Source organism: Streptomyces sp. NPDC001270, assembly GCF_042896695.1.
Lineage (GTDB): Bacteria > Actinomycetota > Actinomycetes > Streptomycetales > Streptomycetaceae > Streptomyces.
Genome location: NZ_JBIAXM010000003.1, coordinates 168,495 through 225,284 on the forward strand (window position 1 = coordinate 168,495; position 56,790 = coordinate 225,284).

Here is a 56,790-nt window from a genome sequence, read left to right on the forward strand (position 1 = left end):
CGCCGAGTTGACCGCGGCCCCGGCCGCCTTCTTCGCCCCGCCGCCGACCTTCTTCAGGCCGTCCATGATCTTCTGGGCCATGGCCTTGAGTCGTTTGCCGACGCCCTTCGTCGCCCTGGCCAGGCGCTGGAGGAGGAAGTTGGTGATGAAGTCGAGCAGGGCCACGACGCCTGCCGCGACCGCTTCCGCGAACAGGCAGGCCGCCGGGCCCGCCTTCACCGCCTTCAGGTACGCCCAGAACTTCGAGAACGCCGACAGGATCGAGCTGACCGTCGACCAGGCCGCCATCAGTCCCTGGACGATCGTCAGGATGGCGCCGGCCGCGGGGACGATCATCGAGACGACCTTCTCGATGACAAGTGTGGCGATCATCATCGGGAGGGAGGCGATGATCGCGTCCCAGGCCATCTTGCCGATCTGTTTGATCGAGACACAGCCCTTGACCAGGACGTCGATGACCGCTTTGCCGAGGCCGAGGACGCCCTCGACCTTCGTGTCGAACCACTGCTTGACCGCCACCTTGATGGCGCCCCAGAGGTGGTCAGTGATGCCCGTCTTGGCCGCGCTGCCCGCCTTGGAGATCCAGCCGCCCGGGTCCGGCGCGATGTCGGCGACGAGTGCCGCGAACTTCCCCAGCGCCTCGATGGCCGCCTGGGCGAACTTGATCGCGCCCTCGATGACGGCCTGGTACGCCTTGATGACCGCCTTGACGCCCGCCTCCAGGACGTCGAGCAGTTTGTTCAGGCCGGCCGCCAGGGCGTCCAGGAGTGAGTTGACGGCCTTCTTCAGGCCGTCCGCCAGTTGGTTGACCGTCGCGACGGCCGCGTCCCGCAGGCCCTCGATGGCCTTGCGGAAGCGGTCCCGCAGCGCGGGGAAGGCGGCGAGGAGCGTGTCGCCGAGGGCGATCAGGACATCCGCCAGCGCGTTGATCGCCTTGATCGCCAGGTCACGTACGAAGTCGATGGCCTGGTTGGCCCACTCCTTGAACTGGTCGATGATCCCGTTGACCGCCTTGCGGGCGGCGTCGAAGACCGCGGTGACCGCCGCGAGCAGGCCCTTGAAGAAGTCGGCGACCTTGTCGGCGATCCAGCCGAACAGCCCCCCGGAGGGCTTCTTCTCCTCCTTCTTCTTCTTGGCCTCCTTCTCGGCGTTCTCCCGCTCGGTGTCGATCTTCCCGTTGTCCGTGTCCTTGCGCGCGACGATCTCCTTGTCCTTGTCGTCGCGCGCTTTGACGATCTCCTTGTTCTGCTTGCCGTGTTCGTCCTCGGACTGCTTGTCCGCGTCCTCGATCTTCTTGTCCTGCTCGGTCCGCCAGTCCTCGCGCTGCTTCTGCGTCTCCTGGGCGACCTTGCCGCGTTCCGCGGTCTGCTGTGCGGTGTTCCGCTCGACCTCGCGGTCGATCTCGGTCTGCTTGTCCCGTTTGGCCTGCTGCTCGCTCTGCTGCTGTTCCTTCTCCTTGGCGCCGAGGTCGCCCTGTGCCTTGCCCGCGGCACCGGTGATCTCGGTGCCCTTCTCCTGCTTGGCGACGGCGCCGACGCCGGCCTTCGGCGCGGGCGTGGCCGCGAGCGCGCCGCCCTTGCCGCCCCCGGAACCGCCGGACGCCTTCCCGGTGAGCTGTTCCCGGGGCGCGTCCGGGAAGATCTGGTCCTCGCCCATGGGCTTGGCCGCGTCCTCGCGGCCGGTCGTCCGCAGGTCGGACTGCTTGTCCTTGAGCGCCTTGGCCTGGTCGTCGGTGCGGGTCGGGTCGCTGGCGCCCTCCAGCCTGATCTTGGGCGCCGGGCCGACCGTCTTGTTCTCCAGTGCGGGGTCCGTGGTCGGGACGGCGTCGGCCGCGGCCTCGACGTTCTTCGCCTCGGCCTCGCTGAGCCCCTTGTCGGGCACGGCGGGCGGCGGCGGAGAAGGAACGTCCGCGGCGGGCTGGTCGCCCTCGGCCTTGGCGCCGCCCTTGGCCTTCTGCTTCTCCCCCTGGTCCTCGGGGCCGATCCGCTCCACCTTGCCGGTGACCTGCGCGGCCACGGGCGCGGCCGCGGGCGGCGCGGAACGCGTCTGTGGTGCCCCCGAAGGGCGTTCCCGGGTCGGCGGGGCCGCGTCGAGCCGCTTCTGCTCCGCGGCGATCTTCTTGTCCGCGGCCCGGTCGACGCCGGGCATGGCGGCGGCCGCCTGGTCGGGCGCCAGTTTGCTCACGGTCTGTACGGCGGCCTTGGGGTCCTGCCCGGAGACGTCCGGCGGATCCTGCTGCTTCTCCTCGGACGCGGCCTCGCCACCGCCCCCGCCGCAACTGCCCTGCGCGCCCTCGTCCTTCTCGGGCGCGGGCGCGGGCGGCGCGCAGCCACCGCCGTCCTTCTCCAAGGACGCCTCGGGCCGGGGCGCGTCCGTCGCCGCGGTCTGGCCGGGCCCGTCGGTCTGCTCGGCGGCCGGGCTCACCGCCGCCTGTGCGACGGACGGCGCGGCACCCGGGCCCGCGGCGACGGCCGGCCCGGTCTTCTCGGCGGCGCCCACAGGACCGCGCGGTGTGGCCCCGGGCCCGGTCTCCTTGGGCACCCGGCTCTTGGCCCGGGGCGCCTCGCGTTCGGACCGGGGCGGTTCGGCACCGCGGCGAGTGGCGGGCGAGGGGTCGCGGTCCTCGACCGGTGTCCTGGGGGTCTGCGCGCCCGCAGGCCGGGACACGGCGGCCGCGACCGAGGGCGCGGAGCCGGGGGCCGACGGGGACGCGGCGCCCGTACGGGACTCGGCGGCCGTACGCTCCCGCTGTTCGGCCTGCTCCTCCTGCTCGTCGTTCGCGTCCGGCCGCTCGTCGTCCCCGGCCGCCCCGTCGGCACCGGAGTCGTCCGCGTCCTTGGTCTGTTCCTTCTCCTGCTGCTGCTCCGCGTCGGGCTTCTCGGTCTCCGGCTCGGGCCGCTCCTTGTCCTGGGTCGCGAGGTCCGGGCCGACCTCCTGGTCGAGCGGCTTGTCCGTCTCCTGGAGTTCCTTGGTGCCGCGGTCCTGGGCCTGCGCGACGGGTCCGTCCTCGGGCTGCGGGGCCTCGCCCTCGACGGGTCCCTCGTCCTGGCCGGGGGCCTTCGCCTCGGGCCCGGCGCCGTCCTCGTCCTGTTCCCCTTCGCCCTTCTCCCGTTCCTGCTCGGCCTTCTCGGCCTTCGTCGGCGGCGGAGTGGGGAAGGCGGGCGGCGACGGATCGGCATCGCCCGGTCCGAGCTTGTCCGCGGTGGGCACGGCGGACAGGTCGAGGTCGGCCTCGGGCAGATAGTCCTCGGGTTTGAGCACGGGCTCGTTGCGCCCGCCCGGTGTCCGGGTGTCCGCGTCCTCGCCGCCGGCGACCTCCTGGTCGGCGCCCGCTTCGAGGCCGAGCGGCCGTTCCTCCTCGCGCGGCTCGGCGTCCGCGCCGCCGTCCTCGTCCTTCTCGTCGAGCCCGTGTTCGGACAGTGCCGAGTCGGGTTGCTCGGCCCGTTCGTCGACCTTCTCGGGGCGTACCGGGCCGGGCTGGGCCTGTTGCCCGGGATCCGGTCCGGCCGGCCGCGACCCGGCGGCGGGCTGCGTCTGGTCGTCCCGCTGTTTGCGCTTGTCGGCGCCGGGCGCGGTGGCCTGCCGCGGGTCGGCCTCCTCCCGCTCGCGCTGTTCCTTGCGCTGCTCCGTGGCCTGTTCGGTGCCCTCCTGCTGCCCCCGGGTGCGTTCGTCGGCGGCCTGGTCGGTGCGTTCGCGGTCGGTGGCGGCCTGCTCGTCCTCCTGCTGCTGTTCCTCCTTCGCCTGCTGCCGGGAGGCGTTGCGCTCGTCCTCCTGCTCGGTCCGCCGGGCGGCGTCCTGTTCCTCCGTGGCGGCGTCCGCGTGGGCCCGGCTGCGATCGCTGCCGGTCTTCTCGTCGCGTGCCTTGGCGTCGTGCTGCTCTTCGCGCGCGTCGGCGGCCCGCTGGTCGGCGGTCCCGCGGTCGGCGTCCTGCTTCGTCTGCCACTGGGTACGTTCGACACCGAGCTGTTCGAAGAGGTCGATCTCGGGCAACGGAGTGTCGGCGGGCTGGAGTTCGACGGGGCCGGGGCGGGCCTGTTCGGCGATCTCCAGCAGCCGGTCGTACTCGGGGGTGAGCAGCCGGTTCTCCAGGCGCTCGATGACCGCGTCCTCCAACTGCTCCGACATGCGGGCCAGTTGGAGCCGCACCCGCCCGGAGGTGTCGGCCGGGTCGCCGCGCAGTCCGCGCAGCACATGGCCGGCGAGCCGGTCCACAAGGGTCGCCGGGTCCACGGCCTCGGCGCGCATCCGGTCGGCGTCGACGGTGGCGTAGCGCAGCCAGCCGGGTGTGGCCTGGCCCTCCTCGACCTGTGGGGCGGATTCCGCGGCGGCCGGCTGTACGACCGCCTGCGCGGCCGCTTCCGCCTCCCGCTCGATGGCCTGCTGCGGCAGGCTCACGGCACCGAGTTCGCGGCCGGCCCGCAGCGTGCCGAGGCCGTGCGGGTTCTGCACCGTGTGCTGGAGTTCGTGGGCGAGCAGGCGTCGGCCCTCGTCGGTGCCGGGCTGGAAGGCGCCCTCGCGGAAGAGGATGTCCTGGCCGACGGCAACCGCGTCCGCGCCGAGCAGTTCGGTCAGCTGTCCGGCGTCCCGGCCGGTGTGCAGCCGTACCCGGCCGAGGTCGTGGCCCAGCTGCTCCTCCAGCTCCCGCCGCACGCCCGGGTCGAGGGGCTGGCCCGCGCCGCTGACGATGTTCTTCGGCTCGGGCGTGCGGGACGTGGCGGCCCGCTCCTTGCGCTTGCGACGGCGCTGTTCGGCGGCCTGCTCCGCACGGCCGTCGGTCCGGGTGCTCACCGGGTCACCTCCCCGTGACCGCTCAGCCCTTCGTGCACGGCGCGCGCCAGTTCCTGGCCGAGCCGGCGGGCGGACAGCCCGGCCGGCAGCGGCGGAAGGCCGGACAGCGCGTCGACGGCGACCGGGCCGTCCACGGCCAGCGGTACGCCGTGCAGCCGTACGAGCCGGGTCAGTTCGGTCTCGAAGGCTGCCGACACGCGTTCCGGATCCGCCCGGAAGCCGTCCAGCACCAGTTCGCCGATCTCGACCCGGACCGTCGAGGGTTCCCGGTCCCGCGAGCGGTTCACACCCATCCGCGGACCTCCGTGGGCGTCAGCGAGCGCTCCAGCTTCAGGTACTCGGTGCGGGCGGCGGCGAGCATGTGCCGCATCTGGAGCCGGTCGCCCTCCTCGGCGGCGAGGAAGGCTCCGGAGAGGGCGATGTTGCGGATCGAGCCGCCGGCGACGGTGAGCTGGGCGAGCAGTCCGGGGTCGATGTCCTTGACCGGGGCCTGCGGCGGCAGGACCCGGCGCCAGATCTCGGCGCGTTCGGGCTCGGCCGGGAAGGGGAAGTCGACGACGAAGCGGATGCGGCGCAGGAAGGCGGTGTCGAGAGCCTGCTTCATGTTGGTGGTGAGGACGGCGAGGCCCCGGTACGCCTCCATCCGCATGAGCAGGTAGCTCACTTCGAGGTTGGCGTACCGGTCGTGGCTGTCCTTGACCTCGCTGCGTTTGCCGAAGAGGGCGTCGGCCTCGTCGAACAGCAGCAGTGCGCCACCGCGTTCGGCGGCGTCGAAGACCCGGCGGAGGTTCTTCTCGGTCTCGCCGATGTACTTGCTGACCACCTGGGAGAGGTCGACGACGAACAGGTCGAGTCCGAGCTCCTTCGCCATGACCTCGGCGGCCAGTGTCTTTCCGGTGCCGGAGCCGCCCGCGAACATCGCGGTCACGCCGAGGCCGCGGCGCAGGGTGGCCGCGAATCCCCACTCCTGGTGGACGGTCGCCCGCTGCCGCACGTGCGCCACGATCTCCCGCAGCACGCCGGTCTGCCGCTCGTGCAGGACGAGGTCGTCCCAGCCGGCCCGCGGCTCGATCCGCCGGCCCAGCTCGTCCATGCCGATCCGTGCCTCGTCGAGCCCGGCCCGCCAGGCGAGGCCGGCGGTGTCCAGCTCGTCCTCGTGCGGCAGCAGACGGCGTACGGCGGCGGCCGCGGACCGCACGACGTGCGGCGGCAGCTGGAACTGGGCCACCAGCGACCGCAGTTCGCCGTCGTCGAGGTCGCCGACGTCCCGGAACGCGTCGCCCCAGAGCGCGAACTGCTCGTCGTCGTCGAGCCGGGGCACGGTGATCCTGGCCCGGTACGGCCGCTCCGACCGCGGTGGGTCCTCGCTCGACACCACCACCGGTACCGTGGCCCCGGCCAGGAACGCCTCGGTCGCCGCCCGCTGGTCGCGGTCCAGTTCGCCCACCTCGACGAGCAGCGCCGAGGGCAGCAGGATCGCCTCGCGCTGCCACAGCCGGGCGAGCCGGTCGCGCTCGACGGGGTCGGAGGGGACGTCCTCGGCGCTCATCGAGTACAGACCGAGGCCCGAGCGTGCGGCCGCCGCCGCGGCGATCTCGGCCCGGCTGCGCGGGTCCCCGCCGGTCACCAGGACGAGTGGCGCGTCCGGTCCGGTGCCCGCCGTCCAGCCCTCGGCGAGGCCGCTCGCCGCCAGGTCGTAGGACGGCGTCAGCGCCCGCGGCACCGGTACGCGGCGCAGTTGGCCGTGCAGGCGGGCGTCCAGGTAGGGCGAGCCGAGCAGGAAGTGCAGGATGCGTTCGTCCAGCCGGAGCCTGGACGTGGTGAGCCGTGCGGGGTCGTCGAGTTCGACGATCCGCCAGCGCCTGAGCGGGGCGACGGGGGTGAGGGCGCTCCAGTGCGGGTCGTCCAGCGCGGCCAGGGCGAGCGAGAAGGTGGGGTGGGCGCGCTGCGGGTCGCCGGCCGCCGCCGCGCACCGGGCGGCGGTCGTGGGGTCGAGTTCGTCGGCGGCGGTGAGCAGGACGACGTCACGTTCGAACGAGGTGAGCCCGAAGCAGTCGACGAGGGCGGCGAGGGCGGCGGATCCCGGGCCGGCGGGTACGACGTCGGCGCCGGCGCCTGTGGCACCCGCGCCGTGGGCGGCACCGGGGTCCTCGGCTCCGCGCTCCGTACGGCCGCCGTCCGGGTGCGCGGTGTCCCGGGCGGCGCGGGCCGCGTGGGTGTCGACGCGGGTGAGGACGCGGTGGATCTCCGTGGTCAGCGGCGTGCCGTCGCCGGGCGCGGCGGCCGTCGCCGGTTGGTGCGTCGTGTGTGCGCCCATGTGGTCACCTGCCCTCCTCGATCCCACGCCGCCTCAGCTCTCCGCGTCCTCGTCGGCCCCGGACCGCGTCGTGGGGCCGGTGTCCGGGTGCTCGGCGGGCCGGGTGGTCCGCGTCGTCCGCTTGGTGGTCTTGCCCGCCCGGGCGGGCTGCGCCGCCCCGCGGGTGCGGGCGGGCGCCTTCGGTGTGGCCTTGGTGACGGCCTTCCCGGGCCGTTTCGCGGCCCGGCCGGCGCCGGCGGGCTCGGTTGCCCCGGCGGTGCCGGTCTTCCCCGCGCCGGCCCCGGTCTCCGCCGCGCCGGGCTCGTCCCCGCCGGTCGACGGCTCGTCGGCACGTGACGGTCCCGGCGGTACGGGCGCGCCCGGCGCCCCGAAGGGCAGCACCCGTACCTCGGGCCGCTCGACGGGCTTCGCCGGCACGGGCGTCTCGCGGCCGTCAATGAGGACGAGGGACGCCTGGTAGACCACGGACAGCGCGTACGGGGTCTGGTAGAGCATCCCCCACAGCTTCGACGTCTCGTCGACGTCCATCGCCGTCGGGGTGAACCGCACCCGCTGGGCCGCCTCGGCGAGGTCGCTGCCCGCCAAGTACGGCTTCTCCCCGGCGAGTTCGATGACGTCCTTCGGCAGCACCGGGATCTCGTGCAGGGTGCGCACCACCGAGCCGATGAGCCGCTGCCCGACCAGCTCGGTCTCGTCGCCGTACGCGCTGATCACGTAGTGCAGGTCGAGTGCGGCCACGGCGCGGCGCACCAGGGTGCCGTCCGGGGCGCGGGTCGGCAGGTCGTCGTTGCGCCGTGAGACGTTGGGCGTGACCTGGTAGAGGAAGACGGAGATGGTGGGGTCCGTCGGCGGGTCGGCGGGCGGCTTGCGCGGCTCCACCTTGACGGCCATGTCGATCTCCGGCCGCAGGTGGGACTCGATCAGCAGGGCGAGGGCCTGGCTGACATGGGCGATGACGAGTGCGTTGCTCATGGCGTCAGTTCCTCGGTTCCTCTCGTCGTGCCGGTGCTGCCGCGGTCACTGCCGGCGTGGTTCACTCGCGCCCCCGGGCCAGGTAGTCGGCCAGGCTGAGGGCGGCGCCCGGCCGCTCGGCCGACCGGGCGGCGGACGGGGCCCGGCCACCGGACGGCGCCTGGCCGGCCGTGACCTCCAGTCGCCCGATCTGCACCTGGACCACCTGCTCGGGCGCCCGTGCGGGGCGGCGGGCGGCGGCCATGCGTACGGCGTCCCGGGCCGCCGTCGTGTCCGCGGGGCTGGGGTGCGCTGTCGCGGACACGACGGCGGTGGGATCGGCGTCCCGGCCCGGGAGGGTGGGCGGGGACGCCGCGGCCCGGTCCGCGCGGGGTTCCGGGCGCCCCGGCCCGGGGGTGCGCGGTCCGGGCCGGGGCATCGGGAGCGGGCCCGGCGCGGGAGGTGCGACGGGACGCAGCAGGGGGGCCTCGACCGGGGCGGCCGGAGCCGGCCGGGCCGCCGGTGCGGCGGGTGCCTGCCGGGTGTGCACGACGGTGCGCTCCCGTTCCGTGTACCGCGGGCCCACGGTGCCGGCCGGGCCGGGCGCGTCCTGGTCCGCCGCGGCAGCCGGCACCGTGAAGGGCCAGGTGGCCGGGTCAGCGGTGCCGGGGTCCGGGGTGCGGGCCCGTACCGCCTCGACGCGCTCGAACGGGCCGGGCAGCCGGGGCCGTACCCGGGACGCGGCCGGTCGCGGGGCGGTGTGCCGGGCGATCAGCCGGTCGAGGAAGTCGGGCTCCGCCGGGGGCGCCTCGGGGGTGGAGTCAGACATCCGCACACAGCTCCAGGTAGTAGCGGCGGCGCAAGGGGCTGAGCGCCAGGATCTCCGGCTCGCTCCAGCCGTAGGCGGTGGCGAGCAGGTGGACGTCGAGGAGCAGGTCCCGTGCCCAGGAGTCCAGTTCGGTCCACAGGTAGGAGGCGATGTCCAGTTCGGCGCGGGTGGCGGCGCCGCACTCGGGGCAGCGGACGTCGAGCGTCAGGTCGGCGGCCGGATCGGCGGTTTCGACGGTCTCGGCGAGGCGTCGTTGCACGTGGGTCGGCAGGGCGCCGGCGGGCGCCGGTGCCCCGTCCCGCACCGCCGAGACCAGGCACCGGGCGAGCAGTGCCGCGCGGGGGTCGGCGGACCGGGCCGCCGCGGTCAGGTCGGCCGGGCCGGGCAGCCGGAACTCGATCTCCCAGCCGTCCTCGGCGAGCCGGACGACCGGCTCCCGCGGCCCGGTCGCCGACCGGGCGAACCGGCCCGCGTCCAGTTCGAACTCCATGTCCTGGCCGCAGGTCCGGCAGTCCATCCGGACCTGCATCCGCTCCCCGAACAGGGCCCGGCGCAGCGCGAACAGGTCGGCCTCGCGTTCGCCGACCGGCAGCGCCACGAGCGTCCCCGGGTCGCTGTCCGGGCGTGCCGTGCGGTGCAGCAGCAGGGCACGCCCGGCGGGCGCCTCGGCGAGCCCCGCCTCCCAGGTGTCCAGCAGTCCGGCCGTCCCGGTGATAGCCATGTCTCCCCCGCGTTCCTCGACCGGTCCGGGTTCAGGCCGGGTTGAGGAAGGACGGTTCCTCGGGCTCGGGCACCTCGTAATCCCGCTCCCAGCCCTCGCACTCCAGCTTCAGGCTCTGGATCGCCACCGCGTTGGCGTTGGCGTCCAGTTCGCCGAGCACCTGGTACTCGCTGGGCCAGGCCCGGTAGAGCTTGTGCGACACGGCGACCTGGCCGGCCTCGTTGAGGACCTGGATGACGATGTCCTTGCGGAAGTCGGCGAGGGACACCTCGGAGCCGAGCCCGGCGCCGACCTGCCAGACCTTGTTGGCCCAGCGGTCGAACTCGGGGTCGTGGGTGACCCCGCGTTCCAGCGTGATGCCCTCGAACTCGGAGCGGCCGGGCGACTTGCGCGGGGAGGAGGGGTCGCCGCCGTGCCGGTGCTTGACGACCTCCGTGGTCCGCTTGAGCGGACTGATCTTGCTGATGCCGGCGACCGTACGACCGTCCCACAGGACCAGGAACTTGAAGTTCTTGTAGGGGTCGAAACGATGGGCGTTGACGGTGAACTCTGCCATCGGATTCCTTCAGCTCTCCACGTCTTTGGGGTTCCCGTGGGCCTACAGCTCGAACTGCCCGGACGTCTGCTGGATTTTGACGATCACGAACTCCGCCGGACGTACGGGCGCGATGCCGACCAGGACGTTGACGATGCCGTTCGCGACGTCCTCGTCGGTGGTGGTGTCGCTGTCGCACTTGACGAAGTAGGCCTCGCGCGGGGTGCCGCCCTTGAAGGCGCCCTGCCGGAACAGCGTGTGCAGGAACGAGGAGGCGCTGAGCCGGATCTGCTGCCACAGGTTCTCGTCATTGGGCTCGAACACCACCCATTGCAGGCCGCGTTGCAGGCTCTCCTCGACGTGCAGGGCGAGCCGGCGGACGGGGACGTACTTCCACTCGCTGTCGAGTGCGTCGGAGCCCTCCAGGGTACGGGCGCCCCACACCGTCGGACCGGTCAGCGGGAAGGTGCGCAGGCAGTTGACGCCGAGCGGGTTGAGGAGTCCGCTCTCGCGGTCGGTGAGGCTGACGGCGAGGGAGTGCACGCCGGCCAGCCGGGCCTCGGTGCCGGCCGGGGCCTTCCACACGCCGCGTTCGGAGTCGGTGCGCGCGATGACGCCAGCGACCGCGCCGGACGGCGGGAAGGCGCGCAGCCGCCCGGTGAGCGGGTCGGTGAGCTGGAGGTGCGGGAAGTAGAGGGCGGCGTGGTTGCCGCGTACGGCGTCGAAGGCGGCGACTCCGGCGCGTGCCGCCTCCACGCTGACCCAGGCGCCGGGCGCGTCGACGAGCAGGAACATCCGCCGTTCCTGGCACAGCCGCTGGGCGGCGGAGACGACGGTGACGGCGTCCTCGGTGTTCTCGTACGCCGCGAGTTCGGGCAGGACGAGCAGGTTGACGTCGGCGACGTCGCGCAGCGCCTGGATGCCGGTCTTGTCGGCCTCGGAGCCGATGAGGTCGCGCGGTCCGGGGGCCTCGCCGTCCTCACCGCCGGCCAGCGGGAACACCGGCGGGTTGACGGAGGCTTCCAGGCCGAGGTCGTTGGCGCACTCGCCGAGGAAGCGGACGACGTCCTCGGGATCGGTAGAGCCCGCGACCACCTGGACGCGGCGGCCGAAGGGGGTGACCTCGGCGCCCGCGAAGGTGTGCTTGCCGGGGGCGTCGGGCAGGGCGCGCAGCTTGCGCTCCAGGAGCAGGGCGAGACCGGTCACGGAGGACGGGGCCTCACCGTCGGAGTCGGGGTCGTGGAGGGTGAACTCGCGCTCCACGTCGCCGATCTTGACGGTGAGGCCGACGGCCAGGTCGGGCAGGTCGTGCCCGAAGGGCTTGGAGACGGTCCCGGACGGGTCGGGGCGGCCCTCGCCGACGGCCTCGACGCGGATCAGCCGGGAGCCGGCGCCCACGACGGTCTGCACGAAGCTGCCGCCCGCCGGGTCCATGGACAGGCCGGTGAAGCTCTCCCTGGCCTCGCCCCTGGCGTCGTAGACGCGCAGGTTGAAGGTGTCGTCGGGGCAGGGCGTGTCGTGGTCGACGGCGACCCGCAGGCCGTTGCCCCAGCTGCCGGGCTCCTTGGCGTGCACGTCGAGGACCTTGGTCTCGCTGCGGCCCTCGGTGGACTTGAGGGTGACGCAGGCGGCCTTGCCGCTGCGCGCCTTGGTGACCCGCACGACGACGGCGACCGTGCCGCCGTTGCCGAAGAACTGGTGGACCGCGTAGCCGACGGCGCTGCGTGCGCTCAGTCCGCCGAAGCGGCGCTCGAACTCCGCGAAGCTGGTGACGCGTACCGGCTCGTTCAGCGGACCGCGCCGGGTGTGGCCCACGAAAGCGGTCACCGACGTGGTCAGGGTCGAGATGGTGCGGGTGCTGCTGGGAAGTTCTTCGACGTAGACGCCGGGATACGTCGGCTTGGCGGCGTTCACCGCGCTCATCGGCTCCCCCTCCTATCCCTGTCTCGGGCACCGGGCATAGGCACCAAGAGGCAGAGAGCGGAGGGACATGTTCGGATGGTGCGCCTGTCGAGCCGCGCGCCGAGCGCGACGGCAGCCGAGCGCACCGCATCAAGTTCCCCCGTCAGCGCCCGGACGGTTCGGTTGTCCGGGCCAAGCAGCACAGCTTGTGACTCCTGATGCTCAGGTGCTCGAACCACCTTGGTTCGTGTGCAGTTGACTGAACAAGGCGTCTTCTGGCCACCTGGCGAAAAGGTTTCGTGAAGGTCAAGTTCCCGGTACCACCACATCACTTCCGCGCGCCACCGACAGACAGTCCACAGCTTCTGCACAGCCGGGGTCCTTGCTTCACTCGATCGAGTCATAGCGACGCCACTGGCCTCGGGACGGTAAGCGATTGCTCCGTGGCCGGATCCACCAGGTGCCCGGTCGAAACCGGGTCCCGCGGACGCCGGGGGCGTTGTCAGTGGCCCGCCCCAGAGTTCCCGTCACTTGATCAATGCGGTGCGGGAGGCACATATGGGGTGGGTGACGGCCGGCGACTACGAGGTCGCCCTCGACGGCGGGAAGGTGGTGTGCCGCAACGCGGCCGGACGGCGGCTGAAGTCGGTTCCGGCCAAGCTCGCGGACGATCCCGCGGTCGCCGGGCTGCGGCAGCTCGCCGAATGGCTGGAGCGGCACGAACAGCGCTGCCTGGCCGACGTGGAGCGGTGGATGGTGCGCTCGCCGCCGGTGCCGCTCGCCGTCGTCACCGGGGTGTGGGCGGACCCGGCCTGGCGGTCCACGCTGCGTGACATGGTCGTCACCGGGGCCGACGGCGAGGTCGCGGGCTTCCTCAGGGACGCAGACGCCGAACACGGGCTCGGCCTCGTCGACCTCGACGGGACACCGTGCGCATCGCCCCGGAACTGGTCCGCGTCCCGCACCCCGTGTTCCTCGACGACCTGGAGGAGCTGCGGGAGTTCGCCGTCGAACTCGGTGTCGAGCAGCGCGTCGGACAGCGCTTCCGTGAGGTGTGGCACCGCCCGGCGGCACCGGGCACCGAGGGCACCGAGGGCACCGAGGGCACCGAGGGCACCGAGGGCACCGAGGGCACCGAGGGCACCGAGGGCACCGAGGGCACCGAGGGCACCGAGATCGTGGAGTACGCGGGCGGCTCGTTCAAGGAACTGCGCTTCCTGCACGGCCGGGCCGCCCAGCTCCGCTACCGGGTGCGCGGCGGGCACGCCGTCTGCTCCGTGCTGGAAGGGGGCCGCGGCACCGAGGCCCGCGTCTGGGCCGGCGACTACGACGGCTACGAGGAGGCCGAGACCGGCCCCCTGCTGTGGACCGATCCCGCCGGACGGGTGCTGAAGCTCGGTCCGGTGGGTCCGGTCGCCTGGTCGGAGGGCATGCGGATGGCCGCCGCGCTGTACGCGGGGCGCGACCTGGAGGACGAGGAGCGGGCCGCATGACGCACACGGAGTACGACGACACGACCACGGCCGCGCTGCTGGAAGCCGGCGCCGTGCTGCCGCCGGGCAGCACGGCGCGCGAGGACGCCGACGTCCTCACCGTGCGCTCCTACGGGCATCCCGCCCTCGGCGAGCGGCGGGTGGTCCGGCTGGTGCCCGGCACCCTCGGCGAGGCCGAGGACCGCGCCCTGGAGTTCCTGGGCCTGTGCGCGACCCGCGGACGCCCGAAGTGGGCCAGGTGCGGCGGGAGACGCTGGGCTTCCCCGCCTGGGCGCTGGTCAACGACCCGGCTAACGGGCACCACGCGCCGGCCCTGGTCAAGGACGTGGAGCGGCTCGCCCGCCAGGCGGGTTCCCGGCCGGGCGCCGCCAAAGAGGACTTCGAGGCGCTGGGCGAACGGCTCGGCCGGACCGTGCCGCACTTCCTGCCCACCTTCGCTGCGGATCGTCGCCCGGCTCGCCCCGCCCGCCCATCCCCCTGCCCTGCTGCTCGCGACCGGTCATCCGGCGGAGCCCGGCGCGCATCTGGACCTGGGCTTCGACCGGTTGCTGCGCGCGGATCTGCCCATCGGCCGGCCACCGGCGGCCGGGGCGGTTCCCGAGCCGGTGCCCGAGGAGGCTCCGCCGTACCTGTTGCGCCGCCGGATCCACCAGTCGGCGGCCGGCGGCCGACGTGTTCTCGCCTTCTCCGCCGGTGACACGGCGGACCGCCGGCGGCTGCGCGGGCACGGCCTCGCCACGGCCGCCGATCCCCTCGACGCCCTGCACTCGGCCGCGGCGGACCGCTCCCGCGATCCCTTCGGCCGTCTCCGGCCGGTCGACCGGGAAAGGTTCGCCCGTTGCTGGCTGGCTGCCGCCCGGTACCTGGTGGAGGCCGACCGTGCGCTGTGCGCCGCGGCCAGGGGCGCGGGGCACCGCTCCCCCGCACCGGCGGCCCGGGGCGGTGCCGGTGCGGGGCCGGGGTGAACCGGTCGGCGCTCGCTGCGGGGCCGTCAGGAGTGGTCGGCGCAGCAGGGTGTGGGGTTGGGCACCTCGAAGGGGGCGAGTGTCCCGCCCGCGGCCGGGACCAGGGCGAGGGTCAGCCGGCCGTCCCGCCACTCGGGCCGTACGTGGTCCTGGGTCACCACCGGTGTCCGGGGATCCGGCTCGGCGGCGAAGGGCGCGCCGACCACGACGACCCGTTCGATGGCCGAGATGGCCAGCAGGTCGGCCAGGGTGACGGTGCCGGTGAGGCGGTCCGCGCCGGGATAGAGCACGGCCCGCCCGCCGCTGCGGCGGACGTGTTCGGCCACGGCCGGTTCCGCCGTGCGGGCGGCCGGTGCCGGACCGTGCGTGCGGTCGCCGAGCACGGCGCCCAGGCCCGGCTCCGGGTCGGCGGGGCCGGTCAGTCGCTGCCACACCGCACGGGCCGCCGCCTCGTCGGGCAGGGCGAACGAGACGGTGGTGCCCCGCCGGTCGGCGGTGCGGACCAGATGGGTGCAGGCGATGGTGCCGTCCGGCAGCCCGAGTCCGTCCGCCAGCCGGTGGACGAGGTGATCCGCCTCGCGCAGGCTGACCGTGCCGGCGTCCACCCCGATGACGGAGCGGACGCCGGGCACGTGGTGCGGTGCCGTCATGCGGGCAGGACCCACATCGGGTTGGAGTAGAACCAGAGGTCCTTCCACGGGTCGGCGTCACCGAGGACGTCCATGGCCGGACCCGCCGGGTCCACGGCGGCGCCGTTCAGGCCGACGGCGGAGCGGTTGCCGTCGGTGCCGCGCAGCCGCACGTACACCGGCTTGTCCACCCGGCCGAGGGAGTAGGTCAGCCGGACGGAACCGGTCGACTTGTTCACCTCGAAGGACTTCACGACCTTGGTGTTCGGGGTGGCGAAGGCGTCCTTGTCCGCGACCCGTCCGGTGACGTCGCCCTGGATGACGTCCACCCGGGCCAGCGTGGGCACGAACTGGGACCAGTTGGGGCCGCCCGCCAGGCTGATCTCGATGACCAGGTCGACCTGGTTGCCCCGGCGCACGTACAGGGAGTCGCCGAGCGTGACCGACTTGGACCCGGAGCGCAGCTGCGCGTTCAGGCCGCTGATCAGGCCGCCGTGGTCGACCCAGACGCGGCCGGCCCGGATGCCGTCCATGACCGCCTGGTAGGAGAAGGAGGAGGCACCGACGTGGGTGCGGGAGTACTGGCCCGGCCAGTAGTCGCCGTCCGTCAGGTTCAGACCGCCGCCGTAGACCGGGTCCTCGTAGCGGCCGTTGGCCTCGAAGTTGCTGTTCGGGCCGCGCACGGCGCTGTCGGCGTACACATTGTGGGAGTCGGAGTTGGCGGTGATCCACCAGGGCTTGCCCTCGGCGAGCAGGCTGTCCCACAGGCCGCCGACGGTGGCGGTCATCCAGTCGAAGCCGCCCCAGGTGCGGTAGCTCTCCAGCGGGTAGCCGGCGAACGAGTCGGCGCCAGGGCTGCCGTCGTAGTAGCCACGGCCGCCGCCCGGACCCTGCGGCTTCGGCAGACCGGCGGCCTGGTGGCCGGGGGCGCCCTCCATGCCGACGGCGATGGCGGGCGCGGCGTCGCGCCAGCCGCGGATCTCGTGCGGGGAGTCGATGCCCTTGCGGGCCGGGTGGTTGGCCAGGAAGAGGGCGTCCTTGACCTTGCGGCGGCGCACCTGGTCGGCGAGGAAGTTGATGCCCGCGATGGCCAGCGCCTCGTTGGCCGGGGTGTTCGCGGTGGCCTTCTTGACCGAGCCGTCGAAGGAGTTCTCGAACTCCTTCAGCACGGCGACCTCGTTCTTGCCCGGGTGGACGAAGACCGTGCCGTGCTCGGCGGCGGGGATGTTCCACTCCAGGCCCTGGAAGACCAGGGTGTCTTCGATCTTGTCGCGGGCCGCGACGATGTCGGGGTTGACCTTCTCCACACCGATCTTGGCGTGCGTCTCGCTGCCGTGGTCGGTGATCACCATCCAGTCCAGGCCGTGCGCGTTGCCCTGGCGGACGTGGTCGATGACGCGGTACTTGGCGTCGTTGCTGTGCTGGGTGTGGATGTGGTGGTCGCCGGCGAGCCACAGGTAGCCGCCCGAACGGGAGTCGTGCGACGCGTTGGCCGTCGTGGCCGGGGACGCGGCCGCCTGGCCCGCGCCGCCGAGGACACTGCCGGCCGCCAGGCCGGCGCCGAGCAGTCCGGTGCGGCGGAGCATGGAGCGCCGGGACAGCTGGCTGGGCGTCAACTCCGCGTCGGGCACCGACAGGTCGAGCGCGGGCGGCAGGGACGTGGACTCGTCGCCCCCGTGGTGATGGTGGTGGTGACCGTGGTCGTGTCTGTGGCCGTGGCCCATTTCAACTCCCGCTGACAACAGGGACATGCACGCTTGGGACGTGTGGAGTCTGCAAAGCTCTGGTAAACGGCGGGAATCAAGGCAATGGTGTGGCAAAGAAGGCCGGATGTGCAGCGGGCGTCGACGCCCGCCCGGAGCTGCGCCGACGCCTCCCGCACCGGCGGGTCCGCCCGATCCCGCACTACAGGCCCGCACCGCCGGCCGGCCGACCGGCCGCCCTCACATCGTTTTCGGCCATCGGCATCACCGGCCGGGCCGTGCACGGACCGTCCGGTACGGCGCGGGAGCGGAGTCAGCCCGAGACGATCCCGACGACCAGGTTGATCACGGTGGCCAGGATGCTGGTGCCGAAGACGTACGACAGCAGGCAGTGCCGCAGCGCCACCGCACGGATCGTCGAACTCGACACGCTGGTGTCGGAGACCTGGTAGGTCATGCCGAGGTTGTAGCTGAAGTACAGGAAGTCCCGGTACGCCGGCGGCTCGTCCGAGTTGAAGTCGATGCCGCCGGACGCCGTGCAGTAGAGGTAGGCGTAGCGCGTCGCGTACATCAGGTGCAGGGCCGCCCAGGCCATGAAGACCCCGCCGAGCGCGGCGACCGCGGCGGCATGGCCGTCGGCCGACTTGCCGAACGACAGCAGCAGCACGATGCCGAGCAGCCCGCACAGGGCGGCCACGACCACGACGAGTTCCTCCAGGACCGGACGGAAGTCCTCGCGACGGATGTTGCGGTGGGTCTCCTCGGCGTCCAGGGGCCACAGCACGATCCAGCCCACCACCACGAAGAACGTCTCCGCCGCCGCGATGCCGGCGAGAAGCCCGAGGGGCAGGTCGGTCGGCAGCCCGACGGCCACGCCGACGACCGCGCCGCCGGCCGTCGATCCGAACAGCCGGGAGACCGCCGAGAGCGGCAACCGTGCACCCATGGGCCGCAACAGTAGCGGCCGGGGCTCCGCCACGAGGGCAGCCACGGCCGTGCGGTGGGAGGCACACCGGGGTACGGACGGACGCCGTCCGGTGCTCGTCGGGCGGCGGCACGGGCCGGTCCGCCATCCGAATGCCGGACGCGACCGGACGCGACCGTGGCCCGCCCCGTAGGCTGGCCGGTGCAGCTGGTTCGCCCCCGTCAGCCGGACGGGACGCGTCGTAAGAGGGAACCCGGTGGAAATCCGGGACTGCCCCGCAGCGGTGAGCGGGAACGACCGCCGTCATACGCACTGGGCCCGATGTACCGGGCCTGGGAAGCGACGGCCAGTAGGAGTCTCGTACGGCTCTGTGCTTCGTACGGACGAGACGTGCCCGCGAGTCCGAAGACCTGCCCGCTGCCCGCGCGCGAACCACTCGTGCGCGGACATCCCGGTGACCCCGAGGGCGGGTCGGGGACACCTCCGGACACCGTCCGGGGAGTGAGGCCAGGCGGACGAACACACGCTGCCACGCGTGATCGTGCCGTCCGGTCCGGCACCCCTTCGCGCCCCCGTCCCGTCGCCGGGACCTCAGGGAATCGTCTCGCGAAGGAGATCTCCGTGACCACCGAGCCCACAGCCGGGGCCGCACGCGCCACCGTGTACGGCTACCCGCGTCAGGGACAGCACCGGGAACTGAAGAAGGCCGTCGAGGGCTACTGGGCGGGCCGCGTCGGCGCCGACGCGCTCCGCGCCACCGCCGCCGGACTGCGCCGGGCCACCTGGCGGCAGCTCGCCGAGGCCGGCATCGACGAAGTGCCCACCGGTGACTTCTCGTACTACGACCACGTCCTCGACACCACGGTCATGGTCGGCGCGGTCCCGGACCGCCACCGGGCCGCCGTCGCGGCGGACGCGTTGGACGGCTACTTCGCCATGGCCAGGGGCACCCAGGGCCTGGCGCCGCTGGAGATGACCAAGTGGTTCGACACCAACTACCACTATCTCGTGCCGGAGTTGGGCCCGGACACGGTGTTCGCGGCGGACTCGGCCAAGCAGGTCGCGGAGCTGACGGAGGCCCTCGCCCTGGGCCTCGCGGCCCGGCCGGTGCTGGTCGGCCCCGTCACCTACCTGCTGCTCGCCAAGCCCGCGCCGGGGGTCGCGGCGGACTTCGATCCGCTGACCCTCCTCGACCGGCTGCTGCCGGTGTACGCGGAGGTCCTGGCCGACCTGCGCGCGGCCGGCGCCGAGTGGGTGCAGCTCGACGAGCCCGCGCTCGTCCAGGACCGCACGCCGGCCGAACTCGGCGCCGTCGCACGCGCCTACCGTGCCCTCGGCGGTCGCGCCGACCGGCCGAAGCTGCTGGTCGCCTCTTACTTCGACCGGCTCGGCGAGGCCCTGCCCGTGCTGGCCGACGCGCCGGTCGACGGGCTCGCGCTGGATTTCACCGGGCGCGGGGCCGCCCAGCTCGACGCGCTGGCCGCGGTCGGCGGACTGCCCGGCAGGCGCCTGGTCGCCGGCGTCGTCGACGGCCGCAACATCTGGGTCAACGACCTGGCGGCGTCCCTCGCCACGCTCGGCACGCTGCTCGGTCTGGCCGACCGGGTCGATGTGGCGGCCTCCTGCTCCCTGCTGCACGTCCCGCTCGACGCGTCGGTCGAGCGGGACATCGAACCGCAGCTCCTGCGCTGGCTGGCCTTCGCCCGTCAGAAGACCACGGAGGTGGTGACGCTGGCCCGCGGCCTGGCCCACGGCACGGCGGCCATCAGCGCCGAACTGGCCGCCAACCGCGCCGACCTGGCCTCCCGGGCGGCCTCGCCGCTCACCCGTGACCCGGCCGTGCGCGCCCGCGCGGCGGCGGTCACCGGGGCCGACGCCCGCCGTGACCAGCCGTATCCGGTGCGGGCGGCGGCCCAGCGCGCCCGCCTCGGCCTGCCGTTGCTGCCGACCACCACCATCGGCTCCTTCCCGCAGACCGCCGACCTGCGCACCGCCCGCGCCGACCTGCGGACCGGCCGGATCGACAGCGCCGGCTACGAGGAGCGGATCAAGGCCGAGATCCGGGAGGTGATCGCCTTCCAGGAGAAGACCGGCCTGGACGTCCTCGTCCACGGCGAGGCCGAACGCGACGACATGGTCCAGTACTTCGCCGAACGGCTCACCGGGTATCTCGCCACCCGGCACGGGTGGGTCCAGTCCTACGGCACCCGCTACGTCCGCCCGCCGATCCTGGCCGGCGACATCTCCCGCCCGGACCCCATGACCGTGCGCTGGACCGCCTACGCGCAGTCCCTGACCGACCGCCCCGTCAAGGGCATGCTCACCGGCCCGGTCACCATGCTCGCCTGGTCCTTCGTCCGTGACGACCAGCCGCTCGCCGACACCGGCCGGCAGGTCGCCCTCGCCCTACGCGACGAGGTCGGCGACCTGGAGACGGCCGGTACCCCGGTGATCCAGGTCGACGAGCCCGCCCTGCGCGAGACCCTGCCGCTGCGGGCCGCCGACCGGGCCGCCTATCTGGACTGGGCGACCGAGGCGTTCCGGCTCACCACCGGCGGGGTGGGCCCGGACACCCAGGTCCACACCCACATGTGCTACGCCGAGTTCGGTGACATCGTGCAGGCCATCGACGACCTCGACGCCGACGTGATCAGCCTGGAGGCGGCCCGCTCGCGCATGCAGGTCGCGCGTGAGCTGGCCGCCCACGGCTACCCGCGCGAGGCCGGACCCGGTGTGTACGACATCCACTCCCCACGCGTCCCGAGCGCCGAGGAGACCGCCGAGCTCCTGCGCACCGGCCTGCGGGCGATCCCCGCCGAGCGGCTGTGGGTCAATCCCGACTGCGGCCTGAAGACCCGCGGCTGGCCGGAGGCCCGCGCCTCGTTGGAGAACCTGGTCGCCGCCGCCCGCGCCGTCCGGGGTGAGCCGGCCACGTCCTGACCGGTGGCGCCCGGTCCGGGCCGGGGCGGGGCGTCGTGCCTCATCCCGGCCCGTCGGACCCTTCGCCGGGCGGGTTCCCGGCCGAGATCCACTCGTGGACGACGCTCGGGGACAGACCGCCGTCGGCGGCTATGACGCGCTCGGGCACGCCACACAGCCAGGCGAGAAGCACGGCCCTGCGCAGTTCGGCCGCGCGGGTGGCAAGACCGGCCCGGTAGGCGCCCGCGGAGCCGACGGCGAGCTTCGGGGCGTCCTCCGCGAGGCGCCGGGCGGCCTTGCGGACGGTGCGTCGTGCGCTCAGTGTGTCGAGGTCGTTCATGCCGCTCTCGCCTCCCGTCGTTCCTGTTCCGTGTCGAGAGAACTCCGTTCCGTGTCGAGGGGATCGTGGTCCGTGTCGAGGGGGCCACGGCGGGTGTCCAGGGGGCCGTGGTCCGTGTCGAGGGGGCTGTGGTCCAGGTGCCAGTGCAGGTCCCGTACGCCGGGTTCCAGGGAGAGCCGGGCGATGTGCCGCTCCAGGCTGCGGGCGGGGTCGCCGGTGACGCAGACACCGGCGCGCAGGGCGGTGGTGTCCTCGCCGTCGCGCAGCACCCGCAGCCCGGTGGGGGCCAGCCCGTCTCCGGTGAGGGCCTGGGTGAGCAGCGCGCGGACGTGGGTCTCGTCCGCGCGGTCGCAGACCAGGTGGACGCTCGCGCGCACGCCCTCGGTGTCGGGGTCGCGCTGCGGCAGCCGGTCGATCAGCCGGCCGGCCGGACGCAGCAGCAGGTGGACGCCGAGGACGACGGCCGTACCGATCGCGCACAGCGCCAGCCGGCCGGAAGCGGCCAGCACGCCGACGGCCGCCGAACACCACAGTGTGGCGGCCGTGTTGAGGCCGCGGACGCCGCCGCCCTGGCGCAGGATGACTCCGGCGCCGAGGAAGCCGATGCCGGACACGACGTAGGACGCGACCCGGGTGGGGCTGCCGGTGTCACCGACGGCCACGCTGTAGAGGACGAACAGCGTGGCCCCGGCGGCTACGAGCGCGCTGGTGCGCAGTCCTGCCATGCGGGCGCGCCACTGGCGCTCGACGCCGATCAGGGCGCCGCAGCTGACGCCCACCGCGAGCCGCAGCAGGAATTCGACAGTGGTCAGGTTCGCCATGGGAACCTCCCCTCCCCCGTCGTGACGGGGCAGGTCGAGGGCATGGCAGCCGCCGGTGCGGGGCGGGGGGCTACCGGATGCCCGAGGAGCGGGGGGACATGGGAATGCGGGGCCCGGTATGGCCGGGACTGCTACTACCGCTGCTGCGATCCATGTCGCTCACCTCCTCCTCGGTCGGCGGCGCCCGGTCCTCCCGGGCGTCCGGCACCCTCCATACTTGCACAGCGATGCAAATTCTGCCCGTCCTTGTCGCAGATCGCGCCGGGTGGCCCTGCCCGGGTCGTCGCGCCGCGGGCCGGGGCGCGGTGGTGCGGGGAGGCGACGGCGCGAACCGCGGCACACGGTCCGGTCCGGGCGCCCAGATGGCGCGGGGGCGGAGTACGGCGCGATCCTCTCGCACCACCGGTCGCCGCTTCAGTCAGGGCGTGTGGCGTGGGGTGAGAGTCCGTGACGACCGGGCGGGCCGGCCGCGGTCATTCCTCGCGGGGCCTGCTGATCCGCCCGCCGAGTCCGACGTTCGCCCGCAGCCAGGCGGCGAGCGCCTCGGTGAGTCCGTCCGAGCGCTCGGTCTCGTCGCCCTTGCGCATCGCCATGACCCGCTCGACGGCCTGCCGGTGGTAGTCGCGCACCACGGCGGCGGCCTGTGCCGGATCCCGGGTGGCGACGGCCTCCACGATCTCCAGCCGGGCGGGCTGCAAGCGCCCCGCGACCCGGCCCCAGTCGCCGCCCTCGCCGCCGGACATCTTGACCGCGAGCCCGATCTGCACCTCGGAGATGAACCGGCACAGCGCGGCGAGCAGCGGGTTGTGGGAGATGTCGGCGAGGGTGGCGAAGAACCGCTGCAACGCCGTGGCGGAATCCTCCACGTTCTGCGCCTCGGCGATCCGCCCGGCGGCCTCGCGCAGCCCGGCGATCTCCTCGTCCGAGGCCCGCTCGGCGGCGAGTTCGGCGGCGAACGCGTTGAGCACGCCGAGCAGGCCCAGCACCTCCCGTGCGCTGACCTTCTCCACCTGGACGACCGAGGCGATGGACAGGGCGAGCAGGGTGTCGCCCTGCGCGGTGACCGTGGCCCGACTGCCGTTACGACTGCTGACCAGACCCATCGCGGTCAGCACCCGGATCGACTCGCGGATCGTGGGACCGCTGACGTCGTACTGGGCGGCCAGTTCACGTTCGGCCGGCAGCCGCGAACCGTCCGGCAGGGCACCACTGAGGATCTGCTCTCGCAGGTCCTCGACGATCTGGTCGGCCACCCTGCCGCGGAACACCTTCGCAGGCGTACGAGGCGTGGACATGTCACTCCCCCTGGATCTCCCGAGCCGGGCGGTGAAACGACTCGGGACCATGACGACCCCCTCACCCTAACCTACTTAGTAGGTACCCGCAAGGCATCGGCCTCCATATTTCCACACGCAGCCGACCGATCCCGAAAAGCTCGTCACCTACCTTGACACAAACCTACCAAGAAGCTTTCTTGATGGAGCCGAGAAGGTTTCTTGGTCGAGCGATGGCACGGGCCGCGCGACAGACGGAGGCCAGCGATGAGGATCGCGCCGTACGACGAGAACGCGTTCACGACGGACCGTCCGCGGGGGTCGGTGTCCTTCGGGGAGACCCCCGAGAACCCCCAAAACCCCAAGAACGCCGAGAACCCCAAGAACCCGGGCAACGGCTGACCCCGAACCGGCCGACGCCCCGGAAAACCGCCGCCACGACGACCGCCCGCTCCCACCTCGAACCGACCGACCGCCCGCCGGACAGACAAAAAGGTCGGGCCGTCGACCTCACCCCGCCCTCCTCCGCACGACGCTCGCGCATGTCCGCACTTCCCGGAGAACGCCGCCGGAGCGGATCGAACGGGCCCGGGAGTGGATCAAGATCGTCGGGCTTGACGGGTTCGAGAACCACTATCCCCGGCAGTTGTCCGGCGGCATGCAGAAACGCTGCTCCATCGCGCGCACCATGGTCTACGAGCCCGAAGTACTGCTCATGGACGAGCCCTTCGGCGCGCTCGACGCGATCACCAAGACGACGATGCAGAAGACCGTGCTGGACCTGTGGCAGCGGCGGCAGACGTCGGTGGTCTTCATCACCCATGACCTGACCGAGGCGATCGCCCTGTCCGACCGGGTCGCGGTCATGACCGGTCGTCCCGGCCGGATCCGGCGCACGGTGGACATTCCGCTCGCGCGTCCCCGTGACGTCTACAACATCACCGATCTGAAGAGTTTTCAGGAGCTGCGCCACGAGCTGTGGAGCCTGCTCGAAACCGATCTGGATTCCTGAGGACAAGGAGGGCGCGATGACGATCGTCGACGGTCAGGAGCCAGTCGCCATGCGACGGGGGCGGGTGGTCCGGCAGAAGTCCGGCGGCCACGCGCGGGGTCGGCACGGCCGGCTCGTCCTGCTCGGACAGCTCGGTGTGGTCCTGCTGATCCTGGCGCTCTGGCAGCTCGTCAGCGGGCGGCTGATCGACTACTTCCTGATCAGCAACCCGGTCGACGTGGTGGCCAAGCTGGTCGACGTCCTCGGGGACGGCGACATGCACCGGCACATCCTGGTGACCGCCCAGGAGCTGGTCCTGGGCTGGGCACTCGGCGCGTCGACCGGTGCCGTGCTGGGCTGGGCGCTCGGTGCGGTGAAGATCGTGGGGGAGATCCTGGAGCCGATACTGAACGCGATCAACGGCATTCCGAAGGTCGCGCTGGCGCCGATGTTCCTGCTCTGGTTCGGCCTGGGCATCGGCTCGAAGATCGCGATCGCCAGCATGATCGTGTTCTTCCTGGTCTTCTTCAACGTCTACTCCGGCATGCGCAACGTGCCCCAGCCGCTCGTCGAGGTGGCGCGGGCCATGGGCGCGTCCCGGCTGTACGTGGTGCGCAAGGTGGTCGTCCCGTCGGTGGCCGTACCGCTGTTCGCCGGTCTGAAGGCCGGGGTGTCGTTCGCGATGATCGGCGTCATCGCCGGCGAGTTCATCTCGGCCGACGAGGGACTCGGCTACTACTCGATGACGTCGACCCAGCAGTTCGACCCGTCGGGGCTGTTCGCCGCGCTGGTGATCATCGTGGCGATGGTGGTGCTCGCCAGCTCGGTCATCGGTGTCTTCGAGCGGCGCGCGCTGAAGTGGCAGCGGGACTGAGAGACGCGCCTCGGCCCGGGTCCCGGACCGGCCCGGTGCGGCTGCCGACACCGCCGCACCGGGCCGGTCCCGGCGCTCCACACGGACAGGGAGATCGGACCGCTGGTCACCCGGGTCACCCAGGATGCACACACGCGGCCGGCCGACAGCCCCGGCCTCGGGTCCATGGCGGCCGAGACAGCCACCATGCGGCACCTGTGGAAGTCCGAAGGAGGACCGGACGAGGCCGAGGCCGGACCTGGTCCTGTCGTCGCTCGGGGCGTCAGCTGCGGCGCCGACGTCCTCGGCCGGCTCACCGGTCGGCACCTTCGGTGCCGGACCCGCCGGTGTTTTCAGAGTCGGCCGGCACCCTGCGAACGGCGCGGCGGTCGGCACCGCTCAGGGCTCCCCCGTTCACCCCCGCACAACGTACGATCCGGCTGCCACGCCGAGGCCGGCCGTGCTCAGGCCAAGAAGCTCAGCCGCACCTGGCGGTTCGGGTTGTCCCGGTTGGTGTCCACCAGGCACACGGACTGCCACGTGCCCAGTTCCAGGCGTCCGCCCAGCACCGGCAGGGTCGCGTGGGGAGGGACGATCGCCGGGAGGACGTGGTCGCGGCCGTGGCCGGGGCTGCCGTGGCGGTGCCGCCAGCGGTCGTCGGCGGGAAGCAGCGTGCGCAGGGCGGCCAGCAGGTCGTCGTCGCTGCCGGCGCCGGTCTCGATGACGGCGATCCCCGCGGTGGCGTGCGGTACGAAGAGGTTGAGCAGGCCGTCGCGGCCGGCCGCGGCCTCGCGCAGGAAGGTCTCGCAGTCGCCGGTGAGGTCGACGACCCGCTCCCGGGAGCCGGTGGCGACGTTCAGCACCCGGGTGGTGAAGGCATCTGGCATGCCCCCATCCTGACCCATGGGCCGGCTCCGGGTCGCCCGCCGCCCGCAGGGACCCGTCGCGGCGAGCCCGGCGGCGGGGCCTCCCGCCGACCGGCCGCCGGGAAGATCCGCGCCCGCACCGCTGTTGGTACGGCCGTGGACAGCGAGCGCGAGGTCGAGACGGTCGTCATAGGCGCTGGACAGGCGGGCCTGTCCAGCGCCTATCACCTGCGGCGCACCGGCTTCGAGCCGGACCGCGACTTCGTGGTGCTGGACCACTCCCCCGCACCCGGCGGCGCCTGGCAGTTCCGCTGGCCGTCGCTGACGTACGGCAGGGTGCACGGGATGCACTCGCTGCCGGGGATGGAGCTGACCGGCGCCGATCCGGCCCGGCCGTCGGCGGAGGTCATCGGCGGTTACTTCGACAGCTACGAGCGCACGTTCGGTCTGCGGGTACGGCGGCCCGTGGACGTCCGTGCGGTACGCGAGGGGGCGGACGGCCGGCTGCTCGTCGAGACCTCGGACGGCACCTGGTCGACGCGGACGCTGATCAGTGCCACCGGCACCTGGGACCGGCCGTTCTGGCCGGTCTATCCGGGACAGGAGACCTTCCGCGGACGGCAGTTGCACACCGCGCATTACGCGGGGCCCGAGGAGTTCGCCGGGCAGCGGGTGGTCGTGGTGGGCGGCGGCGCGTCCGGCACCCAGCACCTCCTGGAGATCGCGCCGTACGCGACCGCCACCACATGGGTCACCCGGCGGCCACCGGTCTTCCGGGAGGGCCCGTTCGACGAGGGTGCGGGCCGCTCCGCGGTCGCGCTGGTCGAGGAACGGGTCCGGCAGGGGCTGCCGCCCCGCAGCGTGGTCTCGGTCACGGGCCTGCCGCTCAACGACGCCATCCGGCAGGGGCTGCGGGACGGCGTCCTGGACCGGCAGCCGATGTTCGACCGGATCACCCCGGACGGCGTCGAGTGGCTGGACTCACCGGAACACGGTGGCGGGCGGCACGTCGACGCCGACGTCATCCTGTGGGCGACGGGATTCCGGGCCGCCCTCGACCATCTGGCGCCGCTCCGGCTGCGCGAACCGGGCGGCGGGATCCGTGTCGAGGGGACCCGGGTGGCCGCCGATTCGCGGATCCACCTGGTCGGCTACGGTCCGTCGGCGAGCACCATCGGCGCCAACCGGGCGGGACGCGCGGCCGTACGGGACATCAGGCGGCTGCTGGCCACCGAGGCTGCCGCCGCGTGACGTCCCGGCTGCTCAGGTCGGTGACTGCGCGGCAGGAGACTGCGCCGCGGTCCTGCTCGGGCTCTGCTGCGGCTGACCGCTCTTGTGCTGCTGTGCGTTGAACTCCGCGACGTTGCGCTGGTGCTCCGTGTAGTCGGAGGTGAAGCGGGTGTCGCCGGGCTTGACCGTGACAAAGTACAGCCAGTCGCCGGGAGTCGGGGTGAGCGTGGCGCGCATCGCCGTCTCGCCCGGGTTGTCGATCGGCGTGGGCGGCAGGCCCATGCGCTGGTAGGAGTTGTAGGGGCTGTCGATGCGGGTGTCGTCCGAGCTGGTGCGGATCGTGTGGCGGCGCAGCGCGTAGTTGATGGTGGAGTCCATCTGGAGCGGCATGCCGCGCGCCAGCCGGTTGAGCACGACCCGGGCGACCTTCCCCATGTCGTTCCTGGTGGATGCCTCGGCCTGGACGATGCTCGCGATGGTGACCGCCTGGTAGACGTTCATCGCGTTGCGCTGCGGACCGGCCGCGGCGGGGGCGCCGTTGAACTTGTCGTTCGCGGCGTCGACCATCGTCTGGAGCAGTGACTCGGGGGTGGCGCCCTTCACGACGGAATACGTGGCCGGGAAGAGATAGCCCTCCGGGTTGCCCTCGGCGTCGTGCGGCAGTTTGAGACCGGCCTTGCCGATGGTCTTGGCGGTGGAGCCGACGGGCAGGGCGAGCACCTTGTCGACGGCTTCGTAGACCTGGCTCGCTCGCCAGCCCTCCGGGATCACCAGGCTCACGGGCTTGGACGGCTCGTCGCCCAGGGTCAGCAGCGGCACCGCCACGGCGGTGCCGGCCACGACGGCGCCGGTCACGACAAGGACGAGCTTGCCCCGGCGCGTCAGTCGAATCGTGCTCCGTGACGGAGTGTTCATCTGCATGCGGGCACGTTAACCCGCATACACCCGCAAACCTGGCATATCTTCAGCTTGTCGGTTCCAGTTGCGCATCCCGGCGGACCAGGGCCGCGTAGCGCCCGCCGAGCGCCAGCAGTTCCTCGTGCGTACCGCGTTCGGCCACGCGCCCGGAATCCAGGACCACGATCTGGTCGGCTCCCCGGACGGTGGAGAGGCGGTGCGCGATGGTGAGGGTCGTCCGGTTGGCGGACAGGGCGTCGATGGCCTCCTGGACGGCGTGTTCGGTGCGGGTGTCCAGCGCGCTGGTCGCCTCGTCGAGGATGAGGACCGGCGGGTCGCGCAGGATGGTGCGGGCGATGGCCAGCCGCTGCTTCTCCCCGCCGGAGAAACGGTGGCCGCGTTCGCCGACGACCGTGTCGTATCCGTCGGGCAGCGCCGCGATGTGGTCGTGGATCTGGGCCGCCTTGGCCGCCGTGTACAACTCCTCGTCGGTGGCGTCCGGCTTGGCGAAGCGGAGGTTGCCGGCGACCGAGGCGTGGAAGAGGTACGTCTCCTGCGAGACGACGCCGACCGCCCGGGCGAGCGTGTCGAAGTCGAGGTCGCGCACGTCGACGCCGTCCAGGGTGACCCGGCCCCCGGTGACGTCGTAGAGCCGCGGCACCAGATAGCCGAGCGTGGACTTGCCGGCGCCGGTCGGGCCGACGATCGCCAGGCTGCCGCCGGCGGGGACGGTGACGTCGATGCCGTCCAGCACGGGGCCGTCCTTGGCCTCGTAGCGGAACTCGACCTCCTCGAACCGCACCTCGCCCTTGACCTGGTCGAGGTGGACGGGCCGGTCCCGCTCGGTGATGTCGATCGGCAGGTCGAGGTATTCGAAGATGCGCTGGAAGAGGGCGAGCGAGGTCTGGATCTGGACACCGGTCGCCAGCAGGCTCACGGCCGGCCGGAAGAGGCCCTGCTGGAGCGAGACGAAGGCGACGATGGTGCCGATGGAGACCTGGGGTCCGCCCAGTTGGAGCGTCATCCCCGCGGCCCAGTAGATGACGGCCGGCATCGCGGCCATGACGATGGTGATCACGGCCATGCGCCAGCGTCCGGCCATGCTGGACCGCACCTCCAGGTCGACGAGTTGCTCGGACTCACCGGCGAAGGACCGGGTGAGGGAGTCGGCGCGGCCCATCGTGCGGCCCAGCAGGATGCCGCTGACGGACAGCGACTCGGTGACGGTGGCGGCCATGGCGGCCATCTGCTTCTGGCGCTGGGTGGTGATCCGCTTGCGTTCGTTGCCGACGCGGCGGCCGATCCACACGAACACCGGGAGCAGGACCAGCGAGACGGTGGTCAGCCGCCAGTCGAGGGCGGCCATCGCGACGATCGTGGCGACCACCCCGGTCAGATTGGACACCAGGGAGGTCGCGGTGGAGGTGACGGTGGCCTGCATGCCGCCGATGTCGTTGGCGATGCGGGACTGCACCTCGCCGGTGCGGGTGCGGGTGAAGAAGGCGAGCGACATGCGCTGGAGACCGCCGTAGACGGCGGTGCGCAGATCGTGCATGACGCGCTGACCGACGGTCGTCGAGATCAGTGTCTGCAGCACACCGAAGACGCTGTTGAGGACGGCGCTGAGGATCATACCGAGCGCGAGCAGGCTCAGCAGACCGGTACGGCCCTGCGGAATCGCGACGTCAAGGGTCTCCTTCAGCAGGAACGGCGTGGCGACGGACACCAGCGACGAGGCGCCGACCAGCAGGCCGACGATCGCGAGCCGCCCGCGGTAGGGGCGGAAGAGCGCCAGGATGCGGCGCACCTGCCGAGGCCGGTCCTTCGCGTCGGCAGGCGGTGTCCAGGAGGGGGTGCGGTCGGGTTGCATGGGCTCCTACGGAGGTGAGGGTGCCGGCCCGAGGAGCGGCCGGCGACGACTGGAGGATCTTAGCTCATTGTTACCTATACTCACAATGAACGGACTCCTGATATTGTTCCCGCATGACCACCCCCGACCCCGAGGGCCGGCTCGCCGAGCAGCTGCTGCGCCTCACCCGCCGGGTCCACCGCATCCAGAAGCACCATCTGGAGCGCCGTGACCTGGGCGTCACCCCGGCCCAGTCCCGGCTGCTGCGCACCCTTGCGCACTACGCCTCACCGCCGCGCATGGCGGACCTCGCCGAGCGCCTGGAGGTGGTGCCGCGCGCGGTGACGACACTGGTCGACGGGTTGGAGGCGAACGGCATGGTGCGCCGGGCACCGGATCCGACGAACCGCCGGGTGACCCGGATCGAGCTGACCGACGACGGGCGCGCGACGCTCGGGGAACTGCGCGCCGCACGCCGGTCGGCGGCGGAGGAGATCCTGGCCCCGCTCTCCGCCGAGCAGCGCGACCTGCTCGGCGGACTGCTCGACACCCTCCTCGACGGCGCAGTCGCCCAGCGCTGCTGAACCCTCGGGTCGGTGCCGGGCCCGTCCGGCAAGGACGTGCGGCAACCGGGCGCGGCCGCGGGGCCGGTCGGAGGCGGCCCGCCCGTCCGGGACGGTGGCCGCCTGCCGGGGATGACGGGCCGGTACGGGACGGTGGCCGCGTCGCCCCCTGCGCACCGCCCCCGCGGCAGCGGCCGTCACTCCAGTACGGCCGTCATTCACCAGCAGCCGTCACTCACCAGTGTCTGTCACTCGGCAACGGCCGTCACCCACCAGCAGCCGTCGCTCAGCAACGGCTGTGGCTCAGCAACGGCTGCCGTCCTCGGTGAGCACCCCTTGGACTGTCGTCAGCGAGCGGTCGTAGCAGCCGTGCGAGCCGGACAGCCGGTAGCGTTCGCTCGTCGTACCGACCGCGTGCCGCTGGTCACGGGGCACGTTCAGGGTGTAGGTCGCGTCGCCGGAGTAGGTGTCGTCGAACCGCGACCACGAGAGGCGCCGACCGCCCAGGCCGGCCTCCACCGACGCCCGGTCGCCGAGGGTGAGAACCGTGCGCAGCCGGTCGTCCGCTCCGATGGTCGTCGCGCCGTCCATCGTGTACGTCCGGTCCGTACGCGTGGTCCGGGCCACCCCGTCGGCGCCGACGGTGACGGACTCCCTGTCCGTCCAGGTGGCGTCGAGCCCGTCCGTCGTCTCACCGTCGGTCCAGCGGTGCGCGGAGGTGTTCGCCAGGGTACGGCTGACGGTGGTCGTCACCCGGCCGTGCGAGGTGTCCAGGTACCCCGCGACGGCCAACCGGTGACCGGCCCGGGTGTCCACCCGGTGCTCCACGGAACCGGGCGTGTACGTGGAGGAGTTGACGAGGTCGGTCACCCGGTGCGTGGTGAGTCCGCCGGTGACCCGGGTGCGGTGCGGGTCCTGCCAGACGAGGACGTTCACCGGCGCGCTCCAGCCGGACTGCCCTTCGGGGACACCGTCCACGGATATCTCGACCCGGTGCGGACGGCCGTCGTTGAGCAACCCGGCGAACGGGGTCAGGTCGTACTCGACCGGCCGCACGTCGAAGGCGCGTGGGCCCGGAATCACGTACCAGAGGAAGGGGTTGGACCAGCCACCGGTCCATACGTTCGGGAACGGCGCTGCGATCCCCGCCAGTTGGCCGTCGACCTTGATCTGCACCTCACGGTAGGGGCCCCGGTCGGCCTTGCAGGAGTACGGAGCGGGGTCGGCCACGGTCAGGTACCAGAACTCCTCGCAACCGCCCCCGGATCCGGTGGCATACACCTCGGCGAGGATGCGCTCGCTGTTGCGCGGAGTGGTGAGGGTGGTGCCCTGGCCGGTGTCGGTGTCGGTGAGGGTGAGGACCCGGTCCGGTGTGGCCGCGGCCCTGCCCGCGTAGAAGGTCAGGGTGACCTTGACGTCGATGACACCGGTGTAAGTGTCGTCCACGACGTTCCCGATGAGCATCTCGACGTCCTGGGGATCGCTGAAGGTGTCGCTGTAGCGGGTCACGTCCTTCTCCATGGACCACTCGATACCGTCCGGCGAGGGCTCCGGCGTGGAAGTGCGCAGGATCTCGACCCCGCCGACGTGCAGATAGCCCAGCCGGTCGTACTGACGCCCCCGCACCTTGCCGTCGAGGCGCAGCACGACCTTGCTCCAGCGGTCACCGCAACCGCGCGGTGGCGTGTACGCGCCCCGGTACGGCGTGAAGTCGCGGAACTGGACCTCCGCGAGCGTGACCCGGCAGGATCTGGCATCCGGAACGGCGACCGGGGGCGCGGCGGTCACCGGGTCGTGCCAGTCGGTGCCGAACTCGGCCGGGACGTCGGCCGGAGCCTCGGCCGGGGCGGGCACCCGGGGCTGGGCCGGGATGTGTGCCCGAGCCGGGAGGATCCGGGCCGAGGCCACCGGGGAGCCGAGGAGGACGCTCGCCAGGAGGACCACCCCTGCGAGCATGCACATGACTATGCGTCTTCTCATGGCCGGTGTTCTACGGGGCGGTCGGCCGTCTCGGCAATGCCGCGTCCAGCCGGACGAGGCCGCGCGGTCCCTTCCACCGACAGGCTTGTCCGTTTCCCGCGCCACCGTGGAAAAACCCCTTGATTTTCGCCGTGCACCGACGCGAGCCTTGCACGGTTTGCTGCCGCCGCTCCTGTCCTCACCCCCGTCCGATTCCGCCCTGACACGAACCACTGGGACCTCATGCAGATCCAAGACCTTCCGTATCCCGACCCGGGTGTGCCGGACGCACGCTCGGGCCCCCGATTCCTGTGGTGGCTGGGGCGCAATCAACTGGGTGGCCAGCTGAAGGCGCTGGCCTGGGGCCTGCTCCATTTCACCTCCGTCTCGTCGTTGCCGTTCTGCGTGGGCCTCGCCGTCCAGGCCGTCGTCGACCGCTCGGGCACCCGGCTCGCCCTGGCCGGCCTGCTGATGGCGGTCTGCGGGATCGGCGTCGCGGTGGGTGACACCTTCCTGCACCGCGCCGCCGTCACCAACTGGATCACCGCCGCCGCCCGCGTCCAGCAACTGCTCGCCCGCAAGGCCGCCCTGCTGGGTTCGGGGCTGACCCGGCGGGTCGCGGCCGGTGAGGTGGTGGCCGTCTCGACCGGCGATGTCGAGAAGATCGGCTGGTTCGTCGAAGCCGTCTCCCGCTTCACCGCAGCCGCCCTGACGGTCGTCCTGGTCTGCGTGGGCCTGCTCGTCTACCAGCCCGCTCTCGGCGTCCTCGTGGCGGTCGGCCTGCCCTTGCTGGCCCTCGCGGTCCTGCCGCTGCTGCCCCGGGCCACCCGGCGCGCCGATCTCCAACGCGAGAAGGCGGGTCGGGCGACGGAACTGGCCTCGGACACCGTCGCAGGACTGCGGGTGCTGCGCGGCATCGGCGGCGAGGAACTGTTCCTCGACCGCTACCGGCGCGCCTCGCAGGACGTACGGCACGCCGCCGTACGCAGCGCCCGGATGTGGTCCCTGATCGCGGCACTCCAGGTGCTGCTGCCGGGCCTGCTGCTGGTCGCGGTCGTCTGGCACGGCATCGGCCTCGCCCGCCAGGGCCGCATCGACGTCGGCGAACTGGTCACCGTCTACAGCGCGGTGATGATCCTCGCCTACCCGCTGCAGCACTTCCAGGAGATCGCCATGGCGTACTCCTTCTCCCGCCCGTCGGCCGAGCGGGCCTCCCGCGTGCTGTCCCTGGAGCGGCATACGGACGCCGGCGGATCACGCGCGGCCGAGGTGCCCAGCGGTGATCTGTACGACCCGGCCACCGGCCTGCTCGCGCCGGCCGGCCTGCTCACCGCCGTGGTGTGCGGCGACCCGGACGCGGCGGGACGGCTCGCCGAACGGCTGGGCGGCCATCCGGCCGAACCGGGCCCCTCGGTACTGCTCGGCGGCGTACCGCTCGACGAACTCCCCCTCGACAGCGCCCGCACCGCCGTCCTGGTCCAGGACAAGGATCCGGTCCTGCTGTCCGGCACGCTCCGCGACCTCCTCGACGTACCCGCGTCCGCCGGCGTCCGCGCCAAGGACGCGCTGGCGGCCGCGCAGTGCGGCGACGTACTGGAAACCCTCGTCGAGGGGTCCGCGGACACGCGGGATCCCATGGACGCCCGGATCACGGAACGGGGACGGTCGCTGTCCGGCGGCCAGCGCCAGCGGCTCGCGCTGGCCCGGTCGCTGATCACCGACCCCGAGGTGCTCGTCCTGGACGAGCCGACCTCCGCCGTCGACTCGCACACCGAGGCGCGGATCGCGGAGGGCGTGCGGAAGCTGCGGACGGGACGTACGACGGTGGTGTTCACCTCGTCGCCGCTCCTCCTGGACCGCGCGGACCGGGTCGCGCTGGTGCACGGCGGCGAGCTGACGGCCGTCGGCGCGCACCGCGATCTGCTGCGCACGGAGCCTCGGTACCGGGCCGTCGTGACCCGCGAGACGGAGGACGAGCCGGTGGCGCTCGGGGCTCGGGACGACCGAGACGACCGGGACGACCGGGACGACCCGCGGGATCCGCTGGACGACGAAGCCGCCCTGCCGGGCGTCCTTGAAGAGATCGAGGAGAGCGCATGATCGGCGTTGCGCCACCGGCGTACGACCCGGCGGCCCCGACGACCGCCACCACCCTGCCCGTCGGCACCGCGAGGACCGTGCGCGCCTACGTGGCCGAACTGTTCCGGCGGCACCGCCGCGCCTTCCTGCTCCTCATGGCCGTCAACACGATGGCCGTGGTCTCCTCCATGGCGGGCCCGTACCTCCTCGGCGGACTCGTGCAGCGGGTGTCCGACGGGGCACGGGAACTGCATCTGGGCCTGACCGCCGGGCTGTTCGTGCTCGCGCTCGCCGTACAGGCCGTGTTCGTGCGCGAGGTGCGGCTGCGCGGCGCGGTGCTCGGTGAGCGGATGCTGGCCGACCTGCGCGAGGACTTCCTCGTCCGTTCGGTCGGGCTGCCGCCCGGCGTCCTGGAACGCGCCGGCACCGGCGACCTGCTCTCCCGCATCACCACGGACATCGACCGGCTGGCCAATGCCATGCGCGAGGCCGTGCCGCAGCTGTCGATCGGCGTCGTCTGGGTGGCGCTGCTGCTCGCCGGACTCGTCGTCACGGCGCCGCCGCTGGCTGCGGCCGTCCTGCTCGCCGTGCCGCTGCTGGTGATCGGCTGCCGCTGGTACTTCAAACGGGCCCCGTCCGGCTACCGCTCGGAGGCCGCCGGATACGCCGCCGTGGCCGCCGCGCTCGCCGAGACCGTCGACGCCGGCCGCACCGTCGAGGCCCACCGTCTGGGCGCCCGGCGCATCGCCCTGTCGGAACGCCGGATCAAGGAATGGACCGCGTGGGAGCGGTACACCCTCTGGCTGCGCTCCGTGCTCTTTCCGGTCATCAGCCTCACCCACGTGGTGGTGCTCGGCTCGGTCCTGATGGCCGGCGGGGTCTTCGTCCTGCGGGGCTGGATCGGAGTGGGCCAGCTGACCACGGGTGCGCTCATCGCGCAGATGCTCGTCGATCCGGTCAACCTGATCCTGCGCTGGTACGACGAGGTGCAGGTCGCCCAGGTGTCGCTGGCGCGCCTGGTCGGGGTGCGGGAGATCGAGCCGGAAGCCGGGGACGCCGAGCTGGCCCCCGAAGGCCGGGACGTACACGCGGACCAGGTGCACTTCGGCTACCGCGAGGGTGTCGACGTCCTGCGCGAGGTGTCGCTCTCGGTCGCGCCCGGCACCCGGCTCGCCCTGGTCGGTCCCTCGGGTGCGGGCAAGTCCACCCTGGGCAGACTGCTCGCGGGCATCTACGGGCCCCGCAACGGCCGGATCACCCTGGGCGGCGCCGAGCTGTCCCGGATGACCGCCGAACGCGTCCGCTCCCACGTCGCCCTCGTCAATCAGGAGCACCACGTGTTCGTGGGCACCCTGCGCGACAACCTGCTGCTCGCCCGCACCGACGCCGCGGACGCGGAGCTGTGGGCGGCACTGGGCGCGGTCGACGCGGACGGCTGGGCGCGGGACCTGGAGGACGGGCTGGACGCCGAGGTCGGCTCGGGCGGTCTGGCGCTCACCCCGGCACAGGCCCAGCAGATCGCCCTGGCCCGACTGGTGCTGGCCGACCCGCACACCCTGGTCCTGGACGAGGCGACCTCGCTCCTCGACCCCCGGGCGGCCCGTCACCTCGAACGCTCCCTGGCCCGTGTCCTGGACGGCCGCACCGTGGTCGCCATCGCCCACCGGCTGCACACCGCGCACGACGCCGACGTCATCGCCGTCGTCGAGAACGGCCGCATCAGCGAGCTGGGCAGTCACGACGAGCTGGTCGCGGCCGACGGGGCGTACGCGGCGCTGTGGCGGTCCTGGCACGGGTGAGCGGGACACCGCGAACGGCACGAGTGGTGGAGGCGGCACCACGGACCCCGGCGTGTACGAGCAGGCCACCGCCTCGGCTCGTCCAGATGATCGGCGCACCACCGGGTGCCCTGGCACCCATGGCATCGAGGGGTGGCGAGCGGGGCAGGCGGTGGGGCGAGGCGCCCCTCCGCCGGCGGTCACGCTGCTCGGGGGAGCGGGCCGCGGGGCAGGTGGGGCGGCGGGCGCGGACGCCGGACGGGAGCCGTGGCGTTGCGCGGTCCCGAAGCGGAGTGAAAGGCTGGAGAACGGCACCGGTTCGGGGGATGCCCGGGAACCGTCGGGTTCGAGCCGGGTGAGACCTGTGCCCCACGTGCCGGTGGTCCACCACCGACCATGGCGGGAACGGGCCGTCCCCACCACCTGGAGGTACCCGTGAACAGCTCCGACGGATGGGGGGACGACGTCTACCAGCCGGATGGATCCGAGATCCAGGAGGACTCGGGGCTGCTCGACGCCGAGGACACACTGGTCGACGACGGTGTCGAAGATCCACTCGACCGAGGCTGGTCTCCCCCCGAGCGGCCGTGGGCGGTGGAACACTCCGGTGTGACGGCGGCCGAGGGCCACGAGGGCGAGACGCTGGACCAGCGTCTGGCCGAGGAGCAGCCCGATCTCGCCGTACCCGACGGTGACGGCATCGGCGACTGCCAGGGCACCGACGGCGAACTGCTCGACAACGAGGTCGGCGACCTCCGCTCCGGCCGCCTCGTCGCACCCGACGAGGGTGCCCACGAGGACGATGAAAGCGCACTCGTCGCCACCGACGTGGGCATCGACGGGGCGGGCGCCTCCGCCGAGGAGGCCGCGATGCACGTCGTGGACGAGGACTCCTTCTCCACCTGAGCCCGGCCGCACCCACCCGCCGACCGTCCCGCGCGAGGAGCCGCCATGCAGCAGGACAAGCACCCCGACTACCACCCCGTGGTCTTCCGCGACCGCTCCGCCGGCTACGCCTTCCTCACCCGGTCCACCGCCACCAGCGACCAGACCATCGACTGGGACGACGGCGAGACGTACCCGGTGGTGGACGTCGAGATCTCCTCGGAGAGCCACCCCTTCTACACGGGCAAGGCCCGCACGGTCGACTCGGAGGGCCGTGTCGCACGCTTCGAGCGCCGGTACGGCGGGGCGGGGCGGGACTCCGCCGGGAGCGGCGGGGCCGCCTGACCCTGGAGCACCCGCCTCCGGAGCACCCGGCCGACCGGGCCGCAGGCACCACGGACGCGCCCGTCCCCGTGCCCAGGCGCCCGGTCCTCCGCTTCGACCACGGCTCGAAACTCCTCCCGGACCGCGGCCCGGACACCGACCCGGTCCTCGGCCCCGATCTCCACCCTGGCCCCGGCCCGGATCGGCGCCTGGGCCCCGGCACCGATCGCGGACACCGCTCAGATCACATTGAGCGCCGCCGCGCAGCCCACTCCGCCGAGTAGCATGAACACCGGCATCAGCACCTTCAGCTCGACCCAGCTGCCCGCCCGGAACCGCATGGCCTTGGGCGGACCCAAGGGGTACCAACGCTTGCGGCCGACCGGGATCGGCCACAGGATCGGGCAGCCGGAGACGGTCAGCGCGTCCCCGATGTCGTGCACCAGCGCCCCCAGCACGATGGGCAGCCCCAGCCACAGGTACTCCTGGCCGGGATCGGTGAACAGCCAGTCGGAACCATTGCCTGGTTTGTCCAGAACGCCGGCAAGGATCCACGCGCTGGTCGCGGCCAGCAACCACACCAGGATGTCGCTGCTGGACCCGCGGGCCGCCCGCCACAGCAGTCCCTCGATCGCCAGCACCATGTGGACGAAGAGGATCGCCAGCACCGCCCACCGGCCGCCAGTGATCGCCAGGGCCGAGGCACCCGCGCCGATCAGTACCGCCCACAGCCAGGTGTGCGTCAGCGTCCGGTGCCCACCGGTGCGGCGTGTGTCGCCCCTCATCCGGGTGCCCTTGTAGACGGCGTAGGAGAGCTTGTCCACGATCTCGCACAGCCCTCGCGACACGGGCCCGAAGGCGCGCGAGATGGTGGCCGCCTTGTGATCGAGGTCCGGAGCGAGCGCCGCACCGGCGCTGATCAGGGCGCCCACAAGGAGGACCGGCCAGGGCATCGGATGCCCGGCCGCGGCGGCGGCCGCCCCGACGCCGAGCCAGGCCGCGGCCCCCGACAGTGAGTGTGCTGGTCCCATCATCGCCGTTGCCCGCCCCATTCCTCTTGTACCACTGTCCAGTTGACCTGGTGCATTGACGCTCCGTCGGCGACACAGCGTAGCGGTAGCGATCTTCGTACTCGCAGCCGATTCCCGTATCGGCCGGGTCGCCAGGCAAGATGGGTGCGTGACCCTCATCGATCAGCTGCCGCCGACCGCCGACCCCGACGCCCTCTACGAAGCCTTCGAGTCGTGGGCGCGGGATCGCGGTCTCACGCTCTACGCCCATCAGGAGGAGGCGCTGATCGAGGTGGTCTCCGGCGCGAACGTGATCGTGTCGACGCCCACCGGGTCCGGCAAGAGCATGATCGCCGCGGGCGCCCACTTCGCCGCGCTGGCCCGGGACGAGGTCACCTTCTACACCGCCCCGATCAAGGCGCTCGTCTCGGAGAAATTCTTCGAGCTGTGCAAGATGTTCGGCACCGAGAACGTCGGCATGCTGACCGGTGACGCCTCCGTCAACGCCGATGCCCCCGTGATCTGCTGCACGGCCGAGGTGCTGGCCTCCATCGCACTGCGTGACGGCAAGGACGCGGACGTCGGCCAGGTCGTCATGGACGAGTTCCACTTCTACGCGGAGGGCGACCGCGGCTGGGCCTGGCAGATCCCGCTGCTGGAACTGCCCCAGGCCCAGTTCATCCTCATGTCGGCCACGCTCGGCGACGTGTCCTTCTTCGAGCAGGACCTCACCCGACGCACCGGCCGGCCCACCTCGGTCGTCCGCTCGGCGACCCGTCCGGTGCCCCTCTCCTACGAGTACCGGTTCACCCCGCTCACGGAGACCCTCACCGACCTCCTCGAAACCAGGCAGGCCCCGGTCTACATCGTCCACTTCACGCAGGCGCAGGCCGTGGAGCGGGCACAGGCGCTGATGAGCATCAACATGTGCTCGCGCGAGGAGAAGGAGCAGATCGCCGAGTTGATCGGCAGTTTCCGCTTCACCACCAAATTCGGCCGCAACCTCTCCCGTTACGTCCGTCACGGCATCGGTGTGCACCACGCAGGCATGCTGCCCAAGTACCGGCGGCTGGTGGAGAAGCTCGCCCAGGCCGGCCTGCTGAAGGTCATCTGTGGCACGGACACACTCGGCGTGGGCGTCAACGTGCCCATCCGGACCGTGTTGTTCACGGCGCTGACCAAGTACGACGGCAACCGCGTCCGTACCCTGCGCGCCCGTGAGTTCCACCAGATCGCGGGCCGGGCCGGCCGGGCCGGATTCGACACCGCCGGTCTGGTCGTGGCGCAGGCTCCGGAGCACGTCATCGAGAACGAGAAGGCCCTCGCCAAGGCGGGTGACGACCCGAAGAAGCGCCGCAAGGTGGTCCGCAAGAAGGCGCCGGAGGGTTTCGTCGGCTGGACCGAGAACACCTTCGACAAGCTCATCGCCTCCGAGCCGGAGCCTCTGACCTCCCGTTTCCGGGTGACGCACACCATGCTGCTGTCGGTGATCGCCCGTCCCGGCAATGCGTTCGAGGCGATGCGCCGACTGCTGGAGGACAACCACGAGCCACGCAGGCAGCAGCTGCGGCACATCCGCCGGGCGATCGCCATCTACCGCTCGCTGCTGGACGGCGGCATCGTCGAGAAGCTCGACAAACCGGATGCCGAGGGTCGTATCGTCCGGCTCACGGTCGACCTCCAGCAGGACTTCGCCCTCAACCAGCCGCTGTCCACGTTCGCGCTCGCCGCGTTCGAACTGCTGGACCCGGAGTCGCCGTCGTACGCGCTGGACATGGTCTCCGTCGTGGAGTCCACCCTTGACGACCCGCGGCAGATCCTGGTCGCGCAACAGAACAAGGCGCGTGGCGAGGCGGTCGCCGCGATGAAGGCGGACGGCGTCGAGTACGAGGAGCGCATGGAGCGCCTCCAGGACGTCACGTACCCGAAGCCCCTGGAGGAACTCCTCTTCCACGCGTACAACACCTACCGCAAGAGCCATCCCTGGGTCGGCGACCATCTCTTGTCGCCGAAGTCCGTCGTCCGCGACATGTACGAACGGGCCTTGTCCTTCACCGAGTTGGTGTCGTTCTACGAACTCGCGCGCACCGAGGGCATCGTGCTGCGCTACCTGGCCGGCGCCTACAAGGCCCTGGAGCACACCGTCCCCGACGACCTGAAGTCCGAGGACCTCCAGGATCTGATCGCCTGGCTCGGCGAGATGGTGCGCCAGGTCGACTCCAGTCTGCTGGACGAGTGGGAGCAGTTGGCCAATCCGGAGGAGATGACGGCCGAGGAGGCCCAGGAACGGGCCGACGAGGTGAAACCCGTCACCGCCAACGCACGCGCCTTCCGGGTCCTGGTCCGCAACGCGATGTTCCGCCGGGTCGAACTCGCCGCCCTCGACCAGGTCGACGAACTCGGCGAGATGGACGCCGAGGCCGGCTGGGACGCGGATGCCTGGGGCGAGGCGATGGACAAGTACTGGGACGAGTACGAGGACCTGGGTACGGGCCCCGACGCACGCGGGCCCAAGCTGCTCGTGATCGAGGAGGAGCCGCGCAACGGTCTGTGGCGTGTCCGTCAGATCTTCGACGATCCGAACGACGATCACGACTGGGGCATCAGCGCGGAGGTCGACCTCACCGCGTCCGACGCCGAAGGCCGTGCGGTCGTCCGGGTCACCTCCGTCGGCCAGCTGTGAACACTGGAGAATCACGCCCATGACGAACCCTGCCGAAAGGCTTGTCGACCTGCTCGACCTGGAGCAGATCGAGGTCAACATCTTCCGTGGCCGTAGCCCGCAGGAATCCCTGCAACGGGTCTTCGGCGGCCAGGTCGCGGGCCAGGCGCTGGTCGCCGCAGGGCGCACCACGGACAACGAGCGCCCGGTGCACTCGCTGCACGCGTACTTCCTCCGTCCGGGCAGGCCGGGCGTGCCGATCGTGTACCAGGTGGAGCGCATCCGCGACGGGCGGTCGTTCACCACCCGGCGGGTCACGGCTGTGCAGCAGGGCCGCACGATCTTCAATCTGACCGCCTCCTTTCACAAACCCGAGGAAGGACCGTTCGAGCACCAGCTGCCGCCGGCCCGGGAGGTACCGGATCCGGAAACCCTGCCGACGATCGCCGACGAGATCCGCGAGCACCTCGGGGCCCTGCCGGATCAGCTGGAGCGGATGGCGCGCCGTCAGCCCTTCGACATCCGTTACGTCGACCGGCTGCGGTGGAACGCCGAGGACGTCAAGGACGCGGAGCCGCGCAGCGCGGTGTGGATGCGGGCCGTGGGTCCGCTGGGCGACGATCCGCTGGTGCACACCTGCGCGCTCACCTACGCGAGCGACATGACCCTCCTCGACGCGGTGCGCATCCCCGTCGAACCGCTGTGGGGACGGCGGATCTTCGACCTGGCGTCCCTCGACCACGCCATGTGGTTCCACCGCCCGTTCCGCGCGGACGAGTGGTTGCTGTACGACCAGGAGTCACCGGTCGCGACCGGTGGCCGCGGGCTGGCCCGCGGTCGTATCTACGACAGAGAGGGGCGCCTGCTCGTGTCGGTCGTCCAGGAGGGCCTGTTCAGGGCCCTCTAGCCGAAGGGCTCGCGCTCTCGCGCGCCGGGTGCTTCCGCCGCGCAGCCGGTCGAGCAGTCCGCGGGGCCGCTCGGGTGCCCTGGCCGCGGGCGGGCCGCAGCGGGGGGTGGCTGCCTTGCTGTGAGCGGTCACCGGGGCCGGCCGCGGCGGGGGCTGGACAACGGGCGCCACGGAACGCGGTGCGGACCGCTGCGCGCGTGCTTCGTCCACCACGCGCGCCAGCTCGCTCCTCAGCCAGCCGATCTCGTCCTGCTGGTCCGCTGTCATGATCTTCTCCGCAAGGTGTGCGGAGGGCGATCCCGGCCGGCCGTGGACGGGCGGCCCTGGCCGGAAACGGTTGAGATGGGCGCGCTCGTGGGCGTCCGGGACGACGTCCGCGACGTGGGCGGGCTCGAGGAAGGCGGCCACGGCCCCGGCGCGTTCCCATGGGTCGTCGGTCTGCCGCAGCAGGAATCCCAGGTGACGTCCGCGCCAGTTGCGGGGGCGGAGGTCGAGGCCGGCCCCGAGCCGGCCGCGCAGTTCCTCGGGCATACGGCCCGTCAGCAGGTCGGCGCGCTTGCCGTCGGCCCCGAACTGTCGTAGTTCGGCGGCCAGATAGAGCCAGACCACCGCACGATAACGATTGACGTAGAGCTTCACGGGCGCCACCAGGCCGAGGCGCGCGAGTCGGGTGAACCTGCCGGTCGGCACACGCAGGAGGGCCGCGCCCGCCGCGGTGCCCACGGTCGCGACGTCCCCCTGGAGTGTTTCGGGGAAATTCTCGGCCGAGCACAAGCGATCGATCTCCGCCCGTGCGACCCGGCGGCCTCCGCCGTCCTCGTCCGGCACGGTCCGGATCCGCCCCAGATGCACGGCGAGATCGAACTCACCGCGCTTGAGTCCGAGTTCGCGTGCCGCGCGGCTCGGGGCGCAGGTGAGACGGCGAGGTGGTGTGACAGTGCTGCCCGGCATGGTGCTACTCCCCCGTGGAGTCAGTGCTCACGCTGTGTGCGTTCGCCGTGACACATGACGTTAGCCGCTCGCACGGATGTCGTGGCGAGCCTGTGGACAACTCCATCGGGCAGGAGAAACGTGCAGGTCAGACAGGCGCGATCAAAGATCTTTTCGTCAGAGATCCGCCTGGGATCGCCCAGAGATCTGCCAGGTGTTCCGTCACTGATCCGAGGCAGGTCCGCGCTCGGGTTGCCGGGCGTCCACGCCGAGGTGCTCACCGACCCGGTTGACGAGCAGTGTCATCTCGTAGGCGATCTGCCCGATGTCCACTTCGGCGCCGCTGAGCACGCACAGACAGCTGCCGGATCCCGCGGCGCTCACGAACAGCACGGCGTCGTCGTATTCGATCATGGTCTGGCGTACTCTGCCCGCGCCGAAGTGGCGGCCCGAGCCCTTGGCCAGGCTGTGCAGCCCGGAGGCTATCGCGGCGAGGTGCTCGGCGTCCTCGCGGCGCAGGCCGGTGCTCGCCCCCGTCACCAGCCCGTCGTTCGACAGCACCAGTGCGTGCCGTACGTGTTCCACGCGTTCGGTCAGGTCGTCGAGCAACCAACCGAGCCGCTGGTTCTGCGCCATGTGCCGTCTCCCCGTGTGATGTCGCCCTCTGGCCGGAGGATCCCTCAGCCAGCCTTACCCACGACCGTCGTCCCGGCAAGGAGGATGGGAGGCATGGCACAGAAGATGACCGATGAGGAATGGCGGGCGTTCGTCTCTGAGGGCACCCGCACCGGAAAGCTGTCCACCGTACGGGCCGACGGGAGCCCGCACGTCGCCCCGATCTGGTTCCTGCTGGACGGGGACGACGTGGTCTTCAACACGGGAAAGGAGACGGTGAAGGGGCGCAATCTGGCCCGTGACGGGCGGGTCGCGCTATGCGTGGACGACGACCGGCCGCCGTTCCACTTCGTCGTGCTGAACGGGCAGGCCCGGCTGTCGGAGGATCTCGACGAGGTCCGGCACTGGGCGACCAGGATCGGGGCCAGGTACATGGGCGAGGAGCGCGCGGAGGAGTTCGGCGCGCGCAACGGGGTACCGGGTGAACTGTTGGTCCGTGTCGCCGTGGACAAGGTGGTGGCGGTTCGGGATCTGGCGGACTGACGGCGTTTCAGTGCAGCGCCGCCGGGCCGAGGTGGGGCGTATCGCGACGCCCGGCCCGGCGGTGTGACGGCCGGAGGCGGGGACCCAGGGATCGGTGAAAGCTGTGCTGGCGAACCAGTTGGCGCGACCGGCGGGAGGCGCCGTGCGCGGATGGTGCGGCCCCGCCCCAGCTCCAGCCCTGGCCCCGGGCCGACACGTGCCACCGCCCATGACAGCCCGCGGGCGGCCGGCCAGATGCGGTGTGATCCAGGTGTGCCAGGACCCGGACACCAGCCGGAAGCGGACAGGCGAAGGGGACCTTTGTCGAAAGGTGTCGGTAACTGACGCGGAAAATGTGCCGGCCCGATCGCTTCACGCTCGGACACGGGCGCGGAGGCACCTTTCGTGCCGGTGCGGGATCATGCGGAACATGAGCGACGACCACACACATGTGCAGGAGTTCTTCACAGCGCGCGCGGCCGACTGGGACCGGCGGTTCCCGGACGACGGCCCGGCCTACGCCGCCGCCGTCGCCGCTCTCGGGCTGCGACCCGGGGACCGCGTGCTCGACGCGGGGTGCGGTACTGGCCGCGCCCTGCCGCCGCTGCGCGCGGCCGTGGGCACGTCGGGAGTGGTCGTGGGCGTCGACCTGACTCCGGCGATGCTCCATGAGGTGGTCCGTGCCGGTCGGGAGCGGGACGGGCGGCTGCTGCTCGCCGACGTGATCGCACTACCGCTGCGTACGGCGGCCCTCGACGCCGTGTTCGCCGCCGGGCTGATCGCGCATCTGCCCCATCCCACTGAGGATCTGCGGGAGTTGGCTCGTGTGGTGCGGCCGGGCGGCACGCTGGCCCTGTTCCATCCGATCGGCCGCGCGGCGCTCGCGGCCCGCCAGGGGCGGCGGATCACGCCGGACGACCTGCGCGCCGAAGCCAACCTGCGGCCGCTGCTGGCGGGGTCGGGGTGGCGTATGACCTCGTACGTCGATGAGGACGCCCGGTTTCTCGCCCTGGCGGTCCGGGAAGGCTGAGCACGGTCCGGGGCACCCCGCCAGGCGTGAGCCCGCCCTTTCTCGGCGCCCCGTCCGCCTCAGCCGCGCCCCCGTCCTCCCCGTCTGCTCCCCTCCACCGCCCAGGTGCCTTCTTCCGCCGCCGATCTGCCCTCTTCTGTCACCACGGCCGTGACCTTACGTTGAGGAGAACAGGCATAGGACGGAAAAAGACTCGACACAGGAGGAAGGTGGTCCGCATGTTCGACAGGATCCGCGCGTACGTCGCCGGATTCGGCGGTTCCGCCCACGCGGAGAACGCCGGACTTCGTGAACGACGCGCCCACAACTTGTTCGAAGCTGCGGCCGCCTATGTGGCGGCCCGCGCGGAGGACGACCAGGACCAGATCGACGAGACTGTGGCCTGGGTGTCGCCGGAGGCGTTGTCGTTCGGGGTGAGCGAACTGGCCTGTCGGGCCGTCATCGCGCTGGCCCGGGAGCGTGACGAATCGCCGCGCACAGTGGCTCGTGACCTCCTGGGTCTGCCGGCGGCCTGAGCGCGTGTCCACCGCCGCTCCGCGGTCGTTTCGCCCGCTTCAGGCGGAAAACTGCAGCTCCGGGTGTGAAAGTGAGTCGTGACAACTGGCTTCCGGTCACACTATGGTGCGCGCCGTTGGACGAACCACTGGGGAGGCTGGGATGGCCGGGACGGACGAGGAGGTCGTCGCCGCCGCGGACGATGCGCTGTACGTGCTCACGGCAGTACTGCTGACGCCCGCGCAATTTCCGAGCGTGCTGGGCGATGACTATCCGGCGGCGTGCGCGGCGCTCGGCCTCGCGCCGCTGGCCGACGGGTACGGTCTGGTGCTCGGCCAGGACGGTGCGGGCGCCCGCTGGACGGTCGTCATCGACGACGTCTCGCTGGTAGCCGTAGCGATCGCGTCCTGGGACTGCGGCATGGAGCACGACCTGTCGCCGGACGAGCGCACGGTCGTCGCGGCTCTGCCGGGCTGGCCGCTCGCGGTCGCGGTAGCCGCGCCCGGGGTGCCGGCACCGCACGACCCGGGTCCTGACGTGGTGGACGGCCCGCCGTTGACTCCGCCGGACACCAGTACCTGGGGCCCGGCCCAGCGGCGGCTGGGCGCCGACGAGATCGCGTTGCAGTGGGCGGTCTGGCGTGAGCAGATCGACGAGGCCGACCTCCCCGCGCCCGCACCGGCTCCACAGCGCGCCCCCGGAACGACCTCGGAAGCAGCCTCGGACGGGGCACCGGAACCGGCTACGGGCCACCGCGGCATCCGGCGCGTATTGGCCGAGGCCCGGGCCTACGTGGACGCGCCACCGCCCCTCGGCCGGATCCGCTCGGCCTTCGCCCCGGGTAACGCCCGGACGCTCCGCGCCGACGGCCCTGGCTGGTCGCTGGTGGCCCGCACCGACGACATCGCCTTCGTCCTGCTGGACGACGAGCCCGGTGAGGTACTGCCGGTGGGCCGCGGCCCGGAGTTGCCCGGCCTTCTGGAAGCCCTGGACAAGTTGGCCGTACGCCCCAGTTGACTGCCCCGGGCCCGCGCCCCTGGCGTGGTGCGGGCCCTGCCGCCTGTATCCGTCCGGTCCGCCTCCAGGCCCCTCGGGCGGCGTTGGGGGCGGTGCACACGCACGGAACCGATGGCCGGGCGGTACATCGCGCGAAGCCGCGATTATGCGGCCGGAGCGACCGTTCAGCCCTGCCATGGCACCCGGCCAGGAAGACCGCCGACGCGAGCAGCCCGACGGGATCAGCCCGACGCGGCAGCCGTCACAGGCGCCGGGAGCACTTGTGCGGGCACGATGAACGCGGCGGTCGCCCCCTCATGCCGGCGAGGCCAGACCCGTGCCAGAGCAATCGGAAACGCCCGGATCGAGGCGACGACGGCATCGCGTCACCGCCCCCTGACCATGCCATCGGCAGATCCGGGGGCGGCGATGGAATCGGCTGCCGCGCACCGAAGGGGCCGCACGGTACCGCAGGGCGGCGCGCCGCAGCGCCGGTCTCTCAGCGCCCGATTTCCTTTCGGGCCACTCGGCGCAGCCTGCGCCGCTGCGAAGGGTCCAGCGTCAGATACGCGGCGGCCGGAACCCCCACCACGATCAGGAACGCCACCCACCAAGGCAGCCATATCAGCAGGATGAGCCCGACCGCCACACCCCCTGCGGCGATCTTCGCGTTCTTCGACATGTGCGTCGCCTCCTTCGCGGCCACTGCCGCTCTCTGTTGTGAAAACGGGCCCGTGCTTCCCACGGTTCCGGACCGCGACCCTGAGACGTCCCTGATACGCGTCCCCTACGCATCCCTGAGGCCGGACTTCCCTGCCGCCTGTCGAACACCAAGTGAAGTGACTCAGGTCACAGCGTAGCCGTTCGGGGTCGGCCGCGGCCGTGAGGTACCTTCGGCAGCCTCTCCCACCAGTAGTCAAATTTGAGGAGTCGGGCCGAGCCGTGCAGAGCATCACCGCGGTGCCATCCTCCGAATCGTCCGAACTGACCCACTGCTGTGCCGTGTTCCTGCCGGCCGATCCCGCACGAGCCGGCCACATCGCCTTCTGGCGGCCGGACGGCCCCCCGCCCGCCACCGCCGGCTCCGGTGCCGTCACGGACCTGGGCGTGGCCGTGCCCGGCGAGCACGGGATCGAGCGGGTACGGGTACCGGCGGTGCTGCTGCCGGTACGCGCCGCCCTTCCGGTCCTCACCCGCGCGCGTACCGACACGCTCGCGGACCGGGCCACCGCGTTCTGGGGTTCGGCAGCAGTACTGGCCCTGCACTTCCTGGCCCGCGGGCTGCTGCTGCCCGGGCTCTCCCCCGCCGATCACGACGCCTGGCGGATCGGCCCCCTGTCCACAGGGGACGCGGAACTCGTCCGCGAGCTGGCGGCCTCGATGCCGCCCGAGGCACATGCCGTTCCGGTGAGCGACGCGGGGCCGCCCAGGCTGCCCGATCCGGAACTGCTGCTGCGCTCCTTCCTGGATGCGATCGCCGACACGCTCCCCCGCTCCCCCGCCGCGCCGCTGGTCACCGGCGGTCCGGCGTACGCGGCGGCACAGCCGCAGCACCTGCCCCGGCAGCGGGCGTGGGCGGACGACGTGGCCGCGGGCCACGACGCCGGCGTACGGCTCTCGCTACGGATCGAGGTTCAGGGCCTCGACGACGCGCTCCACGACGCCGCCGCGCCACGGTTCCGCGCCGTGCTCCAGGTGCACGCCACCGGCGGACCGGCGTCGGTCGCGGACGCGGCCGAAGTGTGGTCCGGCGGCCCGGTGGTCACGTCCTTCGGCCCCGCGCGCGGCTGGACGCACTGCTGGCCCTGCGGCGCGCCGCCCGCGCCTGGCCACCGCTCACGGCCCTGCTCTCGGCGACCGTACCGGACCACGTCGAACTCGCTGACGAGGAGGTCGCCGAACTCCTCGGAGCGGGCGCCCGGGCGCTGTCCGCGGCGGGCGTCGAAGTGCACTGGCCCAAGGAACTGTCCCGGGACCTGTCCGCCGGAGTGGACATCGGCCCGCCGGACGACGGGGGCGCGCGGGCCGCGGAACGCACGCGGGTGCCGTCGTTCCTCTCGGCCGACGCACGGCTCGCGTTCACCTGGCGGTTCACGCTGGACGACCGGGAACTCTCCCGTGCGGAGCTGGACCGGATGGCGGAGGCCGGACGCCCCCTCGTGCGGCTGCGCGACCAGTGGGTGCTGATCGACCCTCAGGAGGCGCGTCACGCCCGCGCGCGGCAGGACCGCGCCGTCACGCCCGTCGAGGCGCTCGGCGCCGCGCTGACCGGCTCCACGGAGGTCGACGGCCGCAGGGTCGACGTACGTCCCACCGGGTGGCTGGCGGAGCTGCGGAAGCGGCTCATGGCCCCCGAGGGTCAGCAGCCGGTCGGCCCGCCCGCGGCGCTCGCCGCCACCCTGCGCGACTACCAGGTGCGTGGTTTCAGCTGGCTGGCCCGGATGACGTCCCTGGGGCTCGGCTGCTGCCTGGCGGACGACATGGGGCTCGGCAAGACGGTCACGCTGATCGCCCTGCATCTGCACCGCCAGGCGGACGCCGCCGCGGCGGGTCCCACGCTCGTGGTCTGTCCGACGTCCCTGCTGGGCAACTGGCAGCGCGAGATCGAGAGGTTCGCGCCCGGCACACCGGTGCGCCGCTTCCACGGCCCGCGGCGCAGCCTGGACTCCCCGGCAGACGGGGAATTCGTCCTCACGACCTACGGCACGCTCCGCCTGCACGCGGAACGGCTCGCCGGGGTTCCCTGGGGGATGGTCGTCGCCGACGAAGCCCAGCACGTGAAGAACCCGTACTCGGCAACCGCGCGGGCCCTGCGCTCCGTCGAGGCACGCGCGCGCGTGGCGCTCACCGGCACCCCCGTGGAGAACAACCTCTCGGAACTGTGGGCGATCCTCGACTGGACGACCCCGGGGCTGCTCGGGCCCCACGGCGCGTTCCGCGCCCGGTTCGCCCAGGCGGTCGAGGGCGCCCGTGACCCCGCCGCCGCGCAGCGGCTCGCCCGGCTGGTGGGGCCGTTCCTGCTGCGCCGCCGCAAATCGGATCCGGGCATCGCGCCCGAGCTGCCGCCGAAGACCGAGACCGATCACGCCGTGCCGCTGACCGGGGAACAGGCGGCCCTGTACGAGGCCCTGGTCCGGGAGACGCTGGACGCGATCCCGGGGACCGGCGGCATGGCCCGCCGGGGACTGATCGTGAAGCTGTTGACCGGACTGAAGCAGATCTGCAATCACCCGGCGCAGTTCCTCAAGGAGGACGATCCGCGGATCGCGGGACGGTCGGGCAAGCTGGAGTCGCTGGACGAACTCCTCGGCACGATCCTCTCCGAGGGGGCGGGCGTTCTCGTCTTCACGCAGTACGTGCGGATGGCGCGCCTCCTGGAACGGCATCTCGCGGCCCGTGGAGTGCCCACGCAGTTGCTGCACGGCGGTACGCCCGTGGCCGAGCGCGAGACGCTGGTGCGGCGCTTCCAGGCGGGCGAGGTGCCCGTCTTCCTGCTCTCCTTGAGGGCTGCCGGGACGGGGCTGAACCTGACCCGGGCCGAGCACGTCGTGCACTACGACCGCTGGTGGAACCCCGCGGTGGAGGCGCAGGCCACCGACCGGGCGTACCGCATCGGGCAGACCCGGCCCGTACAGGTGCACCGGCTGATCGCCGAGGGAACCGTCGAGGACCGTATCGCCGAGCTGCTCGGCCGCAAACGGGAGCTGGCCGACGCCGTCCTCGGTTCCGCTGAGGCGGCCTTCACGGAACTGACCGACGGGGAGCTGGCCGACCTGGTGGAACTGCGCGGTGAGGCGCGATGACCCGGTACGAGGAGCAGGCGGAGAGGACGTTCCCCGCTCTGCCGCCCGCGCGCGGGCGGGGCTTCGCGCAGACGTGGTGGGGCCGGGCATGGCTGCGTGCCCTGGAGGACACGGCCCTGGACGGGGCGCAGGTGAAGGCGGGACGCCGGCTCGCGCGCTCGGGAGCGGTGGGCGCGGTCTCGGTGCGGCCCGGCCGGGTCACGGCCGTCGTCCGCGACCCCGGCCGGGCGGCGCACCGTGCGGACGTCCTGCTGCCGGAGCTGTCGGACGAACAGTGGGTCCGGTTCCTCGACCTGGCCGTCGAGCGCGCCGGGCACCTGGCGGCGCTGCTCGACCGCGAGATGCCACCGCACCTGGTCGAGGACTCGGCGGCCGCGGGCATCGAACTGCTGCCCGGGCTGGGCGACCTGGAGCCGGAGTGCGACTGCGGAGCCTGGGACCACTGCGGGCACACCGCGGCGCTGTGCCACCAGGTGGCACGACTGCTGGACGAGGATCCCTTCGTGCTGCTGCTGTTGCGGGGGCGGGACAGGCAGGCCCTCCTGGACGCCCTGCACCTGCGTACCGCGGTGCCCGAGGCGACGGAAGAGGCGCCGGAAGGGGTGGACGCGGCGGAAGTCTGGGCGGCCGGTGACATCCTGCCTCCCCTGCCCGCTCCGCCCGTCCTTCCGGACGCGCCCGGCCGGCCGCCGTCCTTCGACGCCGAGGCGGCGCCCGCGCCCGGGATCGACCCGGCTTCCCTCGGCTACCTCGCCGCGCGGACCTCCGTGGAGGCGTACCACCTGCTCACCATGGCACTCCACGGACCGGAAGGGGAGCGGGACGAACCGGAGCCGACACTCGGGCAGGACGTCGTGCGGCTCGCCACCGGAGCTCCTGCGGGGGCCGTGGCCCAGCGGCTGGCGGACGGGTCGGGGCGCGGTCGGGAAGGACTGGCGACGGCCGTGCGCGCCTGGCGTCTCGGCGGCGTGGAGGCGCTGTCCGTGCTCGACGAGGAGTGGCCGGTGGAGGGAGCCGCCCTGGCACGCGCGTGTGCCGTTCTGGATACCGCCTGGGACGAGGACGACCGGCCGGTGTTCGATCGGACGGGCAACCGGTGGACGGTGCGAGGTGAGGGCGTCCAACTGCGGTGGGGACGGGACGGCCGCTGGTGGCCCTTCCGCAAGGACGGTCACTGGATTCCGGCGGGGGACGCGTCGCGGGATCCCGCGACGGCGCTCGGGGCGGCACGGTTCTCCATCGCCGAGGAGCACGAGGGGCCGCCGACGGGCCCCGACGGCTCGACGACCGCGCGGGGGTGACGGACGAACGGCTGCCGGGCCGACACGGCGCGACGACTGGACGAGTGGGCGACACACGTGTTCATCCGGCAGTCGCACCGGAGGTTCCGTCCGGGGATCAAATGTGGCCGCCGTCATGGAACTTGACCCGAACTTGCCCCGGCGAGACCTGGCGTCCTCGCACACCACCGGCCGAAGAGATACCCGGCGTCCCGCAGTCGCCGGGCTCCCTCCGGCCCTGGCAGCCGTGTTCGTGGCGACAGGCACGGCCGCGGCGGTACCGGCCGGGACGGCGAAGTCCCGCGTCGTCCGCACGGCGATCCTCGGCGCCATCCCGCTGCGTGCGTTCAGCGGCGCTCTCCTGCCCCGCAGTGTGGCCGACGACCGCGGTGTGGACCTCGGCAGCATCGGCGGCGACGTCTACCCGACGAGTCGCAAGGGCGAGTTCTGGACAGTGACCGACTGGGGGTCGAACGGCCAGATCAAGGTGGGCGGCGAGAAGCGCCGCACGTTCCCGGTGCCGGGATTCGACCCTCCGATCGTGAAGATCCGGCTGACCGGGAACGCCGTCGAGGTGATCGACGCGATCCCGCTCACCACGTCCTCCGGGAAGGCCGTCACAGGACTGTCCGACCAGAAGGCCCCGAGCCGGTGCACAGCGGCGCCGGACGGTCGTCGGCACGCGCGCGTGGGGCGGCAGGAAATCCACCGCCCCACGCGCGTGCGCAATCGTTCCCACACGCGCGTGCGGTGAGCCCCACACGCGCGTGCGTTCAGCTCCTGGCGCCGAGGAGGTGGTCCATGGCGAGCTGGTCGAGGTGTTCGAAGGCCATGCCGCGGGCGGCGGCGGCCGCCACGTCGAAGTCCTCGTAGGCGCTGCGGTCGGCCAGCAGTGCCTGCAGGCCGTCGGCGGCGGTGGGCTGCACGAGCTGGTCGAGGCGGGCGGCACGGAGGGCTTCCTGGACCTCGGGGTCGGCCCGGAAGGCGGCGGCGCGGTCCTTCAGGATGAGGTAGTTGCGCATGCAGCCGGCCGCGGACGCCCATACGCCGTCGAGGTCCTCGGTCCGCGGGGGCTTGAAGTCGAAGTGGCGCGGACCGTCGTAGCCGGCGTCCTCCAGGAGGTCGACCAGCCAGAACGCGGCGCGCAGGTCGCCGGCGCCGAAGCGCAGGTCCTGGTCGTACTTGATGCCGTTCTGGCCGTTGAGGTCGAGGTGGAAGAGCTTGCCCGCCCACAGGGCCTGGGCGATGCCGTGGGGGTAGTTGAGGCCGGCCATCTGCTCGTGGCCGACTTCGGGGTTGACGCCGTACAGCTCGGGGCGCTCCAGGCGCTCGATGAAGGCGAGCGCGTGGCCGACGGTGGGCAGCAGGATGTCGCCGCGGGGCTCGTTCGGCTTGGGCTCGATGGCGAAGCGCAGGTCGTAGCCCTGGGTGGTGACGTACTCGCCGAGCAGGTCGAATGCCTCCTTCATGCGGTCGAGGGCGGCACGGATGTCCTTGGCGCCGCCGGATTCGGCGCCTTCCCGGCCACCCCAGGCGACATAGGTCGTCGCGCCCAGTTCGGCGGCCAGGTCGATGTTGCGGATGGTCTTGCGCAGGGCGTAGCGGCGCACGTCGCGGTCGTTGGCGGTGAACGCGCCGTCCTTGAAGACGGGGTGGGTGAAGAGGTTGGTGGTGGCCATGGGCACTTTCATGCCGGTGGCGTCAAGGGCCTGGCGGAACCGCTTGACGTGCGACTCACGCTCGGTGTCGGAGGAACCGAAGGGGATCAGGTCGTCGTCGTGGAAGGTCACTCCGTAGGCGCCGAGTTCCGCCAGGCGCTGCACCGATTCGACGGGGTCGAGGGCCCGGCGGGTGGCGTCCCCGAACGGGTCCCTGCCCTGCCAGCCGACGGTCCACAGACCGAAGGTGAACCTGTCCTCAGGGGTGGGCCGGTAGTTCATGCCGCGGCTCCTTGCTCGCTTGCGACTATTTCGTCATGGCGGTTTACAAATTAGTATGCAGCCGCATCCCTGGGAAGGGAGAAGATGTCCCCGAAGGGGTGACGCCCGGTCGTCGTCGTCCCGGACAGACCGAAAACCCAAGGCCGGATCCCGCGAGCCACGGAAAAGGGAGAGCCCGATGTCAGCAGCCGATGGTCCGCTCATCGTCGGCGTGGACACGTCCACCCAGTCCACCAAGGCGCTGGTCGTCGACACGGCCACGGGCCGGGTCGTGGCGAGCGGCCAGGCGCCGCATGCCGTCACCACCGGCGCGGGCCGGGAGAGCGACCCGCGCCAGTGGTGGGACGCACTGTGCGAGGCGCTGCGCCAGTGCGGCGACGCGGCACGCGAGGCCGCCGCGGTGTCGATCGGCGGCCAGCAGCACGGCCTGGTCACGCTGGACGGCGCGGGCGAGCCCGTCCGGCCGGCCCTGCTGTGGAACGATGTCCGCTCGGCGCCGCAGGCCCACCGCCTCGTGGAGGAGCTGGGCGGTCCCAAGGCATGGGCGGAACGCACCGGCAGCGTGCCCGGCGCGTCCTTCACGGTCACCAAGTGGGCCTGGCTCGCCGAGCACGAACCGGACGCGGTCCGCGCCACCAGGGCGGTGCGCCTGCCGCACGACTACCTCACCGAGCGCCTCACCGGTCAGGGCACGACGGACCGCGGCGACGCCTCCGGCACGGGCTGGTGGGCGTCCGGGACCGAGGCGTACGACGAGGAGACCCTCGCCCATGTGGGACTCGACCCGGCGCTGCTGCCCCGGGTGGTCCGGCCCGGCGAGGTGGCGGGGACCGTCCGCCACAGCCACGATCTGCCGTTCTCCAAGGGCACCCTGGTGGCACCCGGCACCGGTGACAACGCCGCGGCCGCACTCGGTCTCGGCCTCCGTCCCGGCGCGCCGGTGCTGAGCCTCGGCACGTCCGGCACCGTGTACGCGGTGTCCACGCACCGTCCCGCCGACCCGACCGGCACGGTCGCGGGCTTCGCCGACGCGCGCGGGGACTGGCTGCCGCTGGCCTGCACCCTGAACTGCACCCTCGCCGTCGACCGCGTCGCCACCCTGCTGGGTCTGGACCGCGAGGCGGTCGAACCCGGTGGTGCCGTCACCCTGCTGCCGTACCTGGACGGCGAACGCACCCCGAACCTGCCGAACGCCTCGGGGCTGCTGCACGGGCTGCGCCACGACACGACAGCGGGACAGTTCCTGCAGGCGGCGTACGACGGCGCCGTCCATGCGCTGCTCGGCGCCCTCGACCTGGTGCTGGACGAGGACGCCGACCGCACCACGCCCCTGCTGCTGATCGGCGGCGGCGCCCGTGGCACGGCCTGGCAGCAGACGGTACGACGCCTTTCGGGACGACCCGTGCAGGTCCCCGAGGCCGGGGAACTGGTCGCGCTCGGCGCGGCGGCACAGGCCGCCGGGCTGCTGACCGGCGAGGACCCGGCCGCGGTCGCCCGCCGCTGGAACACGGCCGCGGGTCCGGTGCTGGACGCGGTGGACCGGGACGAGACGACTCTGGCCCGGATCTCCGCGGTACTCTCCGACGCGGCCCCGCTGCTGACCCGGGGGACGGACTCCCCATGACCGGTACCGCACGGGAACGCCGCTGAGGGACACGGAGCGAGGATCGACGCAGGCATGACCGCACCGCCGCACGAGGGCCCGGCCGCATCGGGCCGCGCGCTGCCCGACACCCAGCAGGGCATGCGCCGCCGCAACCTGGCCCGGGTGATGCACGCCGTCAGTGCCGAGGGGCCGCTGTCCCGGGCCGCGGTCGCCTCGCGCATCGGGCTGACCCGGGCCGCGGTGTCGACCCTGGTGGAGGAGCTGACCCGGTGGGGCCTCCTGGAGGAACTCGGTCCCGAGCGGCCCGGCCGGGTCGGCCGCCCGGGATCGGCGCTCGCCGTCAGCGACCGCGGGCCGGCCGGGATCGGCGCGGACGTGGGCGTCGACCACCTCGCGGTGTGCGCGGTCGACCTGCGCGGCGAGGTACGCGCGCGTGCCGTGCGACACGGCCCCAACCGGGGCCGCGGCGCCGGACCGGTGGTCGACGACCTCGCCACGCTCGTCCGCGGCGTCGTCGCCGAGGCGGAACGGGCGGGGCTGTGGGCGGCGGGGCTCGCCGTGGCGGTCCCCGGCCTGGTGGCCCGTGACGCCCGCACGGTCGTACGCGCCCCGAACCTCGACTGGCGGGAGACGGACCTCGGCGCCCTGCTCCCCGTCGGCCTACCCCTGACCGTGGACAACGAGGCCAACTTCGGTGCGCTCGCGGAACTCTGGCTCGGCGAGGGAACCCCACGCGACTTCCTGCACGTGTCGGCCGAGATCGGCATCGGCGCCGCGGTCGTCGTGGACGGGCAGTTGCTGCGCGGGACCCGGGGCTTCGCGGGGGAACTGGGCCATGTCCCGGTCCGGCCGGACGGACCACGCTGCCCGTGCGGCGGGCGGGGCTGCCTCGAACAGTACGCCGGTGAGGAGGCGGTCGTGCGTGCCGCCGGCCTCCCGTCCGGTGAGGACCTGGTCGGGCGGCTCGCCCGGAGCGCCGACCGCGGACACGAGGGCGCGCGTCGGGCCCTGCACGACGCCGGCACGGCACTCGGCATCGCCCTGACCGGCGCGGTGAACCTGCTCGACCCCGAGTCGGTGGTACTGGGCGGCGCCCTGGCGGGCCTCTCGCCCTGGCTGCTGCCGTCGCTCACGGCCGAGCTGGCGGACCGCACGACACGACCGCCGTGTCCGGTGTCGGTGTCGCGCTTCGGCCCCGAGGGACCATTGCTCGGCGCGGCGCACTCCGTGGTGCGCGGCGTCCTCGACGATCCGGCGTCGGTGGCCGAACACGCCACCTGAGGGGGTCTCAGCCGAGGAACTCCTCCGCCGTCCCGACGAACTGCCGGGCGTCGTCGAGCCAGGGATAGTGACCGGCGCGCGGCTGGATGGTGAACCGCGCGTCGGGGAACAACGCGGCGTACTCGGCCACCGCGCGCGGCGGGGAGTTCAGATCGAACTCCCCGGCCAGCAGCAGCACCGGGCGTGCGAAGGCCGCTATCGCCGCGCGGGTGGCAGCCGGGTCGAAGGCTCCCGCGGCGGCGAAGACGGCGGCGGCCGCGTCGTTGCGCTGCTCGTCCTCGGCTGCCCGGTGGCGCCGCGCGGTCTCGTCCCAACGGCCGTGGGCGA

General features: G+C 72.5%; 42 protein-coding genes, 5 pseudogenes and 1 riboswitch (2 of these 48 running past the window's edge). Of the genes and pseudogenes, 23 read left to right on the plus strand and 24 right to left on the minus strand.

The window, feature by feature from the left end; translation table 11 throughout:
* The 8 genes from ACFY2B_RS07100 to ACFY2B_RS07135 all read right to left on the minus strand — a co-directional run.
* On the minus strand, positions 1–4,788 hold the 5' portion of the coding sequence (locus ACFY2B_RS07100) for a DUF4157 domain-containing protein (RefSeq protein ID WP_390762133.1). 1,635 nt of this gene lie to the left of the window's left edge; only the first 4,788 of its 6,423 coding nucleotides appear in the window; it begins with the start codon at positions 4,786–4,788; the stop codon falls past the left edge of the window.
* On the minus strand, positions 4,785–5,081 hold the full coding sequence (locus tag ACFY2B_RS07105; protein WP_390762134.1) for a hypothetical protein: 297 nt from the start codon (positions 5,079–5,081) through the stop codon (positions 4,785–4,787). Before ACFY2B_RS07105 ends, ACFY2B_RS07100 begins: the two co-directional genes overlap by 4 nt.
* On the minus strand, positions 5,072–7,105 hold the full coding sequence (locus ACFY2B_RS07110; protein WP_390762135.1) for an ATP-binding protein: 2,034 nt from the start codon (positions 7,103–7,105) through the stop codon (positions 5,072–5,074). Before ACFY2B_RS07110 ends, ACFY2B_RS07105 begins: the two co-directional genes overlap by 10 nt.
* Positions 7,106–7,138: 33 nt before the next feature.
* Complete coding sequence (locus ACFY2B_RS07115; protein WP_390762136.1) at positions 7,139–8,077, minus strand: DUF4255 domain-containing protein; 939 nt, start codon at positions 8,075–8,077, stop codon at positions 7,139–7,141.
* A 61-nt stretch (positions 8,078–8,138) separates the two neighbouring features.
* Positions 8,139–8,885, minus strand: coding sequence for a hypothetical protein (locus ACFY2B_RS07120; RefSeq protein WP_390762137.1), 747 nt, complete (start codon positions 8,883–8,885; stop codon positions 8,139–8,141).
* Positions 8,878–9,606 (minus strand): hypothetical protein, encoded by a 729-nt coding sequence (locus tag ACFY2B_RS07125; RefSeq protein WP_390762138.1) that lies wholly within the window; start codon positions 9,604–9,606, stop codon positions 8,878–8,880. Before ACFY2B_RS07125 ends, ACFY2B_RS07120 begins: the two co-directional genes overlap by 8 nt.
* 31 nt (positions 9,607–9,637) lie before the next feature.
* Positions 9,638–10,162, minus strand: coding sequence for a phage tail protein (locus ACFY2B_RS07130; RefSeq protein WP_376526980.1), 525 nt, complete (start codon positions 10,160–10,162; stop codon positions 9,638–9,640).
* A gap of 42 nt (positions 10,163–10,204) precedes the next feature.
* Positions 10,205–12,064, minus strand: a complete 1,860-nt coding sequence (locus tag ACFY2B_RS07135; protein ID WP_390762139.1) for a phage tail sheath family protein — start codon at positions 12,062–12,064, stop codon at positions 10,205–10,207.
* A gap of 537 nt (positions 12,065–12,601) precedes the next feature.
* Between ACFY2B_RS07135 and ACFY2B_RS07140 the strand changes: the two are divergent.
* Together ACFY2B_RS07140 and ACFY2B_RS07145 are read left to right on the plus strand one after the other, a co-directional pair.
* Positions 12,602–13,536: pseudogene (locus ACFY2B_RS07140) on the plus strand (DUF4132 domain-containing protein).
* Positions 13,533–13,972: pseudogene (locus tag ACFY2B_RS07145) on the plus strand (hypothetical protein); the annotation flags it as partial. The pseudogenes ACFY2B_RS07140 and ACFY2B_RS07145, both read left to right, overlap by 4 nt.
* Positions 13,973–14,527: 555 nt before the next feature.
* On the opposite strand, the gene ACFY2B_RS07150 reads toward ACFY2B_RS07145, so the two are convergent.
* From ACFY2B_RS07150 to ACFY2B_RS07160, 3 genes are all read right to left on the minus strand, one after another.
* The gene (locus tag ACFY2B_RS07150) at positions 14,528–15,151 is read right to left on the minus strand and encodes a hypothetical protein (protein WP_390762140.1); all 624 of its coding nucleotides are present in this window, start codon (positions 15,149–15,151) and stop codon (positions 14,528–14,530) included.
* Positions 15,148–16,854: a histidinol-phosphatase gene (locus ACFY2B_RS07155; protein WP_390762141.1), complete on the minus strand. Its 1,707-nt coding sequence runs from the start codon at positions 16,852–16,854 to the stop codon at positions 15,148–15,150. Before ACFY2B_RS07155 ends, ACFY2B_RS07150 begins: the two co-directional genes overlap by 4 nt.
* 292 nt (positions 16,855–17,146) lie before the next feature.
* Positions 17,147–17,779, minus strand: a complete 633-nt coding sequence (locus tag ACFY2B_RS07160) for a DUF1345 domain-containing protein (RefSeq protein WP_390762142.1) — start codon at positions 17,777–17,779, stop codon at positions 17,147–17,149.
* A gap of 221 nt (positions 17,780–18,000) precedes the next feature.
* A riboswitch (cobalamin riboswitch) is annotated at positions 18,001–18,170 on the plus strand.
* A gap of 209 nt (positions 18,171–18,379) precedes the next feature.
* On the opposite strand from ACFY2B_RS07160, the gene metE reads away from it, so the two are divergent.
* Positions 18,380–20,698: a 5-methyltetrahydropteroyltriglutamate--homocysteine S-methyltransferase gene (gene metE, locus ACFY2B_RS07165; protein WP_390762143.1), complete on the plus strand. Its 2,319-nt coding sequence runs from the start codon at positions 18,380–18,382 to the stop codon at positions 20,696–20,698.
* A gap of 40 nt (positions 20,699–20,738) precedes the next feature.
* Here metE and ACFY2B_RS07170 read toward each other — a convergent pair whose 3' ends face one another.
* The 3 genes from ACFY2B_RS07170 to ACFY2B_RS07180 all read right to left on the minus strand — a co-directional run bounded on the left by ACFY2B_RS07170 (position 20,739) and on the right by ACFY2B_RS07180 (position 23,133).
* Positions 20,739–21,017, minus strand: coding sequence for a hypothetical protein (locus ACFY2B_RS07170; RefSeq protein WP_390762144.1), 279 nt, complete (start codon positions 21,015–21,017; stop codon positions 20,739–20,741).
* Complete coding sequence (locus ACFY2B_RS07175) at positions 21,014–21,838, minus strand: MgtC/SapB family protein (protein WP_390762145.1); 825 nt, start codon at positions 21,836–21,838, stop codon at positions 21,014–21,016. The genes ACFY2B_RS07170 and ACFY2B_RS07175 overlap by 4 nt, the downstream gene beginning before the upstream one ends.
* A 473-nt stretch (positions 21,839–22,311) precedes the next feature.
* On the minus strand, positions 22,312–23,133 hold the full coding sequence (locus ACFY2B_RS07180; protein ID WP_390762146.1) for a FadR/GntR family transcriptional regulator: 822 nt from the start codon (positions 23,131–23,133) through the stop codon (positions 22,312–22,314).
* A 246-nt stretch (positions 23,134–23,379) separates the two neighbouring features.
* On the opposite strand from ACFY2B_RS07180, the gene ACFY2B_RS07185 reads away from it, so the two are divergent.
* The 3 genes and pseudogenes from ACFY2B_RS07185 (at position 23,380) to ACFY2B_RS07195 (ending at position 24,977) form a co-directional block, all read left to right on the plus strand.
* Positions 23,380–23,514, plus strand: coding sequence for a hypothetical protein (locus ACFY2B_RS07185; protein ID WP_390762147.1), 135 nt, complete (start codon positions 23,380–23,382; stop codon positions 23,512–23,514).
* Between the two features lie 163 nt (positions 23,515–23,677).
* Positions 23,678–24,124, plus strand: a pseudogene (locus ACFY2B_RS07190) (ABC transporter ATP-binding protein); the annotation flags it as partial.
* A gap of 16 nt (positions 24,125–24,140) precedes the next feature.
* Positions 24,141–24,977 carry an ABC transporter permease gene (locus ACFY2B_RS07195; RefSeq protein WP_390762148.1) on the plus strand — a complete coding sequence of 279 codons (837 nt, stop codon included), beginning with the start codon at positions 24,141–24,143 and terminating at the stop codon, positions 24,975–24,977.
* 443 nt (positions 24,978–25,420) lie between these two features.
* Here ACFY2B_RS07195 and ACFY2B_RS07200 read toward each other — a convergent pair whose 3' ends face one another.
* Positions 25,421–25,843: a YjbQ family protein gene (locus tag ACFY2B_RS07200; RefSeq protein ID WP_376527006.1), complete on the minus strand. Its 423-nt coding sequence runs from the start codon at positions 25,841–25,843 to the stop codon at positions 25,421–25,423.
* Positions 25,844–25,978: 135 nt separating this feature from the next.
* Between ACFY2B_RS07200 and ACFY2B_RS07205 the strand changes: the two genes are divergently transcribed.
* Entirely contained in the window at positions 25,979–27,073 is a 1,095-nt protein-coding gene (locus tag ACFY2B_RS07205) for an NAD(P)-binding domain-containing protein (protein WP_390762149.1), read from the plus strand.
* Positions 27,074–27,085: 12 nt separating this feature from the next.
* Here ACFY2B_RS07205 and mltG read toward each other — a convergent pair whose 3' ends face one another.
* Together mltG and ACFY2B_RS07215 are read right to left on the minus strand one after the other, a co-directional pair.
* The gene (gene mltG / locus ACFY2B_RS07210; protein WP_390762150.1) at positions 27,086–27,973 is read right to left on the minus strand and encodes an endolytic transglycosylase MltG; all 888 of its coding nucleotides are present in this window, start codon (positions 27,971–27,973) and stop codon (positions 27,086–27,088) included.
* Between the two features lie 43 nt (positions 27,974–28,016).
* Complete coding sequence (locus ACFY2B_RS07215) at positions 28,017–29,819, minus strand: ABC transporter ATP-binding protein (protein ID WP_390762151.1); 1,803 nt, start codon at positions 29,817–29,819, stop codon at positions 28,017–28,019.
* A 113-nt stretch (positions 29,820–29,932) separates the two neighbouring features.
* On the opposite strand from ACFY2B_RS07215, the gene ACFY2B_RS07220 reads away from it, so the two are divergent.
* Entirely contained in the window at positions 29,933–30,382 is a 450-nt protein-coding gene (locus ACFY2B_RS07220) for a MarR family winged helix-turn-helix transcriptional regulator (RefSeq protein ID WP_390762152.1), read from the plus strand.
* 282 nt (positions 30,383–30,664) lie between these two features.
* Here the strand turns inward: ACFY2B_RS07220 and ACFY2B_RS07225 are convergent, their stop codons facing one another.
* Entirely contained in the window at positions 30,665–32,341 is a 1,677-nt protein-coding gene (locus ACFY2B_RS07225) for a peptide-N4-asparagine amidase (protein WP_390762153.1), read from the minus strand.
* A 222-nt stretch (positions 32,342–32,563) separates the two neighbouring features.
* Here ACFY2B_RS07225 and ACFY2B_RS07230 point away from each other — a divergent pair, with 222 nt between their 5' ends.
* The 4 genes from ACFY2B_RS07230 to ACFY2B_RS07245 all read left to right on the plus strand — a co-directional run bounded on the left by ACFY2B_RS07230 (position 32,564) and on the right by ACFY2B_RS07245 (position 37,407).
* A complete protein-coding gene (locus tag ACFY2B_RS07230) occupies positions 32,564–34,420 on the plus strand; it encodes an ABC transporter transmembrane domain-containing protein (RefSeq protein ID WP_390762154.1) in 1,857 nt (618 codons plus the stop codon).
* Positions 34,417–36,198, plus strand: coding sequence for an ABC transporter ATP-binding protein (locus ACFY2B_RS07235; protein WP_390762155.1), 1,782 nt, complete (start codon positions 34,417–34,419; stop codon positions 36,196–36,198). Before ACFY2B_RS07230 ends, ACFY2B_RS07235 begins: the two co-directional genes overlap by 4 nt.
* A gap of 414 nt (positions 36,199–36,612) precedes the next feature.
* On the plus strand, positions 36,613–37,083 hold the full coding sequence (locus tag ACFY2B_RS07240) for a DUF5709 domain-containing protein (RefSeq protein ID WP_376527022.1): 471 nt from the start codon (positions 36,613–36,615) through the stop codon (positions 37,081–37,083).
* A 45-nt stretch (positions 37,084–37,128) separates the two neighbouring features.
* A complete protein-coding gene (locus ACFY2B_RS07245) occupies positions 37,129–37,407 on the plus strand; it encodes a type B 50S ribosomal protein L31 (RefSeq protein WP_390762156.1) in 279 nt (92 codons plus the stop codon).
* A 218-nt stretch (positions 37,408–37,625) separates the two neighbouring features.
* On the opposite strand, the gene ACFY2B_RS07250 is transcribed toward ACFY2B_RS07245, so the two are convergent.
* Positions 37,626–38,420 carry a metal-dependent hydrolase gene (locus ACFY2B_RS07250; RefSeq protein ID WP_390762157.1) on the minus strand — a complete coding sequence of 265 codons (795 nt, stop codon included), beginning with the start codon at positions 38,418–38,420 and terminating at the stop codon, positions 37,626–37,628.
* 145 nt (positions 38,421–38,565) lie between these two features.
* Between ACFY2B_RS07250 and ACFY2B_RS07255 the strand changes: the two genes are divergently transcribed.
* Positions 38,566–41,079 (plus strand): DEAD/DEAH box helicase, encoded by a 2,514-nt coding sequence (locus ACFY2B_RS07255; protein WP_390762158.1) that lies wholly within the window; start codon positions 38,566–38,568, stop codon positions 41,077–41,079.
* A 19-nt stretch (positions 41,080–41,098) separates the two neighbouring features.
* Positions 41,099–41,965 (plus strand): acyl-CoA thioesterase, encoded by an 867-nt coding sequence (locus ACFY2B_RS07260; protein WP_390762159.1) that lies wholly within the window; start codon positions 41,099–41,101, stop codon positions 41,963–41,965.
* Here the strand turns inward: ACFY2B_RS07260 and ACFY2B_RS07265 are convergent.
* Entirely contained in the window at positions 41,858–42,916 is a 1,059-nt protein-coding gene (locus tag ACFY2B_RS07265; protein ID WP_390762160.1) for a DUF6397 family protein, read from the minus strand. The genes ACFY2B_RS07260 and ACFY2B_RS07265 overlap by 108 nt on opposite strands.
* A gap of 201 nt (positions 42,917–43,117) precedes the next feature.
* Entirely contained in the window at positions 43,118–43,531 is a 414-nt protein-coding gene (locus ACFY2B_RS07270; RefSeq protein WP_376527034.1) for a roadblock/LC7 domain-containing protein, read from the minus strand.
* Positions 43,532–43,624: 93 nt separating this feature from the next.
* Here ACFY2B_RS07270 and ACFY2B_RS07275 point away from each other — a divergent pair, with 93 nt between their 5' ends.
* The 4 genes from ACFY2B_RS07275 to ACFY2B_RS07290 all read left to right on the plus strand — a co-directional run bounded on the left by ACFY2B_RS07275 (position 43,625) and on the right by ACFY2B_RS07290 (position 46,574).
* Entirely contained in the window at positions 43,625–44,053 is a 429-nt protein-coding gene (locus ACFY2B_RS07275) for a PPOX class F420-dependent oxidoreductase (protein WP_390762161.1), read from the plus strand.
* A 409-nt stretch (positions 44,054–44,462) separates the two neighbouring features.
* On the plus strand, positions 44,463–45,062 hold the full coding sequence (locus ACFY2B_RS07280) for a class I SAM-dependent methyltransferase (protein WP_390762162.1): 600 nt from the start codon (positions 44,463–44,465) through the stop codon (positions 45,060–45,062).
* A 218-nt stretch (positions 45,063–45,280) separates the two neighbouring features.
* On the plus strand, positions 45,281–45,577 hold the full coding sequence (locus tag ACFY2B_RS07285) for a hypothetical protein (RefSeq protein ID WP_390762163.1): 297 nt from the start codon (positions 45,281–45,283) through the stop codon (positions 45,575–45,577).
* A gap of 142 nt (positions 45,578–45,719) precedes the next feature.
* On the plus strand, positions 45,720–46,574 hold the full coding sequence (locus tag ACFY2B_RS07290) for a hypothetical protein (RefSeq protein WP_390762164.1): 855 nt from the start codon (positions 45,720–45,722) through the stop codon (positions 46,572–46,574).
* 478 nt (positions 46,575–47,052) lie between these two features.
* Here the strand turns inward: ACFY2B_RS07290 and ACFY2B_RS07295 are convergent, their stop codons facing one another.
* Complete coding sequence (locus tag ACFY2B_RS07295) at positions 47,053–47,235, minus strand: hypothetical protein (RefSeq protein WP_061917615.1); 183 nt, start codon at positions 47,233–47,235, stop codon at positions 47,053–47,055.
* A gap of 320 nt (positions 47,236–47,555) precedes the next feature.
* Between ACFY2B_RS07295 and ACFY2B_RS07300 the strand changes: the two are divergent.
* The 3 genes and pseudogenes from ACFY2B_RS07300 to ACFY2B_RS07310 all read left to right on the plus strand — a co-directional run.
* Positions 47,556–50,356, plus strand: a pseudogene (locus ACFY2B_RS07300) (DEAD/DEAH box helicase).
* Positions 50,353–51,657 carry an SWF or SNF family helicase gene (locus ACFY2B_RS07305; protein ID WP_390762165.1) on the plus strand — a complete coding sequence of 435 codons (1,305 nt, stop codon included), beginning with the start codon at positions 50,353–50,355 and terminating at the stop codon, positions 51,655–51,657. The pseudogene ACFY2B_RS07300 and the gene ACFY2B_RS07305 overlap by 4 nt, the downstream one beginning before the upstream one ends.
* 115 nt (positions 51,658–51,772) lie before the next feature.
* Positions 51,773–52,276: pseudogene (locus tag ACFY2B_RS07310) on the plus strand (esterase-like activity of phytase family protein); the annotation flags it as partial.
* A gap of 133 nt (positions 52,277–52,409) precedes the next feature.
* On the opposite strand, the gene xylA reads toward ACFY2B_RS07310, so the two are convergent.
* Entirely contained in the window at positions 52,410–53,576 is a 1,167-nt protein-coding gene (xylA, locus tag ACFY2B_RS07315; RefSeq protein WP_390762166.1) for a xylose isomerase, read from the minus strand.
* Between the two features lie 178 nt (positions 53,577–53,754).
* On the opposite strand from xylA, the gene xylB reads away from it, so the two are divergent.
* Complete coding sequence (xylB, locus tag ACFY2B_RS07320) at positions 53,755–55,200, plus strand: xylulokinase (protein WP_390762167.1); 1,446 nt, start codon at positions 53,755–53,757, stop codon at positions 55,198–55,200.
* A gap of 54 nt (positions 55,201–55,254) precedes the next feature.
* Positions 55,255–56,463: an ROK family protein gene (locus ACFY2B_RS07325; protein WP_390762168.1), complete on the plus strand. Its 1,209-nt coding sequence runs from the start codon at positions 55,255–55,257 to the stop codon at positions 56,461–56,463.
* Between the two features lie 7 nt (positions 56,464–56,470).
* On the opposite strand, the gene ACFY2B_RS07330 is transcribed toward ACFY2B_RS07325, so the two are convergent.
* Positions 56,471–56,790 carry the 3' portion of an alpha/beta fold hydrolase gene (locus tag ACFY2B_RS07330; RefSeq protein ID WP_390762169.1) on the minus strand. Its footprint extends 520 nt past the window's final position, so only the last 320 of its 840 coding nucleotides appear in the window; its start codon lies beyond the right edge, outside the window; its stop codon occupies positions 56,471–56,473.

Excerpts from the sequence above, each read along its gene's own strand:
- ACFY2B_RS07105 (WP_390762134.1), bottom strand. The coding sequence starts at position 5,081 with ATGGGTGTGAACCGCTCGCGGGACCGGGAACCCTCGACGGTCCGGGTC.
- ACFY2B_RS07110 (WP_390762135.1), bottom strand. The coding sequence starts at position 7,105 with ATGGGCGCACACACGACGCACCAACCGGCGACGGCCGCCGCGCCCGGC.
- ACFY2B_RS07115 (WP_390762136.1), bottom strand. The coding sequence starts at position 8,077 with ATGAGCAACGCACTCGTCATCGCCCATGTCAGCCAGGCCCTCGCCCTG.
- ACFY2B_RS07120 (WP_390762137.1), bottom strand. The coding sequence starts at position 8,885 with ATGTCTGACTCCACCCCCGAGGCGCCCCCGGCGGAGCCCGACTTCCTC.
- ACFY2B_RS07125 (WP_390762138.1), bottom strand. The coding sequence starts at position 9,606 with ATGGCTATCACCGGGACGGCCGGACTGCTGGACACCTGGGAGGCGGGG.
- ACFY2B_RS07130 (WP_376526980.1), bottom strand. The coding sequence starts at position 10,162 with ATGGCAGAGTTCACCGTCAACGCCCATCGTTTCGACCCCTACAAGAAC.
- ACFY2B_RS07135 (WP_390762139.1), bottom strand. The coding sequence starts at position 12,064 with ATGAGCGCGGTGAACGCCGCCAAGCCGACGTATCCCGGCGTCTACGTC.
- ACFY2B_RS07150 (WP_390762140.1), bottom strand. The coding sequence starts at position 15,151 with ATGACGGCACCGCACCACGTGCCCGGCGTCCGCTCCGTCATCGGGGTG.
- ACFY2B_RS07155 (WP_390762141.1), bottom strand. The coding sequence starts at position 16,854 with ATGGGCCACGGCCACAGACACGACCACGGTCACCACCACCATCACCAC.
- ACFY2B_RS07160 (WP_390762142.1), bottom strand. The coding sequence starts at position 17,779 with ATGGGTGCACGGTTGCCGCTCTCGGCGGTCTCCCGGCTGTTCGGATCG.
- ACFY2B_RS07170 (WP_390762144.1), bottom strand. The coding sequence starts at position 21,017 with ATGAACGACCTCGACACACTGAGCGCACGACGCACCGTCCGCAAGGCC.
- ACFY2B_RS07175 (WP_390762145.1), bottom strand. The coding sequence starts at position 21,838 with ATGGCGAACCTGACCACTGTCGAATTCCTGCTGCGGCTCGCGGTGGGC.
- ACFY2B_RS07180 (WP_390762146.1), bottom strand. The coding sequence starts at position 23,133 with ATGTCCACGCCTCGTACGCCTGCGAAGGTGTTCCGCGGCAGGGTGGCC.
- ACFY2B_RS07185 (WP_390762147.1), top strand. The coding sequence starts at position 23,380 with ATGAGGATCGCGCCGTACGACGAGAACGCGTTCACGACGGACCGTCCG.
- ACFY2B_RS07195 (WP_390762148.1), top strand. The coding sequence starts at position 24,141 with ATGACGATCGTCGACGGTCAGGAGCCAGTCGCCATGCGACGGGGGCGG.
- ACFY2B_RS07200 (WP_376527006.1), bottom strand. The coding sequence starts at position 25,843 with ATGCCAGATGCCTTCACCACCCGGGTGCTGAACGTCGCCACCGGCTCC.
- mltG (WP_390762150.1), bottom strand. The coding sequence starts at position 27,973 with ATGCAGATGAACACTCCGTCACGGAGCACGATTCGACTGACGCGCCGG.
- ACFY2B_RS07215 (WP_390762151.1), bottom strand. The coding sequence starts at position 29,819 with ATGCAACCCGACCGCACCCCCTCCTGGACACCGCCTGCCGACGCGAAG.
- ACFY2B_RS07220 (WP_390762152.1), top strand. The coding sequence starts at position 29,933 with ATGACCACCCCCGACCCCGAGGGCCGGCTCGCCGAGCAGCTGCTGCGC.
- ACFY2B_RS07225 (WP_390762153.1), bottom strand. The coding sequence starts at position 32,341 with ATGAGAAGACGCATAGTCATGTGCATGCTCGCAGGGGTGGTCCTCCTG.
- ACFY2B_RS07230 (WP_390762154.1), top strand. The coding sequence starts at position 32,564 with ATGCAGATCCAAGACCTTCCGTATCCCGACCCGGGTGTGCCGGACGCA.
- ACFY2B_RS07235 (WP_390762155.1), top strand. The coding sequence starts at position 34,417 with ATGATCGGCGTTGCGCCACCGGCGTACGACCCGGCGGCCCCGACGACC.
- ACFY2B_RS07245 (WP_390762156.1), top strand. The coding sequence starts at position 37,129 with ATGCAGCAGGACAAGCACCCCGACTACCACCCCGTGGTCTTCCGCGAC.
- ACFY2B_RS07250 (WP_390762157.1), bottom strand. The coding sequence starts at position 38,420 with ATGATGGGACCAGCACACTCACTGTCGGGGGCCGCGGCCTGGCTCGGC.
- ACFY2B_RS07260 (WP_390762159.1), top strand. The coding sequence starts at position 41,099 with ATGACGAACCCTGCCGAAAGGCTTGTCGACCTGCTCGACCTGGAGCAG.
- ACFY2B_RS07265 (WP_390762160.1), bottom strand. The coding sequence starts at position 42,916 with ATGCCGGGCAGCACTGTCACACCACCTCGCCGTCTCACCTGCGCCCCG.
- ACFY2B_RS07270 (WP_376527034.1), bottom strand. The coding sequence starts at position 43,531 with ATGGCGCAGAACCAGCGGCTCGGTTGGTTGCTCGACGACCTGACCGAA.
- ACFY2B_RS07275 (WP_390762161.1), top strand. The coding sequence starts at position 43,625 with ATGGCACAGAAGATGACCGATGAGGAATGGCGGGCGTTCGTCTCTGAG.
- ACFY2B_RS07280 (WP_390762162.1), top strand. The coding sequence starts at position 44,463 with ATGAGCGACGACCACACACATGTGCAGGAGTTCTTCACAGCGCGCGCG.
- ACFY2B_RS07285 (WP_390762163.1), top strand. The coding sequence starts at position 45,281 with ATGTTCGACAGGATCCGCGCGTACGTCGCCGGATTCGGCGGTTCCGCC.
- ACFY2B_RS07290 (WP_390762164.1), top strand. The coding sequence starts at position 45,720 with ATGGCCGGGACGGACGAGGAGGTCGTCGCCGCCGCGGACGATGCGCTG.
- ACFY2B_RS07295 (WP_061917615.1), bottom strand. The coding sequence starts at position 47,235 with ATGTCGAAGAACGCGAAGATCGCCGCAGGGGGTGTGGCGGTCGGGCTC.
- ACFY2B_RS07305 (WP_390762165.1), top strand. The coding sequence starts at position 50,353 with ATGACCCGGTACGAGGAGCAGGCGGAGAGGACGTTCCCCGCTCTGCCG.
- xylA (WP_390762166.1), bottom strand. The coding sequence starts at position 53,576 with ATGAACTACCGGCCCACCCCTGAGGACAGGTTCACCTTCGGTCTGTGG.
- xylB (WP_390762167.1), top strand. The coding sequence starts at position 53,755 with ATGTCAGCAGCCGATGGTCCGCTCATCGTCGGCGTGGACACGTCCACC.
- ACFY2B_RS07325 (WP_390762168.1), top strand. The coding sequence starts at position 55,255 with ATGACCGCACCGCCGCACGAGGGCCCGGCCGCATCGGGCCGCGCGCTG.